General features: G+C 55.5%; 52 protein-coding genes and 3 pseudogenes (1 of these 55 cut by a window edge). 25 read left to right on the top strand and 30 right to left on the bottom strand.

Annotation, left to right across the window (positions count from 1 at the left end):
• The 10 genes from HMPREF1487_RS09810 to HMPREF1487_RS09850 all read right to left on the bottom strand — a co-directional run.
• The coding region (locus HMPREF1487_RS09810; RefSeq protein ID WP_010796482.1) for a sulfotransferase family protein at positions 1–1040 on the bottom strand (1040 nt) is incomplete at its 3' end.
• 27 nt (positions 1041–1067) lie between these two features.
• The gene (locus HMPREF1487_RS09815) at positions 1068–1739 is read right to left on the bottom strand and encodes a hypothetical protein (protein WP_010796483.1); all 672 of its coding nucleotides are present in this window, start codon (positions 1737–1739) and stop codon (positions 1068–1070) included.
• A gap of 1 nt (position 1740) precedes the next feature.
• Positions 1741–3117: an ABC transporter ATP-binding protein gene (locus HMPREF1487_RS09820; protein WP_010796484.1), complete on the bottom strand. Its 1377-nt coding sequence runs from the start codon at positions 3115–3117 to the stop codon at positions 1741–1743.
• Positions 3107–3925, bottom strand: coding sequence for an ABC transporter permease (locus HMPREF1487_RS09825; protein ID WP_010796485.1), 819 nt, complete (start codon positions 3923–3925; stop codon positions 3107–3109). Before HMPREF1487_RS09825 ends, HMPREF1487_RS09820 begins: the two co-directional genes overlap by 11 nt.
• A gap of 413 nt (positions 3926–4338) precedes the next feature.
• Entirely contained in the window at positions 4339–4953 is a 615-nt protein-coding gene (gene cysC / locus HMPREF1487_RS26750; protein WP_010796486.1) for an adenylyl-sulfate kinase, read from the bottom strand.
• 48 nt (positions 4954–5001) lie between these two features.
• Positions 5002–5940 carry an NAD-dependent epimerase/dehydratase family protein gene (locus HMPREF1487_RS09830; protein ID WP_010796487.1) on the bottom strand — a complete coding sequence of 313 codons (939 nt, stop codon included), beginning with the start codon at positions 5938–5940 and terminating at the stop codon, positions 5002–5004.
• Positions 5937–8357 carry a rhamnan synthesis F family protein gene (locus tag HMPREF1487_RS09835; protein WP_010796488.1) on the bottom strand — a complete coding sequence of 807 codons (2421 nt, stop codon included), beginning with the start codon at positions 8355–8357 and terminating at the stop codon, positions 5937–5939. Before HMPREF1487_RS09835 ends, HMPREF1487_RS09830 begins: the two co-directional genes overlap by 4 nt.
• A gap of 111 nt (positions 8358–8468) precedes the next feature.
• On the bottom strand, positions 8469–10481 hold the full coding sequence (gene rep / locus HMPREF1487_RS09840) for a DNA helicase Rep (RefSeq protein WP_010796489.1): 2013 nt from the start codon (positions 10479–10481) through the stop codon (positions 8469–8471).
• Positions 10482–10713: 232 nt separating this feature from the next.
• Positions 10714–11043: a hypothetical protein gene (locus tag HMPREF1487_RS09845; protein WP_010796490.1), complete on the bottom strand. Its 330-nt coding sequence runs from the start codon at positions 11041–11043 to the stop codon at positions 10714–10716.
• Positions 11044–11318: 275 nt separating this feature from the next.
• Positions 11319–12029, bottom strand: a complete 711-nt coding sequence (locus HMPREF1487_RS09850; RefSeq protein WP_010796491.1) for a hypothetical protein — start codon at positions 12027–12029, stop codon at positions 11319–11321.
• Positions 12030–12227: 198 nt separating this feature from the next.
• Between HMPREF1487_RS09850 and HMPREF1487_RS09855 the strand changes: the two genes are divergently transcribed.
• From HMPREF1487_RS09855 to HMPREF1487_RS09875, 5 genes are all read left to right on the top strand, one after another.
• Complete coding sequence (locus tag HMPREF1487_RS09855) at positions 12228–13100, top strand: alpha/beta fold hydrolase (protein ID WP_010796492.1); 873 nt, start codon at positions 12228–12230, stop codon at positions 13098–13100.
• Between the two features lie 237 nt (positions 13101–13337).
• Positions 13338–15161 (top strand): cation:proton antiporter, encoded by a 1824-nt coding sequence (locus HMPREF1487_RS09860; RefSeq protein WP_010796493.1) that lies wholly within the window; start codon positions 13338–13340, stop codon positions 15159–15161.
• A 193-nt stretch (positions 15162–15354) separates the two neighbouring features.
• Positions 15355–18879, top strand: coding sequence for an AAA domain-containing protein (locus HMPREF1487_RS09865; protein WP_010796494.1), 3525 nt, complete (start codon positions 15355–15357; stop codon positions 18877–18879).
• A 59-nt stretch (positions 18880–18938) separates the two neighbouring features.
• On the top strand, positions 18939–19544 hold the full coding sequence (locus HMPREF1487_RS09870) for a flavin reductase family protein (RefSeq protein WP_010796495.1): 606 nt from the start codon (positions 18939–18941) through the stop codon (positions 19542–19544).
• 138 nt (positions 19545–19682) lie between these two features.
• Positions 19683–20999: a Na+/H+ antiporter family protein gene (locus tag HMPREF1487_RS09875; RefSeq protein ID WP_010796496.1), complete on the top strand. Its 1317-nt coding sequence runs from the start codon at positions 19683–19685 to the stop codon at positions 20997–20999.
• A 126-nt stretch (positions 21000–21125) separates the two neighbouring features.
• Here the strand turns inward: HMPREF1487_RS09875 and HMPREF1487_RS09880 are convergent, their stop codons facing one another.
• Positions 21126–22001: a CAP domain-containing protein gene (locus tag HMPREF1487_RS09880; RefSeq protein WP_037030654.1), complete on the bottom strand. Its 876-nt coding sequence runs from the start codon at positions 21999–22001 to the stop codon at positions 21126–21128.
• Positions 22002–22157: 156 nt separating this feature from the next.
• Positions 22158–22718, bottom strand: coding sequence for a histidine phosphatase family protein (locus HMPREF1487_RS09885; protein WP_010796498.1), 561 nt, complete (start codon positions 22716–22718; stop codon positions 22158–22160).
• A 643-nt stretch (positions 22719–23361) separates the two neighbouring features.
• On the opposite strand from HMPREF1487_RS09885, the gene HMPREF1487_RS09890 reads away from it, so the two are divergent.
• The 3 genes and pseudogenes from HMPREF1487_RS09890 to HMPREF1487_RS09900 all read left to right on the top strand — a co-directional run.
• The gene (locus tag HMPREF1487_RS09890; protein WP_010796499.1) at positions 23362–23529 is read left to right on the top strand and encodes a con-10 family general stress protein; all 168 of its coding nucleotides are present in this window, start codon (positions 23362–23364) and stop codon (positions 23527–23529) included.
• Between the two features lie 91 nt (positions 23530–23620).
• Complete coding sequence (locus tag HMPREF1487_RS09895; RefSeq protein ID WP_010796500.1) at positions 23621–23791, top strand: con-10 family general stress protein; 171 nt, start codon at positions 23621–23623, stop codon at positions 23789–23791.
• A 116-nt stretch (positions 23792–23907) separates the two neighbouring features.
• A pseudogene (locus HMPREF1487_RS09900) lies at positions 23908–24057 on the top strand (general stress protein); the annotation flags it as partial.
• A 231-nt stretch (positions 24058–24288) separates the two neighbouring features.
• On the opposite strand, the gene HMPREF1487_RS27300 reads toward HMPREF1487_RS09900, so the two are convergent.
• From HMPREF1487_RS27300 to HMPREF1487_RS09915, 3 genes are read right to left on the bottom strand one after another with little or no spacing between them, the layout of a single operon-like run.
• Entirely contained in the window at positions 24289–24960 is a 672-nt protein-coding gene (locus tag HMPREF1487_RS27300; RefSeq protein ID WP_010796502.1) for a c-type cytochrome, read from the bottom strand.
• A gap of 3 nt (positions 24961–24963) precedes the next feature.
• Positions 24964–25935: a copper resistance protein B gene (locus HMPREF1487_RS27305; protein WP_010796503.1), complete on the bottom strand. Its 972-nt coding sequence runs from the start codon at positions 25933–25935 to the stop codon at positions 24964–24966.
• Positions 25936–25945: 10 nt separating this feature from the next.
• On the bottom strand, positions 25946–27712 hold the full coding sequence (locus tag HMPREF1487_RS09915) for a copper resistance system multicopper oxidase (protein ID WP_010796504.1): 1767 nt from the start codon (positions 27710–27712) through the stop codon (positions 25946–25948).
• A gap of 234 nt (positions 27713–27946) precedes the next feature.
• Here HMPREF1487_RS09915 and HMPREF1487_RS09920 point away from each other — a divergent pair, with 234 nt between their 5' ends.
• Positions 27947–28384 carry a YqaA family protein gene (locus HMPREF1487_RS09920; RefSeq protein WP_010796505.1) on the top strand — a complete coding sequence of 146 codons (438 nt, stop codon included), beginning with the start codon at positions 27947–27949 and terminating at the stop codon, positions 28382–28384.
• Between the two features lie 54 nt (positions 28385–28438).
• Here HMPREF1487_RS09920 and HMPREF1487_RS09925 read toward each other — a convergent pair whose 3' ends face one another.
• A complete protein-coding gene (locus HMPREF1487_RS09925) occupies positions 28439–29836 on the bottom strand; it encodes a NorM family multidrug efflux MATE transporter (RefSeq protein WP_010796506.1) in 1398 nt (465 codons plus the stop codon).
• Between the two features lie 125 nt (positions 29837–29961).
• On the opposite strand from HMPREF1487_RS09925, the gene HMPREF1487_RS09930 reads away from it, so the two are divergent.
• From HMPREF1487_RS09930 to HMPREF1487_RS28365, 3 genes and pseudogenes are all read left to right on the top strand, one after another.
• The gene (locus HMPREF1487_RS09930) at positions 29962–30888 is read left to right on the top strand and encodes a LysR substrate-binding domain-containing protein (protein ID WP_010796507.1); all 927 of its coding nucleotides are present in this window, start codon (positions 29962–29964) and stop codon (positions 30886–30888) included.
• A gap of 185 nt (positions 30889–31073) precedes the next feature.
• Positions 31074–32192 (top strand): annotated as a pseudogene (locus HMPREF1487_RS28360) (Cache 3/Cache 2 fusion domain-containing protein); the annotation flags it as partial.
• A gap of 132 nt (positions 32193–32324) precedes the next feature.
• Complete coding sequence (locus HMPREF1487_RS28365; protein WP_371106377.1) at positions 32325–33047, top strand: methyl-accepting chemotaxis protein; 723 nt, start codon at positions 32325–32327, stop codon at positions 33045–33047.
• A 61-nt stretch (positions 33048–33108) separates the two neighbouring features.
• On the opposite strand, the gene HMPREF1487_RS09940 is transcribed toward HMPREF1487_RS28365, so the two are convergent.
• The 3 genes and pseudogenes from HMPREF1487_RS09940 to HMPREF1487_RS09950 all read right to left on the bottom strand — a co-directional run.
• Positions 33109–35097, bottom strand: coding sequence for a BCCT family transporter (locus tag HMPREF1487_RS09940; RefSeq protein ID WP_010796509.1), 1989 nt, complete (start codon positions 35095–35097; stop codon positions 33109–33111).
• A 110-nt stretch (positions 35098–35207) separates the two neighbouring features.
• Entirely contained in the window at positions 35208–36713 is a 1506-nt protein-coding gene (locus HMPREF1487_RS09945; RefSeq protein ID WP_010796510.1) for a YifB family Mg chelatase-like AAA ATPase, read from the bottom strand.
• Between the two features lie 129 nt (positions 36714–36842).
• A pseudogene (locus HMPREF1487_RS09950) lies at positions 36843–37088 on the bottom strand (accessory factor UbiK family protein); the annotation flags it as partial.
• A gap of 395 nt (positions 37089–37483) precedes the next feature.
• Here HMPREF1487_RS09950 and glnK point away from each other — a divergent pair.
• The 5 genes from glnK to cysE all read left to right on the top strand — a co-directional run bounded on the left by glnK (position 37484) and on the right by cysE (position 41118).
• A complete protein-coding gene (gene glnK, locus HMPREF1487_RS09955; RefSeq protein WP_003096476.1) occupies positions 37484–37822 on the top strand; it encodes a P-II family nitrogen regulator in 339 nt (112 codons plus the stop codon).
• 42 nt (positions 37823–37864) lie between these two features.
• Complete coding sequence (locus HMPREF1487_RS09960) at positions 37865–39202, top strand: ammonium transporter (RefSeq protein ID WP_010796512.1); 1338 nt, start codon at positions 37865–37867, stop codon at positions 39200–39202.
• Positions 39203–39403: 201 nt separating this feature from the next.
• Positions 39404–39829 (top strand): secondary thiamine-phosphate synthase enzyme YjbQ, encoded by a 426-nt coding sequence (locus tag HMPREF1487_RS09965; protein WP_010796513.1) that lies wholly within the window; start codon positions 39404–39406, stop codon positions 39827–39829.
• Positions 39830–39897: 68 nt separating this feature from the next.
• Positions 39898–40227 (top strand): transcriptional regulator SutA, encoded by a 330-nt coding sequence (sutA, locus tag HMPREF1487_RS09970; RefSeq protein ID WP_010796514.1) that lies wholly within the window; start codon positions 39898–39900, stop codon positions 40225–40227.
• Between the two features lie 96 nt (positions 40228–40323).
• Positions 40324–41118: a serine O-acetyltransferase gene (gene cysE, locus HMPREF1487_RS09975; protein WP_010796516.1), complete on the top strand. Its 795-nt coding sequence runs from the start codon at positions 40324–40326 to the stop codon at positions 41116–41118.
• A 13-nt stretch (positions 41119–41131) separates the two neighbouring features.
• Here cysE and HMPREF1487_RS09980 read toward each other — a convergent pair whose 3' ends face one another.
• Genes HMPREF1487_RS09980 through HMPREF1487_RS10005 form a run of 6 tightly spaced genes read right to left on the bottom strand, consistent with a single transcriptional unit; the run spans position 41132 to position 45629 of the window.
• Complete coding sequence (locus tag HMPREF1487_RS09980) at positions 41132–41827, bottom strand: HAD family hydrolase (RefSeq protein WP_010796517.1); 696 nt, start codon at positions 41825–41827, stop codon at positions 41132–41134.
• A complete protein-coding gene (gene xerC, locus HMPREF1487_RS09985) occupies positions 41824–42717 on the bottom strand; it encodes a tyrosine recombinase XerC (protein ID WP_010796518.1) in 894 nt (297 codons plus the stop codon). The genes HMPREF1487_RS09980 and xerC overlap by 4 nt, the downstream gene beginning before the upstream one ends.
• A gap of 1 nt (position 42718) precedes the next feature.
• The gene (locus HMPREF1487_RS09990) at positions 42719–43408 is read right to left on the bottom strand and encodes a DUF484 family protein (protein ID WP_010796519.1); all 690 of its coding nucleotides are present in this window, start codon (positions 43406–43408) and stop codon (positions 42719–42721) included.
• Positions 43405–44235, bottom strand: coding sequence for a diaminopimelate epimerase (gene dapF / locus HMPREF1487_RS09995; RefSeq protein ID WP_010796520.1), 831 nt, complete (start codon positions 44233–44235; stop codon positions 43405–43407). Before dapF ends, HMPREF1487_RS09990 begins: the two co-directional genes overlap by 4 nt.
• Positions 44236–44241: 6 nt before the next feature.
• Positions 44242–45489 (bottom strand): diaminopimelate decarboxylase, encoded by a 1248-nt coding sequence (lysA, locus tag HMPREF1487_RS10000; protein ID WP_010796521.1) that lies wholly within the window; start codon positions 45487–45489, stop codon positions 44242–44244.
• 14 nt (positions 45490–45503) lie between these two features.
• Positions 45504–45629, bottom strand: a complete 126-nt coding sequence (locus tag HMPREF1487_RS10005) for an LPS translocon maturation chaperone LptM (RefSeq protein WP_010796522.1) — start codon at positions 45627–45629, stop codon at positions 45504–45506.
• Positions 45630–45804: 175 nt separating this feature from the next.
• Between HMPREF1487_RS10005 and cyaY the strand changes: the two genes are divergently transcribed.
• The 3 genes from cyaY (at position 45805) to rnk (ending at position 46924) form a co-directional block, all read left to right on the top strand.
• Positions 45805–46140 (top strand): iron donor protein CyaY, encoded by a 336-nt coding sequence (gene cyaY / locus HMPREF1487_RS10010; RefSeq protein ID WP_010796523.1) that lies wholly within the window; start codon positions 45805–45807, stop codon positions 46138–46140.
• Positions 46115–46342 carry a DUF1289 domain-containing protein gene (locus HMPREF1487_RS26760; RefSeq protein ID WP_010796524.1) on the top strand — a complete coding sequence of 76 codons (228 nt, stop codon included), beginning with the start codon at positions 46115–46117 and terminating at the stop codon, positions 46340–46342. The genes cyaY and HMPREF1487_RS26760 overlap by 26 nt, the downstream gene beginning before the upstream one ends.
• Positions 46343–46528: 186 nt before the next feature.
• Positions 46529–46924: a nucleoside diphosphate kinase regulator gene (rnk, locus tag HMPREF1487_RS10015; RefSeq protein WP_010796525.1), complete on the top strand. Its 396-nt coding sequence runs from the start codon at positions 46529–46531 to the stop codon at positions 46922–46924.
• Here the strand turns inward: rnk and HMPREF1487_RS10020 are convergent, their stop codons facing one another.
• Positions 46925–49780: a class I adenylate cyclase gene (locus tag HMPREF1487_RS10020; RefSeq protein WP_010796526.1), complete on the bottom strand. Its 2856-nt coding sequence runs from the start codon at positions 49778–49780 to the stop codon at positions 46925–46927.
• A 125-nt stretch (positions 49781–49905) separates the two neighbouring features.
• Entirely contained in the window at positions 49906–50190 is a 285-nt protein-coding gene (locus tag HMPREF1487_RS10025; RefSeq protein WP_010796527.1) for a hypothetical protein, read from the bottom strand.
• Between the two features lie 62 nt (positions 50191–50252).
• Between HMPREF1487_RS10025 and HMPREF1487_RS10030 the strand changes: the two genes are divergently transcribed.
• Positions 50253–51239, top strand: coding sequence for a magnesium transporter CorA family protein (locus HMPREF1487_RS10030; protein ID WP_010796528.1), 987 nt, complete (start codon positions 50253–50255; stop codon positions 51237–51239).
• Between the two features lie 3 nt (positions 51240–51242).
• Here the strand turns inward: HMPREF1487_RS10030 and HMPREF1487_RS10035 are convergent, their stop codons facing one another.
• Together HMPREF1487_RS10035 and HMPREF1487_RS10040 are read right to left on the bottom strand one after the other, a co-directional pair.
• Entirely contained in the window at positions 51243–51680 is a 438-nt protein-coding gene (locus HMPREF1487_RS10035; protein ID WP_010796529.1) for a hypothetical protein, read from the bottom strand.
• A 168-nt stretch (positions 51681–51848) separates the two neighbouring features.
• Positions 51849–52373 (bottom strand): RipA family octameric membrane protein, encoded by a 525-nt coding sequence (locus tag HMPREF1487_RS10040; protein WP_010796530.1) that lies wholly within the window; start codon positions 52371–52373, stop codon positions 51849–51851.
• Between the two features lie 166 nt (positions 52374–52539).
• Here HMPREF1487_RS10040 and HMPREF1487_RS10045 point away from each other — a divergent pair, with 166 nt between their 5' ends.
• Complete coding sequence (locus HMPREF1487_RS10045) at positions 52540–53208, top strand: glutathione S-transferase family protein (RefSeq protein WP_010796531.1); 669 nt, start codon at positions 52540–52542, stop codon at positions 53206–53208.
• Between the two features lie 85 nt (positions 53209–53293).
• Positions 53294–54169, top strand: coding sequence for an NAD(P)-dependent oxidoreductase (locus HMPREF1487_RS10050; protein WP_010796532.1), 876 nt, complete (start codon positions 53294–53296; stop codon positions 54167–54169).
• A 42-nt stretch (positions 54170–54211) separates the two neighbouring features.
• Here the strand turns inward: HMPREF1487_RS10050 and argH are convergent, their stop codons facing one another.
• Positions 54212–55606: an argininosuccinate lyase gene (argH, locus tag HMPREF1487_RS10055; RefSeq protein WP_010796533.1), complete on the bottom strand. Its 1395-nt coding sequence runs from the start codon at positions 55604–55606 to the stop codon at positions 54212–54214.
• A 142-nt stretch (positions 55607–55748) separates the two neighbouring features.
• On the opposite strand from argH, the gene HMPREF1487_RS10060 reads away from it, so the two are divergent.
• Positions 55749–56825, top strand: a complete 1077-nt coding sequence (locus HMPREF1487_RS10060) for a sensor histidine kinase (protein ID WP_010796534.1) — start codon at positions 55749–55751, stop codon at positions 56823–56825.
• A gap of 4 nt (positions 56826–56829) precedes the next feature.
• On the top strand, positions 56830–56959 hold the 5' end (the start) of the coding sequence (locus tag HMPREF1487_RS10065) for a LytR/AlgR family response regulator transcription factor (protein WP_010796535.1). It continues 617 nt past the right edge of the window; 130 of the gene's 747 nt are visible here — the first part of the coding sequence; it begins with the start codon at positions 56830–56832; its stop codon lies beyond the right edge, outside the window.

Consider the following 56959-nt stretch of genomic DNA (forward strand, 5'->3'; position numbering starts at 1 on the left):
CCGTCGCGCGCGACTACGGCCTGGCTAAGCTCAGCTACCTTGCTGTCACGGTCAATAACGGCCTGGCTAAGCTCGGTTATCTGTCCGTCGCGCGCAACTACGGCCTGGCTAAGCTTTATAGCTTCTTCAGTTTTAAAGTTTACTACTTCCCTTAAATGGACAATTTGATCATTTCGCTCGGCTAGTTTTTGATGCCGTCCTCTGATGAGTTTAATTGCTTTTAAGGTGAGGTCAAATTGCTCCTCTGAAAATTTTTCACTTGCTTTAGGAGGATGAGTGTCATATCCAAAGATATCAAAATCTTTTGCATAGAGTTTGCAAATAAGCTCAGACGCTCTATCCGTAATAATTTCAGGTAAATAAGGTATTAAGCTTTCATTTGTGCGGCGGCCAGAAAATGGGCTTGGTGCGTATTCACCAAGCCTTTTGATTAAAGCCTTATTGAGCTCTTCTCTATCCTCAATGCGCACTAGCTTTGAATAATTGATTAAGTCAGGCCGGAGTAAGTCTGCTTGTGGAGTCCAGTGATAGTCCCAGTATGAGGGCGCTTCGTTATTAATTAAATGTTCAAGAAACTCCTCAAAAGCAATAGATATATCATTTAGTTCTTTAATTGGTCTATAAAAGAAATCGTACTTCAAGTAAGGTGATATTTGCAGCGGCTCTCTAAGTAATAATTTAGACTGCCAAGCAGAAAAAATTCTTTTGTATGGGTTTCTTACAACAGCGAATCGAAAATAAGAATCAGATAAGAGAGGCTCTGAAAGATCTTGCGCCGAAAGGCCTGTTACATTTGGAGCTACTTTATAAAAAGTGTCATGTATAGATAATTCTGGATCTGATTCGGAGCTTTCTATCTTTTCGTTTAGCTTCTTTGAATATCCTTCGAGAGTGGCAAACCACCATTTAAGAGAAGTGCACGCTGCTTTGGGTGTGGCAATATATAAAAGCTTGTGTTTTTCAGAAAGGTAGCTGTTCCACTTTAAATATTCTGTTAAATTTTTATCGTTGAAAATTGATAAGTTATTTTGCTTAGACATTTCTCTACCAATAGTTTATGATATTGTTTAAGTGTTTAAAAAATCATTGCATTTTGATGCCCATATACCGACAGTCTTTGCTTTGTCTAAATGGTGGTCAAATATGTCAGTATTTCTATAAAACTCGTGTACAGTGTTTTTAGAGCGATCTAATATTGCGTTTGTTATATCAAAATAGTGGAGGTCTAAACTACCAGCTAGCCTCTCTAAAGCGAAATTGTATCTCATGGTTAGATCGGTGCGATCTTTTATGCTTATATTGATTTCGCTTCGCTTGTTCGCTACTTCGCCCATATCTAAGCCGTCACGAATTGTGGGCAGGCTGGCCCCTGTTATACATATTTTATGAAAGCCAAACTTTAGTAAGTAATTTACAAAGCTGCTATATGCTTTTATAGATTCTTTAAATTGATTCTCAATGCTTTCTGAGTATTTTTTAGCTCGCCACCACATGACAAAGCCACAATCGACTTCACCCAATTGAATAAGAATGTAAGAATTTAAAGGTTGAGATATTAGCTTGCTTTTAAATATATTTATAGCGTCTGTTAACGAGTTTGGGTTTCGCAATCCTATAACCGTTGCACCAGGAACTATAGAAAAATTACTAGTTTCTATATTTAGAATATTAAGCTCAGCGGCAAACTCGAGGACCTCTAAATGAGAGTCACCAAGAGCAATTAAATGCTTTCCAGACACTTTAGCCTCTACTAATTTCTAAAGAGGGAATTTCTGCCATCAGATCAGCTGTTCCAAATGAGCCCGAATAGTCTGGGGGGAGAACCCTAAACATGATTGCGTCTAATATTCGATGTGGACATTCAGGCTCGTGAGCCGACCATATCCCTCCGCCCACAAAATAGATACCTGATAATAAGTTCATTGTAAAATAAAAGCTTATTTTAAAGGTACTACCAGACTTTATGTTTTCATAAAATTTGCCTTCTTCAGGGTATCTCTGGCCTGTAGCAACTGTTCCAGAAATTGTTTTTATGTGTATACCCCAAAATAGGCCTGAAAAATTATCATGAAACTCCCCTGAGACTTCAATCCTATAGGTTTCTCCGCGTTCAAGTATATTAACTTTATTATGTTTGGCGTCATATATATCAAAAGACTTTATTTCCGCGCCCTGAGTTGGATAAACAGTTGTTGTCTCAGGCACTAAGCCAGCGTCAAAAAATTCAGTACTAGATCTTGCAGTTTTTACCGAATTATCTGCTGTTAAAGAATTTGTAAGCTTATCTATGCTTTCTAAATCCCCTTCATTATCAGCTTTTTTATAACAGTTGATCAGCCTTTCATACTCAGAGGGTGGAGCATAAATTAGTTTCTGGTAGGAACGAACTATCTGAGGCGCGACCCCATACATTAGTCTAGAGCCTCCATCTATTAATAATGCTCTATCGCATAGTTCGATAATGCTGGAAGCTGAGTGTGATACAAAAAGAACTGATGTGCCTTTGCTTTTCAAATCTTCCAAGCGAGAAAAACATTTACGTTGGAACTTTTCATCCCCTACAGCAAGAGCTTCATCAACAATTAATATGTCGGGATCGATGGCAACTTGGACTGCAAAAGCCAAGCGTAACATCATGCCGCTGGAGTATTTTTTTACTGGCTGCTCAATAAAATTTCCAATGTCTGCAAAGCTGGCAATGTCATCGAAGCGGGCGTCTACTTCGCTAGTGCTTAGGCCTAATACTGCTGCGTTCATATAGACATTTTCTCGTCCAGTAAACTCAGGGTTAAAGCCGGACCCTAGCTCTAACAAAGCAGCTATTCTTCCTTTTGTTTCAACTGTCCCATGTGTAGGATTTAACGTTCCACAGATCAGCTGCAGCAAGGTTGACTTACCTCCCCCGTTGCGCCCTACGATTCCTACTGTTTCGCCTCTTTTTACTTCGAAGGAAACGTTATTTAAAGCCCAAAACTCACGGAAATATTGTTTTGGGTTTACTCCTAACATTTTCTGCAGGCGAGGAAGAATAAATTGTTTGAGTCGATCCCTAGGTTGATCATATATATGATAACACTTGCTCAAGTTATCTACTTTGATTGAAATTTCAGAGGACATCAGCGAAACCCTTACGTGTTTTTTGAAACCAAGCGAAGCCCAACCAAGCGATAATTGAGGTTGTTAACCAATATATCCCTAATAAGGTTAAGTTAGGTGTCTTTCCCCAGAACAAGATATCTCTAGTCTGCTCTATTACGGGTGTTAACGGATTTAGGTACAGTAGCGGACGTAGATCTTCTGAAAGAGCGGTAACAGGATAAAAAATAGGGGAAAGGAACATTAATACCATAGTAATGATGCCAATGAATTGAGAAAAGTCTCTTAAGTAAACTCCTAAAGAGGCAAGTGCCCAGCTTAGTCCCATGATGAACATCATAAATGGTATTAATATTAATGGAAGCCATAATATGGTGATATGGGGCGTCCCAAAGAAAATACAATATGCAGCTAGCCAAACAACTAAGCTGACAAGAGCATGAAACATTGCTGAGTTTAATATTATCAAGGGCAGTATTTCTAAAGGATAAACAACCTTTTTAACATAGTTAGCATTAGTTAAAATAAGGTTAGGAGCTCTGGTTATGCACTCGGCAAATATATTGAAAACAATAAGGCCCGAGAAAAGTACGAGAGCAAATTCGGTTTTGGAGCTACTTTCTACATTCCATCTAGCCTTAAAAACTATGCTAAAGACAAATGTATAAACTGCTAACATAAATAAAGGATTAAAAAGCGACCACAGGATGCCTAGGGCGGAGCCACGATAGCGGCCTAGAACCTCACGCTTCGTTGAAGCTTTAATGAGGTGTTTGTTCCCCCATAAGCTCCTTAAGATCTCAGCAGGGCCAGCAGGAAACACGCGCATAGAGAAAGACCTTTTTAGTTAAGCTTTTTCATAAGGCTAATAAAATTCGTATAGGTTTATCAAATTTTTTTTATTTTTGTCGATAGGTAGGCTGTTGCTAAGCTTTTACAGAGTAAATGCTTATTGATGCTTTAATCAGTCGTCTTTTTGTTCTAGATCGGCTTGATTTTTAGGATTTGGGCTATGCCTGCAGAAAGTCACTGTATAAGATTGGGGCCTAATGCGTCCGGATCTTGGTATGTGCTAGACCCAGTTAGGTTAGCTTATTATTAAATTAGGCTGAGCGTTAAAGGTTATTATAATAGCAAGATCAAAGATAAAATATTTCTGCGTACGCGGGTGTCATCGACTAGCTGTATTTTCAAAATATTTGTTAGGGCCTATTATATCGGGAATAAAATTTCCATTATTTGTCAGTTAATAGGCCAGAAATCTTTAGAATGCATGTTAATATGTTCAAGTAATTTTTTTGTGCATTCTGATATGCTGATTGCGCTGGTATCAAAGATAAAATCAGGAGAAACAGGTTTCTCATAAGGAGAGCTGATGCCGGTAAAGTTATCTAAAACTCCTTCTCTAGCTTTTTTATAAAGCCCTTTAACGTCTCTTTTTTCACAAACTTCCAAGCTGGTACTTATGTAAACTTCTCGGAATCGTGAAGGTTTTATTATCTCTCGTGCTAGATCTCTATCTTTTTGTAGGGGAGAAATAAACGCACTTATTACTATAAGGCCTGAGTCATTCATAAGGCGAGAGACCTCGGCGACGCGTCTTATATTTTCAGATCTATCGGTTCCAGTGAATCCAAGATCTTTGCATAGTCCATGTCTTAAGTTGTCGCCATCTAATACAAAAGCTAATTTATTTTGTGAAAGAAGTTCTTTTTCTAATTCAAATGCTATGGTGGACTTTCCTGACCCACTTAAGCCCGTGAGCCATAATGTTATAGGTTTTTGCCTTAGTATTCTTGCGCGCTGCTCGGGAATAACAAGGCTTTTTTGCCAAACGAGATTATTTTCTTTTTTCAATTTATATGCCTGTTAGATTGAAGATAAATATTAATGTTTTCCGGTGCTTTAATTTTTTCCTTCTAATTCATTTTTCATCCACTCAGCAGTTCTTTTTATACCATTCTTTAAATCAACCTTTGGAGACCATCCAAGCTCATGTTGAGCTAGACTGTTACCTAAAACGCTCACTGGTACGTCGAAAGGGCGTCTAGGTAAATAGGTGCAATCTATAGGCTTTCCTAGAACCTCTTCAATCAGGCCTATTAATTGATTTAGACTGATCCCTCTTCCTGAACTTATATTAAAAACCGACTTAGAACCATTGTAATGGACTATTTTTGCAAAGGCCTCCGCAACGTCTCCAACATAGAGATAGTCACGGGTAACTGTGCCGTCACCCCAAATATCCAGTTTTTTACCTTGTAGAGCCCTACTTAGAAATACCCCGACTGCACCTTGAGCAGTTTCGACACGCTGTCTTTCCCCAAAAGGATTAGTCACGCGCAGAATATGAGCTCGGATACCGTGCAGATACTCATACATCATTAGGTACTTTTCTATCGCAAGCTTCGTTATTCCATAAGAAACTAACGGTTCAGTGGGATGACGTTCATCAATAGGTAGGTAGTTTGGAGGCCCATAAACGGTCCCGCCGGAGGAAATAAATACAATGCGTTTTACTCTTTGAGCCACCATCGCATTGAGCATTTGTAGAGTAGCAACCAGGTTTGTTTGAACATCATAAATAGGATCATCGTTAGAGCTTTTAGGTAATGTCGTAGAAACTAAATGGTATACAATATCACTATCTTCAATAGCTTCACTAACATCATGGGTGCTCATAAGATCACCTGTCAGCCACTCGATTTTTTCTGCTGAAGTAAATTTGCGATAAGGCTGTACTCTTGGACGTTCAAATATTCTAATACTATGCCCATCTTTTAATAACCGATCTGCTATAGCGGATCCGATAAAACCACCACCACCAAAAATAACTATTTTCATCTGGTTACCCCTTCTACGTGAGTTACAGCACTATAGTGGTTGGTTGAAGAAACTACTAGTGGAAAAATTCTTTCCAGAGCATGTAAGATTGAGCCATCATAAGGTAACGGCTCTTCAGGATAGTCAGACCACTCGAGCTTTAAATCCCATAAGGGGCTAAGAGCATTAACACGGGCCCAAAACATTGTACCTATAGGAAAATTGAAGTTACTAGGTAAGTTTGAGAGTTTTAGGCTCTTCTTTAATAGCTCTGCATAACTTTTATTAGCACTCCAGCCAATAACATTTGGATCTTCAGGAAAAACTAAACCTAAAGCAGGCTCTTTCTTAAACTCACTGAGAATTATATCTATCATCTTTTTAGATTTGTCTCCTAAAAGATTTTCTTGTAAGAATAAAAGCCACATTTCTCCAATTTTATTATCTTTTATATTTGCGGTTTTTTTTGTATGTATATGACCTATTATCTCATATTTCTGAATATCCTCTCTAAAAGTGGTAAGCAGCGGTGCTATATCTCTTCCCTTGTTCGGGATGATTTTAATGGTATTTACATGGCCTTTGTATTTTGAGAGGAATTCGTCTACTAATTTGTATGCTTCTTCACTGTTCACACTTATATATAGGTCAGGCTTTGTATCGTTTTGATTTACTCTGTCTATGATATTAGGAAGCAGTTCAGGATAATGAGCATGTATATGCAGGGCAGCTTTAACGTGTATGGTTGTAGAGTTTTCTCTAGAGTAACAATCTATTGGAGTGATAACTTTATATGCCCATGGGCCTTTTGGGCTACCTGATCTTAAGTAATCCGCATACGGATCAGCATCCATATCTGACAATCCATGTTCCTCTAGATAGATCCCAGGATGAAAACCTGGCAACGGCTTCCTTTTACCAATACTACTTGCCCAAGCTCTTACATAGGTTCTTACTACATTATGTATAAATTTGGTGGCGTGTGGTGAATAAAAATTTGGATTCAAGTTGCCATGATTTAATATGGTTTCTACATCCTTTTGCTCTTGTTTAAATTTTTTCTCTGCTTTTTCTGCAATAAGCTCTAATTTATAAATGTATTGATCCATATTAAAATATTTTTTTGATGAATCCATGCATTTTTTTGAAACTTGCTGATATAGGCTTTCTGAATCTAAAAGCGACACCAGCTTTTTACTTAAATCTAATGTATCGAGATATTTAGCTACGCAAGTTTCCGAAAGGCTAACTTCTTTCATAAAGTCCGCAATTCCCGTAGCCTTGTCAAAACAGAGAACGGGCAGCCCTAATTGCAAAGCATCAATAGCTACATTAGGCAAAGGATCTAGTCTTGAAGTTACTAATAAAGCATCAGATAGTTTATACAATTCATCTAAGGGAGAAGTTTCTGGAATAATGGAAATCTTTCCAATCAAATTATGCCTTTTGATCTGATCTTCTAAGTACACAGAGTAATTTGTATCGTATTCTGGATCGTAACCCTTGCCGATCCAAATGAAGTGAAAATTCAATTTAGATGATTGGATTGTTTTTGCAGCACACTCTATAAATAGATCTACTCCTTTTCTAAGCTGTACTGTTCCAACACCTAGCACGATAAAGTTGTTTTCCGTCTTTTTCTCTCGAAAGAGATTTTTATATTTTAAATTATGGCGCTTTTTGATGTTTTCATCCTGAATGATAGGAGTAAGGCATTTTCCCTGTGGAATTATAGGATATGAGTGCTCATTTAAATCCTTATATGCTTCAATTACGCTTTCCTGGGTGAGCTTTGTTGAAAAAACACTTTCTCCTGCCCAAAACAATGCTTCCCTAAACGCTTGACTTGGTTTTGTATATGCAAAAAATTCATGCAATAGTATTACTGTAGGAATATATTTCCTAGCCAGCACTGGTAGTACAAATCTAGATTCAACGCTGTTTATTAAAGCATATTTTATGGCAGTTTTTTTTGTGACTTCTTCTATAGCTAGTTTGAAAGGGAGATCACTTTCTTTTAAAATCAGAGGTCCGATTACGACTGAGCTCTCTTCTTTGAAATTTTTAAATATGTATCCGTCATTCAAAAGGATCGTTATGATGTTATAACGGATTGACATTTTTTTTATTAGATTAAGAGTTAATATTGGGGCCCCTGTGAGAGAAGCCTCATGGCCCACAATCAATATCGTCTCTTTATCTGTAGCTATATTTTTTAGCTCAATTAAAAAATCTAGCGATATAGGCTTACCTATGCGCTTTTCTTGTATTCCAAATCTTAAATAATGTTCTGCTGGATGAATGCCAGCTAGTTTTACATCCGGATAGTGTTGTACATAAAAATTACTATTTAGATCTTTATATTTTCCCATAATATAAAGAATAAAATATGAAACGCTGCCTCTTATAGCCTTTGTTAGACTACTTCTTCCAATCATTTATAAGCTCGCTTTGTTAGGCTTCTTTAAGCTAAACAATATAACTATATTAAAATTTTAAGAAAGCATTGTTTCTAATGTAATAGCAGCGCACCTTTCTGATTTAAACTCTTATCCTCGTCTTAGCATTGCCCTCATCGCAGCCAGTGCGTCATTGCCCCGCGCCGCTTTGACTTCTACCGGAGCATCTTCCTGTCCTTCCCACTCTAGGTCTTCAGGTGGTAGTTCATCAAGGAAACGGCTCGGGGTGCAATCAATTACCTCGCCGTATTGCTTTCGCTTGGCGGCAAAGGTGAAGGCCAGCGTCTGGCGAGCGCGGGTAATACCTACATAGGCCAGACGGCGCTCTTCCTCCACGCTGTCCGTCTCGATGCTGGAGCGGTGCGGAAGGATTTCCTCTTCCATGCCCATGATGAACACGTAGGGAAACTCCAGACCCTTGGAGGCGTGCAGCGTCATCATCTGCACACCATCGGCGCCTTCCTCTTCTTCCTGCTGGCGTTCAAGCATGTCCCGCAGGACCAGCTTGGCGATGGCCTCTTCGATGGTCATGTCGCCGTCTTCGTCCTTTTCGAGCGTGTTCTTCAGCGCGTCGATCAGGAACCAGACGTTGCCCATGCGGAATTCGGCCACCTTGTCGCTGGAGGCGTTCTGGCGAATCCAATTCTCGTAGTCGATGTCCATGACCATGCTGCGCAACGCCATGATCGGATCGTTCTGAGCGCACTGCTGGCGCACGCCATCAATGAAGCGCTTGAAGCGGGCAAGGCGCTCGGTGTAGCGCGCATCCAAGTGCTCGGACAGCCCCATCTCGTCGGCTGCGGCATACATGGAGATCTGCCGCTGCGTGGCGTAGTTGCCAAGCTTTTCAAGCGTTGTCGAGCCGATCTCGCGGCGCGGTACGTTGATCACACGCAAAAAGGCGTTGTCATCGTCCGGGTTTACCAGCAGGCGGAAATAGGACATCAGGTCCTTTACCTCCTGACGGGAAAAGAAGCTCGTGCCGCCCGACAGCCGATACGGAATCTGATGGTGCTGGAGCTTGAGCTCCATCAGCTTGGCCTGGTGGTTGCCCCGGTAGAGGATGGCAAAGTCCGAGTATGGTCGTTGCGTCTTCAGGTGCAGGGTAAGGATTTCCAGCGCGATGCGCTCGGCCTCGGCATCCTCGTTGCGGCAGCGGATCACACGGATCGGATCACCATGACCCATCTCGCTCCACAGCTGCTTTTCGAATACGTGCGGGTTGTTGGCGATCAGGATATTTGCGCACTTGAGAATACGGCTGGTGGAGCGATAGTTCTGCTCCAGCATCACGACCTTGAGCGAAGGAAAGTCATCCTTGAGCTGCATGAGGTTTTCCGGCCGTGCCCCACGCCACGCATAAATGGACTGGTCATCGTCGCCCACCACGGTGAACTGCGCGCGATCCTGCACCAGAAGTTTGACCAGCAGGTACTGGCTCGCGTTGGTGTCCTGGTATTCGTCCACCAGCATGTAACGGATGCGGTTGCGCCACTTTTCCAGCACGTCTGGGTTGTCCTGGAAGAGCTTGACCGGCAGCAGGATCAGGTCGTCAAAGTCTACAGCGTTATAGGCCTTGAGCGTGCGCTGATAATGCAGGTACACCACAGCGGCCGTCTGCTCCTTGGGCGTACGGGCCTTGGCCAGCGCTTCCTCAGGCAGCACGAGGTCATTCTTCCAGTTGCCGATGTAGTTCTTGATCTCATCGGCGCCGTCGTCTCCGGAATACTCCTTCTGCATGATGTCCGTAAGCAGCGCCTTGATGTCGCCCTCATCGAAGATGGAGAAGCCCGGCTTGTAACCCAGCTTGGCGTATTCCTTGCGGATAATGTTCAGGCCCAGGTTGTGGAAGGTCGATACGGTCAGACCCTTGCCTTCCCCGCCACGCAACAGGCTGCTGACCCGCTCCTTCATCTCCCGCGCGGCCTTGTTGGTAAAGGTCACGGCACAAATGTACTGGGCGCGGATACCGCACTGCTGAATCAGGTAGGCGATCTTGCGGGTGATCACGCTGGTCTTGCCGGAACCGGCACCGGCCAGCACCAGGAGCGGCCCGCTGATGTAATTTACGGCTTCCTGTTGACGAGGATTCAATCGGGACATGGAGACATCGAGGGCTGGTGGAACAGGCGGCGCATTCTACCAGCGGTGATGGCACGATAGGGCACCGGTTGGCTGACGGTAATCATATAGCGCCGCAGCCTGGATCGAAGCACCTGACCCGTAGGCAAGGCGATACCCATCAAGGGGGGAGGCGTCTGATATATCCAGGCAGCACCAAGACGTATCAGCCGTCGTTCCGTTTAAGCACTACGGCACTCCTGGCACTTACAACTTAGCGTCCAATTGCCCGCAGTGCTCGCTCCTTGGAAATTGCCATCAGCGTAGGGGGCGAGTCTTGTATTTGAAGGTAAAGGAAATATCGGCCTTGCTTGTCATACAGGATGCGATGGACCTCGAACGGTTTTTGTTTAGGTCCAGTGCTGATGCCAGGGTAAAGCTTGTCTTGAAGAATTTCGAAGGTATGTACGTTATGTTGGCGCAGGACGTTGAGAAATAACGGATTGATATCTTTCGCCAGCTGTTTATTTTTTGATCTGTCGCCTTCACGAATTAACAAGAAACAGAACAGTGCCACCACCGCGCAGACAAGCAAAATAGCCATTTAGGTGTGACATCCTTGCCAGCTAGGCTAATGAGTAAGCGTTAGAGTAGAGCTGCATCTATCGCGTATGTTCAGCATTCTTACCAAAGTTGCATATTGTATTGCTTCTATAAGCGTAACGGGCGCTAGCCAGCGATGGATATCGTTACACTCCATCCATCTTACCGCGACGCTGCCATCCTTATAGGATGGGTTAAGCGAAGCGATACCCATCAAGGAAAAGGCATCCGGCATGGCCGTGCCAAGCGCCTCCTTCCAATCACGCCTGCACTCTATCAAGGTGCGGGTGCTATGAACCTCAGTCTTTTCGGATATCCCACCAATTCTGGATTCAATACGGGACTGTCCAGAAACACCGCCATGCTTGTCCCCACTACCTGGGCGGATTTCACCAGCAGCTCTTGCCCATCCCCCAGGCGAACGATTGCGCCGGGCTTGAAGCCCTTGCGGTTCATGGTGGTAACGGGAATGGAAAAGCCGGCTGCCTTTCGATACACGCCTTTGAGCCAGTCCTCGTTCGTAAGGTTATTGATACGCGTGCTGAACTCTTCCTGCGGCACGACCTTGGGCGGGACGGGATCGCCGCCATTGAGCCCAACCGTCAGCCGACGCGGATAACCTACGGTGCTGCCATCCAGCAGCGGACCCTCTACCCACACGGCCATGTTCTTGTCGCCAACCTGCACCTGCTTGACCGCCACAACCGCGCCCGTTGCCAAGAGCACCTTTGCTCCAGGCTTGAACGCATTCTGGTTAGTCTGCGTGGCCGGAATCGAAAAGCCTGCGGCCTTGCGATAGACCCCGTTCTGCCAGTCCTCATTAGTGAAGTCATTGATGGAGCTGGTAACAGAGGTGTTCACCTGACTGACGGCTACCGGCGTAGCGGTAGACGGCTCGGCAGCCAGCGCCGCATGGCTCCCCAAGGCTAAGGTCGTGAAGGCCAGCGCGTTCAGTAAGGGGCGGGAAAGGAGAGTAGGTAGTCTCATATTGTTTTAGGGTATGAGTGACGGAGCCCCTTTGAGTGCAAAAATGTGAAATAAATCGCTCTTGGCAAAAAAAATAATGGCCGTTTGCCAACGATGGGTAAACCAAGGTGTCGGCCATCTTTTGGGCACCGGTTCTTTTCAACGGGGCCGCTAATCGGTACACCGGATAAACCCGACCTTAACCTGGAGCGCCCACCCATGTTCTCTGGTTTTCAAAAAGCGCAGTGCCATGTCAACGGTATTGATATTGCCTACCGGATCGGGGGCAGTGGGCCGGGATTGCTCCTGCTGCATGGGCATCCGCAAACGCATATTATCTGGCGCAAGGTAGCGCCTATACTGGCTGAGCGATTCACCGTTGTGGCGGCGGACCTGCGTGGTTATGGCGATAGCGGCAAGCCGCCTGCTGACCCGCAGCACCTGACGTATGCCAAGCGCACTCTGGCGCAAGACAATATCGAGCTCATGCAAACGTTGGGCTTCGACACATTTGATCTGCTCGCCCATGACCGCGGCGCCCGAGTGGCCCACCGTCTGGCGATGGATCACCCCGCCGCGGTACGGCGAATGATCCTGCTCGACATCGCCCCTACGCTGGCTATGTACAACCAGACCGACGAAGCCTTTGCTCGCGCCTATTGGCACTGGTTTTTCCTGATCCGCCCGGCGCCGCTGCCAGAAACCCTTATCGACGCCGACCCGGATCTCTACCTGCGCAGCGTTATGGGCACTCGCAGCGCAGGCCTTGCACCGTTCATGGATGGCGCGTTTGAAGAGTATCTGCGCTGCCTCAAATTGCCCGGCACGGCCAGAGGCATCTGCGAAGACTACCGGGCTAGCGCCACGATTGACCTTGAGCACGACCGCGCCGATCGCGCCGCCAATCGAATGCTGACCATGCCCACCCTTGCACTCTGGGGCGCTAACGGCATCGTAGGCAAATGCTTTGACCCGCTCGCAGAATGGAAAAAGGTAGCGACCGATGTGCAGGGCAAGGCGCTACCCGGTGGGCATTACTTGCCGGAAGAAGTGCCGGAAGCGTTATTGGATGAGGTAACGGCGTTTTTATAGGCATGAATAAAAAGAAGGGTGTCGGCTCACTCGTCAGGCTGACTGTTTAAGTTTGCATACCTGCAACGCCTCGAGTGATTCGGGGCGTTGTCGTTTCCGGCCTTTATCTCGCAATTCGTGGCAGGTGGGATGCCGACGTAAGGTCAGGAATTGCCGCAAAGGCGCTACGGTCTAGTCATGACAGCCATCTGTGCTGCTCCTCGCTTGATGTTTCCCCCTCGTATTCCAAGGACCGCTATGCACGAACAACAACTCCTGTTCGCTTTTGCCGGTATCGGCATTATCGCCCTGATGTGCCAGTGGCTGGCCTGGCGGCTGCGCTTGCCGGCGATCTTGTTTCTGCTGGTCTGCGGCATCCTCGCTGGCCCGGTCACGGGCTGGCTCGATCCGCAGGCGCTGCTGGGACCCCTCCTGTTTCCTGTCGTCTCGATGGCGGTGGCGCTGATCCTGTTCGAAGGCAGCCTTACGCTGCATCTGTCCGAGTGGCGGGAAATCGGCAGTGTGGTGCATCGGCTGGTGACGGCCGGAGCACTGGTGACGTGGGCGGTCATTACCATTGCCACCCACTATCTGCTCGACTTTGCCTGGGATCTAGCACTGCTGTTTGGCAGCATGACGCTGGTAACCGGCCCGACGGTGATCGTGCCGATGCTGAGGGTGGTGCGCCCCCGGGCGTCGGTGGCCAATATCCTGCGCTGGGAGGGTATTGTCATCGACCCTATTGGCGCGCTGCTGGCGGTAGTGGTGTACAGCTTTGTGGTCGCCCGGGATGCCGGTAGCGGGGTCAGTCAGAGCCTGACGACGTTTGCCGCAGTGATTGTGTGCGGCTGTGTGTTCGGTCTGGCCGGAGGCTGGCTGCTGGGGCAGGTACTGAAGCGGCAGTGGTTGCCGGATTACCTGTACAACCTGGCGAGCCTGGCAGCGGTGTTGGGCGTCTTCATCGTATCCAATCACTTTGTGCATGAGTCGGGTCTCCTGGCGGTTACGCTGATGGGCATGTGCCTGGCGAACATGAAGGATGTCGATGTACGGGAGATCCTGCATTTCAAGGAGAACCTGAGCGTCCTGCTCATTTCCGGGCTGTTCATTCTCCTGGCGGCGCGGCTGGACCTTAATGCCTTGCTGGCGCTAGGACCTGCGGTACTCGTCCTGCTGCTGGTGATCCTGTTCGTGGCGCGACCGCTGAACGTGCTGGTCTCGACCTGGGGGTCGACGCTGTCCTGGCGCGAGCGGGTGCTGCTGGGCTGGATTGCGCCGCGTGGCATCGTGGCGGCCGCCGTCTCGGCAATCTTTGCGATCCGCCTGACCAGCGAAGGGAATACTGATGCCGCCTTACTGGTGCCGCTTACCTTTGCAGTCATCATCGGCACGGTGGTGCTGCAAAGCGCAACGGCTCGTCCGCTTGCTCGTCTGCTCAAGGTGGCCGAACCCGCGCCGACCGGCTTTCTCATCATCGGCGCCAACCCAGTGGCTCGCGCCTTGGGCAAAGCCCTGCAACAGCTGGGCGTGCGCGTCATGTTGACCGATTCGAACTGGGACAACATCAGTAGCGCGCGCATGGACGAGCTGCCCACCTACTTTGGCAATCCGGCGTCGCAGCACGCCGAGGCGCATATGGATCTGGTAGGGATCGGCCGTCTGCTTGGCGTATCTCCCGCGGGCGAACTGAACACCCTCGCCAGCATGCGGTTTCGCCATGAGTTCGGTGCCAACGAGCTGTACACCGTGTACAGCGGCAAGGACAGCCAGCGGAGCGATAAGCATCGCGCGAGTGAAGAGCACCGTGGTCAGGCGCTTGGCAGTCCGGCCCTTACCTATCCACAGCTGGCCGGGCGACTGGCGCGAGGAGACGAGATCCGAACCACGCGGCTAACGGACGGTTTTAGCTGGACTGACTATCAGGCGCTGCATGAAGGCAAGGCGCTGGTACTGTTCGCCCGCGACCCGCAGGACAAGATCCGTGTCGTCACACCGGACAGCAGCTGGCAGCCCCAGGCAAGCTGGACGGTAGTAGCACTTATTGAACCTGTACAGAAGTTAGCATCAAGCGAGCCAGCATGATGGATAGTTAAACACAGCTCTTAGCTCATTTAGAACTTTTAACCTATAGGTTAGCGAAGAATACTCTGTTGAATAAGTAAACATTTACTCAGCAAAGGGCATTACTTGCTTTGGAACATTGATGGTAGGGTCGGGCAATTATTTACCCGACAATCCGCATGGCAGACGGCCATGCATCGCTCCAAGGTAGGACATGAAAGATAGATCTCGCACCTTCGCCGAATACTGGCGTAACTCTCTCGCTGATGCCGCATTAGGGTGTGGCAGTCTCTCTAAAAATGATTTGAATGCATACACTCGGCTGGATAAAAACATTCTATACGAAGGGCGGTTACCGCTACCCTTGACCGAAAAGCTATTCGAGGAACAGTTGCCTTCGGTAGATAGCCTCAACGTTATCGTGCGGCCACTTTTGTATCAGGTAAAGCTTGAACATGGGAAGCAGCGTAATCGAGGGCTTCCTGAATTTGTTGCACCGATTTTAAGCAAGGCTTGTCTTAGGCGTGACGGACGCCTATATCCGCAAGCCTGTACAGTAATCCCACGTGATTTGCTAGAACCCGTTGAGCAGGGATCGTTTGCGCTGGGGACTATGGACGACCTAGATACATACTTGACGACTTATCCATTCGAGGCCGTGACGGTATTTGTCGAGGATGAAGATGATGAGCAGGCTGTAGCGCGCTATAGGCAAGCGTGGACAAAATATCTTGAAGCTTGCCGGCGATTGCTGGAGAAGGTTGGGCGGGGATTTTCTTCAGACGATACTGGCTTCCTGCCTTTGGATCATGGGCTGCTATTGCCAGAGAATCAGCTCTCTAGTCCGAGCCATAAGCATGTTCTGCCTCTATATGATCACTTGCGCGAGTCGAATCCCGCCGTACCGTTGTTTGATACCTACGCTAACGAAACGGTAAGCGAGCCTGAACCGTGCTTGCCCAAACATGCAGCCTTTTCCGCTCGGTTGGCACATTCTGGAAATACTTTCCCCCTGGCTGAAGCTCAGCGAGATGCGCTGGCGCATTTGTTAGTGGCGCGGCACGGAGACATTCTGGCCGTGAATGGCCCGCCGGGAACAGGTAAGACAACCATGTTGCTGTCGGTTGTCGCGACCCTCTGGGCCCGCGCGGCTTTGGCTGGAGGCGAGCCTCCAGTGATTGTGGCAGCCTCCACCAATAATCAGGCGGTCACTAATGTAATCGATGCCTTTGGTAAGGACTTTGCTGAGGGAGAAGGGCCTCTGGCTGGACGCTGGTTACCCTCGGTAAAGAGTTTTGGCGCTTATTTCCCCGCTATCGGCAAAGAAGGCAAACAAACGGAGCACTATCAGACTCGTGCATTTTTCGAGCGTGTCGAAACGTCCGGATATGCTGACCAAGCTGAAATTGATTATTTGAAGGCAGGACGGATCGCATTTCCAGAGCTGGGTGACGCTGATGTTGGTGTATTGGTAGCGCGACTACGAAAGGAACTGCAAGGTGAGGCCGATAAGTTAATAGCGCTGGAGTCTGCATGGGCAGCTCTGGCACAGGCACGCATGGCAGTACAGGCCGAGCTAGGCGAAAACCCGGTGCAGACCATGGCTCAGCGCCGCGAACAGGCCGCCAAGCTCGAAGCGGCTGTACAACGCTATGCACACCTGTTGCAGCAATGGGAAGCATGGCGAGCTAATGAGTCACTATTTTACGGCTTATTCGCTTGGCTACCGCCAGTAGCCGCAAAGCGACTACGCCGGGCGCGTCTGTTCGTGCATGAGCATTGGCCTAGAGAAAACGAGGAATCGCCTATCTGGACGAGCCTTAACCACATTGAATCTACCGTGCAGACGCGCTTGTCAGATGCCAAACAAGCTGAGCATGTCCAGCGGCAGCGCATATTGAATGCCGAGTTCCTGCAACAAGCCGAGCAGCGTGCTTTAGGGCGCTGGAAAGATGCTCTTGCTGTACTGAATATCTCCAGTTCTGCAGAAACGCTTACCTTGTCAGAAGCTGATGCGCTTGCCGATACGCAGATCCGCTTTCACGCCTTCCGGCTTGCAACGCACTATTGGGAGGGGCGTTGGTTACTTGAAATGCGCGAGCTAGATGTAGAAAAGGAGCGGCGCAGTCAAGGTCCCAAGGCCATGCAGCGCCGCTGGCATCGTCGCATGAAGCTCACGCCGTGTGTGGTGTCAACGTTCTTCATGTTACCCAGCCTCATGGCCGTCAAGCGGCATGTCGCCGACAAGGATTTCCGCACGGACTATCTGTATGACTTTGCCGATCTATTGATCGTGGACGAGGCGGGTCAGGTATTACCTGAAGTAGCTGGTGCGTCATTTGCCCTGGCGAGGCAGGCATTAGTCATTGGCGATACCTTGCAGATCGAGCCTATTTGGTCGGTTCCATCTCGCGTAGATGTTGGCAATTTAATCAGTACTGGACTAATTAACACCGATACTTACGAACAGTTCTACAAACGGCTATCTGACTTAGGTAAGACCGCTGCAAGCGGGAGTGTCATGCGAATCGCACAGCAAGCCACACGTTACCATTACGACCCAAACTTGGCCCGCGGTATGTTCCTGTACGAGCACCGCCGCTGTTATGACGATATTATTCGCTACTGCAACCGGCTCTGTTATCACGACAAGCTAATACCACGGCGAGGCCCCAAAAGCGTTCAGAGTCAGTGGCCTGCCTTGGGCTATCTGCACGTTGACGGGATCTGTCAGCAGGGCCATGGTGGTAGCCGGCAAAACAGGCTGGAAGCTGACACTTTGGCGGCTTGGCTGGTATCACAAAAAGCTGAGCTTGAGAGTATCTATAACAAACCACTGGCTGACATTATTGGCGTAGTCACGCCCTTTAGCGGGCAAGTGGCTGCTATTGCACATGCTTGTGAAAAACATGGTATCGCTGTGGGTGGCAAGGATGGCATGACAGTAGGTACGGTACATTCGCTACAGGGTGCTGAACGCCCCGTCGTTATTTTCTCCGCTGTATATTCCAAGCACGCTGACGGTGGTTTTATCGATCGCAGTCCAAGTATGTTGAACGTAGCGGTTTCGCGAGCCAAGGATAGCTTCCTGGTGTTTGGTGACATGGATGTATTCGAGCTTGTACCCAAAAGCCAGCCACGCGGTCTTTTGGCGCATTACCTTTTCGCCCGAGCTGATAATCGGTTGTCCTTTGAGTATCTACCGCGGCCAGATTTGCGTGGGGCTTCTCACGGGCTGACCGTTCTGCGTGACGCGGTCGAGCATGACGCTTTTTTATTAAAGCTTTTTGATGAGGCCTGCCAGGAAGTCCATCTAGTAACCCCTTGGATAAACCTTGACCGTATTCATGAAATTGGAGCAATGGAGGCTATGCGTTTGGCCGTACAGCGGGGTGTTCGTATTCATGTGTATACGGACCCAGGCTGGGTGACAAAAGCGACCGACCCGGAGGCTAATGCAAAGCAATGGCAACGGTTGGAAAAAACGCGGCATGCGCTTGGACAGGAGGGAGTTGAACTCCTCTTTGTGCACCGTGTGCATAGCAAATCGTTGACTGGTGATGACACCGTGTACTGCAACGGCTCGTTCAACTGGTTCAGTGCCAGTCGCCATGAGCAATACGTTAATCACGAGACGTCGTTTGCTTACCGCGGCCCACAAATGGCGCATGAAATCGAGGCGCTAGTCGAAAGTTTGCGTAAGCGGACTAAGCGGTTCCAACAGGAAAGTAACCGTTGAGTAGGGCTTGATTACAGGAGCAGGCAGCTACATATGATCCACTTTAAAGGAGCCCCTTCATGACCACATCAACCCGCCGCCCCGTTCCTCTCCCCAAGGCCTATCGGCTGCTTAACCATGGGCCGACGGTGCTGGTCAGTGCGGCACACGAAGGCAAGCGCAACATCATGGCGGCGGCCTGGGCGATGGCGATCGATTTCGAGCCGCCCAAGGTGGCGGTTGTCCTGGATAAGTCCACCTGGACGCGGGAGCTGCTGGAGCAGTCCGGCACCTTTGTGCTGAACGTGCCGGTGGTAACGCAGGCGGACATCGCCCAGACCGTGGGAACCACGTCGGGCCGCGAGCTGGATCGGGGCGGAAAGGATAAGTTTGCGCTGTATGGGCTGGAGACCTTTACCGGTGAGCAGGCCGAAGCGCCGCTGCTGGAAGGCTGCGTGGCGTGGCTGGAGTGCCGCCTGCTGCCGGAGCCGCACAATGAGCAGCAGTATGATTTGTTCCTGGGTGAGGTGATTGCTGCCCAGGCCGACGAGCGCGTCTTCAAGGATGGGCACTGGTCATTCGAGGGGCACGATGAGCTGCGCACGCTGCACCATATTGCGGGCGGACATTTCCTGGTGATTGGCGATTCGGTGGTGGGAACGCCGCTGTCCCCCAAACAGGAATAGCCCCGCATTCACCGGCCCGGCAGCCTGTCGGGTCAGCCTTGATGCCTGCACTTCGGCATCCGTTTTTGACTCCATCTACTGCATTACGGCAGAGTACGCGCCTTTTTGGGTAGGCTTGCACTCCGCTGGAGGATGGTAATGAATGCAGTAGTCGCGGCCGTAGGACTCATGTTGGTCCTCAGCCTGTGCCGCGTAAACGTGGTGATCGCCATGGTCGCCAGTGCGCTCGTCGGCGGGATGCTGGGCGGGTTGGGAATGGATGGCACGCTCAAGGCCTTCAATACGGGGCTGGGTTCAGGGGCCACGGTGGCGTTGTCCTACGCCATGTTGGGAGCCTTTGCGGTCGCTATCAGCAAATCCGGGCTGGCACATGCGTTGGCGAGCAAGGTGCTCGTCATGGTCGGTCGCAGCGAGAACAAGGGCGGCGGCATGGTGAAATGGATCTTGATGGCCCTGATCCTGGCGGTTTCCATTTCGTCGCAAAACATACTGCCGATTCATATTGCGTTTATTCCGTTGCTGATTCCGCCGCTCCTGTATGTGCTGACACGTCTGCAGATCGACCGTCGGCTGATTGCTTGTGTGATGACGTTTGGTCTGGTGACGCCCTACATGTTTCTGCCGGTGGGGTTTGGCACCATCTTCCTGAACGATATCCTGCTGGCCAATGTGGCAAAGGCGGGCGTGGATATCAGTGGTATCAGCATCACGCACGCGATGGCCATTCCGGCGCTGGGGATGGTGTGTGGGCTGGCAATCGCCTCTTTCAGCTATCGCCGCAAGCGTGTCTATGATCTGGCGCGGCTGGAGCAGGCCGAGCATGTCGAGGCGAGCTACAACCCCAAGAGTCTGCTGATGGCGGGTGTGGCGGTTGCGGTCGCCTTTAGCGTACAGCTGTGGCTGGACTCCATGATCATCGGTGCACTGGCTGGCTTTCTGGTGTTTTCGGCCTCCGGCGTTGTGCGGTGGAAGGAGTCGGATGACCTCTTTACCGAAGGCATGAAGATGATGGCGGCTATCGGCTTTATCATGATTACCGCCCAGGGCTTTGCCGAGGTAATGACCGCAACAGGACAGGTGAAGAGCCTGGTGGATGCGTCTGCGGACTGGATTGGCCATAGCAAGGCGGTAGGGGCATTCCTGATGCTGCTGGTAGGCCTTCTGGTCACCATGGGGATTGGTTCGTCGTTCTCGACGGTCCCGATTATTGCCGCGATCTTTGTGCCGCTTAGCGTGCAGCTGGGCTTTAGCCCGCTGGCTATCGTGACCCTGATCGGAACCGCGGGCGCCTTGGGTGACGCGGGCTCGCCGGCGTCTGACTCCACCCTTGGCCCAACCGCCGGTCTCAACGTGGACGGTCAGCACAACCACATCTGGGATACCGTGGTGCCCACCTTCCTGCATTACAACCTGCCGCTGATGGTATTCGGCTGGGTTGCCGCGATGGTGTTGTAAGCCTCGCTGCATATAAAAAAGCCGCCCATTCGAGGCGGCTTTTTTGTGGGTTAAGAATGTAGGGCGTAGCGTTTGTTGATGGGTTGAACAACGCGATACCCATCACTCCCACATCCTGCCCCTTACTCAACGCGGTGTCCCAAACACCTGCGTCCAGTAGATGACCTCGCTGCTCTTGGGATTGACGGCATAAGCCGTACCCATCTGGGTGTAGTCCGGGTTCATGATGTTGCTGCAATGGCCGGGGCTGGCCAGCCAGCCGGAGACGACCTGCTTGGGTGAGCCGGGACCACCGGCAATGTTCTCGCCTATCCGTCGCCATTGATAACCCTGTTGCTGGGCGCGCTTGTCCACCTGACTGCCATCCTTGCCGGCATGGCTGAAGTAATCGAGCGAGGCCATCTCGCGGCTGTGAGCGAGGGCGGCGTTGGCCAGCTTAGCGTCCCAGGTGAGCGGCTTGGCACTCTTGAAGGATTGACTCCCGCAGCGGCGCGGCTTGGCGCGCGCCTCGTTGACCAGCCTGAGGACTTCCTTACCGGCAGACTGCCAGTCGCCGATATTGCCCGACAACACCGGCTGGGCCAGGACGATTTGCCAGCGATTACCCGAACGCGAGACGCCAACCTCGGCGTAATGTGAGTCCAAGAGCGCCTTGCAATAACTCTGGGTCAACACCTGCATGGCAGCTTCCGCCCCGGCCGGTGCCGAAATAGCCATGGCTTGCACCTGGGCTGCCTGATAACCCGCCCCGCGCAAGACCTCACGCAGCTGCATGCCCTGTGAAAGACGCACCTGGGCCAGTTTTTCGTTGGCGGCCAGTGGGCCAGCAGGAGCCGTACGCTGCCCGTTACAGCGTTGTGGCGCAGCACGGTACTGGTTGATCAGGCTGATGAGCTGACTGCTGTCGCTGGCCTGCGCAAAAGGCATCATGGACAGGTTTGCCAGCAGCGCGGCACCCATCACGGTGGATAAACGAAGCGTGGAACAGGACGAAGTAGGCATGATAGTCATTGGCAGAACGGCAACCGATAGAAACAGTGGCTGCTCCAGGCTGGAACAGTCATCACCGCGCAGGCATGACGATACGTCAATTTGCCTGTATGGCATCTGAAAAAAGCGATTTTCGTTTAGTCAATCACTGAAGTGTCATGGATTGACTCATGCCTTCCTGTAAACGGTAGGGTGCCAGAAGTCCTTCAGGATCAAGTGAAGCGGTCCGGCCCAGCCCTGTTTACGCAGGTGGTGAGCGATCAGTACGTTCATGATCCCATGGCCCATCAACAGAACCGAGCCATGTTCCTGGGCGAGGGCGATCAGCTTGTCGGCGGCCTGCTTGGCCCGTCGGTTGGACGCAAAGATGGACTCAGTGTGAGTGGATAAGCCCAGAAACCAGGCTGACCGCAGCATCAAACGCCACATTTTTACGGGGAGTTTGGGCCAAGGGAGATCGAACCCAGGCAGGTGTGCCTCAGCAAAGGTTTTGTCGCACGTATAAGGACGCTCACCGGCCAGATGATTGAGCGATTGCATGCAGCGTGACAAGGAACTGCAGACCAGCACACCGGCACTGCTTGCCAGCTCGACGAGATCGGCTGGAAGCTTACGGCAGAGTACATCGGCCTTCTGGTAGCCTTCGACCCACTCCATCATCTCTCGGGGTGACAGCCATTTCGTGCCGGAGTGATCGGGTTTGCCATGGCGTACAAGGGTGATTTGCATGAAGTCTCCGCTCCCGCGGGTGAGTCCGTTCAAAGGCAGGCGATACCTGTGAAGCGATATGACGGCTGCGCTCGCGTTTTATTCCGTAGGGAATAAAAAATAGCTGACCTGAGTGTCGTCGAGTCATGAAATTGAGCATCAGCACCGGAATGCTCAAAAGTTTTCTGACCGGTCAGGATGGATTGCGTTTGAGTATGTCTTGGGTTACGCATTCGAACTGATTTCGCTCTTGAATGGACATGCAAGTTCGATCGATTCCAGGAAAGTTTTGAAATATTCCGCTGCTTCAAACGAGTCCGGCCTAACGCCTAACTACATGTTTATTTGCATGTAAAAGTACATATTAATGAACGCCAAAACGAAACGGTTACCGCTCCGCTATAAAGCAGACTAGATGCCGCCTTGATGAGTATTGCCTCATTTTGGTGCCAGTCACCTGAAACCTAAAAACACTTATAAATCAGCCGCTTCGCTTGTTCTGAGTGGTAGCTGAACAGCTCCTGTACCGCTCGTCTGCACCTGATCGAGACGGTTAAAAAGCAGGAACTCCCTTCAATAACAACCCTCAGAAATTACGAACGCTGACGGAAAACGGTTAGCGAAAACACAAGGCATGACGTCCCAATCCATTAGGAGAAAGACAATGGCAAACAGCAACTCAGGCAACTTTGCAAACGATCGTGAAAAAGCATCTGAAGCTGGAAAGAAAGGTGGTCAGAACAGCGGCGGTAACTTCGCCAATGACCGCGAAAAAGCTTCCGAAGCAGGCAAGAAAGGTGGTCAGAACAGCCATGGCGGTGGCCGTAGCTGATTGATCACTAAGAGGATGGAGCATGTGACTCCATCCACTCTGAACTGAGATGTTTATCAGTCCAGTCCCAATCCGAAAGAGGAGCAAGACCATGACTCAGAACAGCAATCCAGGCAACTTTGCAAACGATCGTGAAAAAGCGTCCGAAGCCGGCAAGAAAGGCGGACAGAACAGCGGCGGTAATTTCGCCAATGATCGCGAGAAAGCATCCGAAGCAGGTAAGAAAGGCGGTCAGAATAGCCACGGCGGCGGCCGTAGCTAAGTGACCCCAGACAGGCGAAGCCTTGTGCTTCGCTCACCTAGCTGAACTGACACGTTGTATTTCAGTCCAGTCCCAATCCGTATATGAGGAGAAAGACAATGGCAAATAACAACCCAGGCAATTTCGCAAACGATCGTGAGAAAGCATCTGAAGCAGGTCGTAAAGGCGGTCACAACAGCGGCGGCAACTTCGCCAATGACCGTGAAAAGGCTTCCGAAGCGGGCCGCAAAGGTGGCCAGAATAGCCACGGCGGTGGCCGTAGCTAAGTAGTATTAGGGGCAGTGGCGTCAAGCCATTGCCCCATTTCTTCATCCGTCCTGTTCTTGGCCGGATTCAGTTTCTACTTTATGCAGCAGTCATGAGCATCCGTACGGCAGCTCTGTATGGCATATCGTCTGCCTCCTGATTTCGTACACCCCACTCTGTTTTCAAGGCGCTGTTACCAAGCAGCTTTGAACAGAATTTAAGCCGTTTCGAGTTATCCACATACCTTTTATTTAATGCACATGGTCTTTGCCATTAGCGTGCTTGTGTATAACTCTGGGCTGGTGAGTGGATGGAGTAATCTTTTCCACAGGCTGATTTTCCTGGGCTTCACGCTCATCCTGTGGATAGCTCAGCGTTCCGTGTGCATGATGGTCTAGTTGTCCACCGCTGTGAGAATGCCCTTCGCTGGAAGCTACTAATACATGGTACTGCTGGGCATCCAAGGTTGGCAGTTTTTGCAGGAATGCGACAAGTCCCCAGATATAGTCGTCGCTCATGCTTTTGCCCCAAGCCGGCATACCGGTGGCCTTGACGCCATGCTTGATAATCCAGAACGCCTCTGCCGGATCGGTGATTCCCTGCTGGCTGAGGTTGGGAGGAGGCGGATAAAGACCTTTGCTCAGCTCCGTCTCATTGATTCCGGGTGCAAGATGGCAGGCGGCACACATCGCATCGTAATTACCCGCGCCGCTGCGAATCAGTGCCTTGCTTTCCAGGTTGGGGACCGTAATCCGTTCGGATCGCACTTCAATGGAGCGATCACGCAACATGACGATCAAGCGGTGTACCGGCTCTACGTGAGGCGTATCCGCTCCTATGTTGATCACACCTGAATAGACTGCCACTGCAATGAGCGCCAGAACGGCAAGCGTCAGCAGCAGGGCAGCCTTCAGGAAGGTCATGGGTTAGAACCACATACGAACACCGGCTACCAGCCGGGCATCGTGAGTGTCTTCGCCTTCTTCTCGGGCATAGGATGCCGTCTGACCATGGGTGTTGTTCCATGACACGCCAACATAGGGCGCAAACTGCGGGGTGATTTCGTAGCGCAAGCGCAGACCGAACTCGGTTTCGGAAATACCGGACCCCGTGCCACGGGCCTCATCGTTCTTGCCGTAGAAGTTGAGCTCGGTATGCGGCTGCAAGATGAGATTGTTGGTCAGCATCATGTCGTACTCGGCCTCTATGCGCAGACCGGTCTGGCTGCCTTCGCCAAGGAAGGCCGTTATTTCCAGATCCAGATCCTTGATGGCTTCGCCCTGGATACCAAACGCTGCCCATGTTTGAGGCGAACCGGGTTTGAAATCCTGCCGGACACCGGCCACCGTTTCCCACCAGGGCGTGATGGCATGTCCCCAGAGTGCCTGAATTTCGGCTTCTTCGGTATGACCGTTGGTACGCTGGCCTTCGGAGCGGAAGTTAAATCGGTTTACATCGCCACCAATCCAACCTTCGGCCTGCCAGTTAAGCGTGCTGCCCTCCTTGGCGTCCTGCCACTCCAATTGGTCGAAGAGCAGGTAGCTGTGGATGGCGCTGTCATGCACGGCATGGCCGGCGAGAGGAGGAAAGGCCGCCTCGCGCATGGCCGCGGTGACAGGCGGGATGGGTGTACGGCTCTGGGATGTGGCCGTGCTGTCTGGAGTAGGGCTGCCGTGCGCCATGCCGTCATGATTCATCGAGTGGGGGTCCATGGAGCCGTGCGACATCCGGCTATGATCCATCTGCCCATGATCCATGCCACCATGCGCGTGTTGCACCTGGGTCGGATTTCCCGTGGCGCCAGCCTGAGAAGCCGGATCTGCCGCCTGGGCAACAGAGATGCTGCCCAGTACCAGCGCAAACGTACAGGCCGACAGGCGGGTCGATAATGTGCTCACAGGCCTCTCCTTAAACATCGACAATAACTTCGCGGAACATGCCGGTTTCCATGTGGAAAAGCATGTGGCAATGATAGGCCCAGCGGCCAAGCGCATCGGCGGTCACGCGGTAGCTGCGCTTCGAGCCGGGCGGCATGTCGATGGTGTGTTTGCGGACCTGGAAGCGGCCGTGTTCGTCTTCCAGGTCACTCCACATGCCGTGCAGGTGGATGGGATGCATCATCATGGTGTCGTTGACCAGCACAATACGAACCCGCTCGCCGTAAGTAAGCCTGATGGGCTCGGCATCCGAGAATTTCATCCCGTCGAATGACCAGGCAAAGCGCTCCATATGCCCCGTCAGGTGCAGCTCCAGGGTGCGGGTTGGCTCACGGCCATCCGGGTCGGGAAAGGTACTTTTGAGATCGGCATAGGTGAGGACACGGCGGCCGTTGTCCCGCAGGCCCATTCCGGGGTCGTCCAGTTTGGGGGCAGGCATCATGGTCTGCATGTCTACCAGTGGATTGCCGTCTTCGCTGGCCGGGTGCGTCTGCATGGCTCCGGTGTCATGTCCGCCGTGTGGTGTGCCATGGTTCATGGCGCTGTGATCCATGCCGTGACTGCCGTGACTGCCGTGATCCATCCCTGCGTGGCCCTGGGACGACGGTGCGCTGTGGTCGCCGTGACCCATGTCCGCCATGCTTACCAGCGGGCGGGGGTCCATGTCTGGTACCGGTGCGTTAAGGCCTTCGCGAAGGGCCAGCGTGCCGCGGGCATAACCGGTGCGGTCCAGGGACTGGGCGAAAATCGTGTAGGCCTGCTGGTCGGACGGCTCGACGATGACGTCATAGGTCTCCGCCACCGCGATACGGAATTCGTCTACGCTGACCGGCTCGATGGGTTGGCCATCTGCCGCCACGACTGTCATCTTCAGACCGGGAATGCGCACATCGAAATAGGACATGGCCGACCCATTGATGAAGCGCAGCCGAATCTTTTCCCCAGGCTTGAAAAGGCCGGTCCAGTTGCCGTCAGGCGCTGCCCCGTTCATGAGATAGGTGTAGGTAGCGCCTGTCACATCAGCCAGATCGGTAGGTGTCATCCGCATCCTGGCCCACATAGTGCGGTCCGCTACAGTAGCGGACCAGCCGTTCTCGCTCACATCATTGACGAAGTCGACCACGGTGCGCTGGTTGTTGTTGTAGTAATCGGCCTGCTTCTTGAGCGTCGAGAGGATGTGCTCGGGCGTCTCATCGCTCCAGTCCGTCAGCATCACTACATAATCACGGTCATAGGCAAAGGCCTCCGGTTCACGCGGCTCGATGATCAGCGGGCCATAGACCCCCCGCTGCTCCTGAAAGCCCGAGTGGCTGTGATACCAGTACGTGCCGTGCTGCTGGACCTTGAAGCGGTACTCGTACAGACCGTCAGGTGCGATGCCGCTAAAGCTCAGCCCGGGTACGCCATCCATCGTGGCCGGCAGGATGATGCCGTGCCAGTGGATCGAGGTGGCCTCATCGAGTTGATTGCGAACGCGCAGCGTAACGGTATCCCCTTCGCGCCAGCGCAGAAGCGGGCCGGGCAGGCTGCCGTTGATGGTCAGGGCGGTGCGCTTGGCGCCAGTGATGGTGACGGGCGTTTCGCCAATGACCAGATCGAATTCGGTGCCGGACAGTACGGTGGGTTGTCCGGGGCTGGTCAATGCCCAGACGGGGGTTTGCCAGAGGCCTAGGCCGCTCAGCAGACTGCCTGCTGCCAAGCCTTTTACGAACGTACGCCTCGATGTAGTGGATGCCATGCAGTTGTTATCCCGTCGGTGGGCCGTGAGGGCCTTGTTCTTTTCACATAATCCGTTTCGGCTGAGGCGTATAAACCGCTTCGCCGCTGCCTGTGGACGTTGCATAGACTGCCGATACGGCTGAGCGCTCCGTAACATCCGGAAATATTTAGCCGCCCTCTGGCCGATGCCGTATCGATAGCCTGAGGGGATGACAGTAGCGGAGCCAGGAGATGGTGGAAACAGGCAGAGCGCATGGCTGAGCTGACGGTATATGTCGGGTTGTTTCTGGTTGCCCTAGCCGCTGCTACCTTGTTGCCAGCTCAGTCTGAGGCAGCGCTGGCCGCGTTGTTATTACAGGGCAGTTATTCCGTGCCCTTGTTACTCTTGGCGGCGATTCTTGGTAATACGCTGGGCTCGGTGGTGAACTGGTTTCTAGGGCGCTCAATCGAGCACTTTCGGGACCGCCGCTGGTTCCCTGTTTCGCCCTGTCAGCTCGAACGCGCACAACGGGGGTATCGCCGTTATGGACGTTGGTCGCTGCTACTGAGCTGGGTACCGGTCATTGGCGATCCGCTGACGCTGGTAGCAGGCGTTATGCGCGAACCGCTGCCCGTCTTTATCCTGCTCGTCGGCTTCGCCAAGACGGCGCGTTATCTGGCCGTCTCGGCACTGGTCCTTGGCTGGTACTGAGCGGACCGCGTGTCACCGCGGCTGCCATGACTGGCAATCCTCAAAAAAGCGCGCTTAACTCTGGGTAGCCCATTGTTTTTCCGCAGGCGATTCGACGTTCTCATGGTAGAGCAGACCCCGCATATGCCGCTCGAAGGCCCAGGTGAGCGCAACCGCTGCACAGGCCAGACCCAGAGCCATTCCCCACCAGACGCCACGGGCGTCGAAGCCTAATACCAGCCCTAAGAGCCAGGCTGAGACAATTCCCACACAGCAGTAGCAGATCAGGCCGATCAACATGGCCTGGCGAGCCTGCCGGATACCCCGCAACGCGCCCGAGGCGATGCCTTGGATACCATCGAAAAATTCAAACCAGGCGGCGATCGCCAGCAGGCTTACGGCCAATGCCATAACGGTGCGGCCGGCAGGGTCGTCCCGATCAATGAACAGACCCACCAGGGTCTCCGGCATGAGCCAGAATGCAATGGCGACGGCCAGCATGCAGGTGGCGCCAACGGTAATGCCGATACGGCCAGCCAGACGTGATTCCGCAAACCGGCCCGCACCAAAGTGCAGCCCGACCCGCAGGCTGGAGGCATAAGCCAACCCCACCGGAATCATGAAGGCAACGTACACCAGCTGATTGGCGATCTGGTGCGCGGCGAGCTGAGTGCTTCCTAGCGCGCCCATGCACAGGGCAGCGGCGGCAAACAGGGCGGTCTCGACGGCATAGGTGCCGCCAATGGGCAGGCCCAGGCGCAGGGTTTCGCTGATAGCGCCCCGGTTGAGGCTGAGCAGTTTCCGCGCGATCGGGTAGGCTGCATAGGCACTGCGTGCCCGGATGGTCAGCGCCATGGCCAGCGCCATGGCCGTCATGACCAGCGCTGTGATCAGGCCGATACCCTTCAAACCAAGAAACGGCAGACCCATCCAGCCTTCGATAAAGGCCAGGTTGAGCACCAGGTTGGCCAGTGCGCCGCCAATGGCAATCGACATCACCGGCCCAGGGCGGCCGATACCGCTGGTAAAGCCGCGCAGGGACATGAACACCAGATAGCCGGGGAGGGCAAAGCTTACGGCGTGGATAAAGCCCATGGCTTCGGCTGTTGTCGCCGGAGCCTGCCCCAGGGCCAGCAGCGCAGGCTCCAGACTCCAGAGGATAAGCCCGGCGATCAATGCAAGGCCCAAGGCGATCCAGACGCCCGCGCAGGCGACCTCTGTTACGCCCTCGGTATCGTCTTGACCGTGCCGGATTGCCACCAGATTACCGACCGCGGCGATGATCCCCACGCAAACCACCGTCACGAAGGAATAAGTGGCGGCCCCTAGTCCTCCACTGGCCAGCGCCTCGGGGCCGATGCGGCCCATCATGACCGTGTCGGTAAAGACCATGGCCACGTAGGCCAGCTGGGCGGTAATCAGTGGAACGGCCAGACGAGCCAGCGCGGACAGTTCGGTACGTAGCAGGGTCATGAATGAGTCAAACTCACAAAGGCAGAGAAGACGTCTGCCAGGCAGGCAGAAAGGCAGGGTGATTGTGGATACACTTGGGCTGGCCCACAAACTGAAAATAAACCTGCCTGCCATGAGTTTTAATCATGTCTGAGTCGACTCGTCTTCCTCCGCTTTATGCCTTGCGCGCCTTTGAGTCGGCGGCCCGGCATTCGTCTTTCACGCGTGCCGCGCAGGAGCTTTCACTGACCCAGAGCGCCGTGAGCCGACATATCCGCACCCTGGAGGCCCATTTTGGGTGTCGACTGTTCGAGCGCTCGGGACGTCAGCTGATCCTTACGGAGCCAGCCAAGCTGTTGCTGCCAGGCATCAGCGAAGGTTTCGAGGCATTGGGCCGGGCGTGCTCCGTGTTGTCGGTGGACGAAGGTGCGCTCCGGCTCAAGGCACCCTCCACGTTGTCCCTGCGCTGGTTGCTGGCGCGACTGTCCCGCTTTCGGCAGGCGAATGAGGGGATCGAAGTGCAGCTGACCAGTGCCTGGATGGACAGTGATCATGTCGACTTCATCCACGAACCCTTCGATTGTGCGGTGCTGCTGAGCCACGGTCGTTTCCCGGAAGAGTGGGAAAGCGCCTTGTTGTTTCAGGAATGGCTGATTCCAGTTTGCTCGCCTGAAGCCGCAGCGGAGGGTCCCTGGGATGTACAGCGGTTGCGGGAGACCGAGCTGCTGCATCCCACGCCCGATCGTCGCGATTGGCGGCGCTGGCTTCAAGCTATGGCGCTGTCGGACGACATACCGATCAGAGGCGGACAGGTATTCGATACGTTAGAGCTTGGAATGGCGGCCGCTGCCCGCGGGTATGGGGTATCCATTGGAGACCTGGTAATGGTCTCGGAGGATCTTCAGCTTGGGCGGACGGCGCTCCCCTGGCCTACAGCGGTGGCGAGTGGTGAGGCGTATTACCTGGTATGGCCCAAGGCTCGACGCAACCCGAAGCGTCTCTCTCTGCTGAGAGATTTTCTTCTGGCTGAGGTCAACGCCATGACCTTGCCTGATGTGACCTACCACTCATAATAAACATTCCGACGTCCATCGTGCTAATGGGTCAAGTTGTCTTACATCCCGCCGATAATCAAACGACCGACTTAGAAGATTCGCCCCGAAGAGGGCCTTGCGTGTACAGCATCTCAGGTCGTCAAAAGCCAACCTAACGCGAATGCCAGTCGGGGAACACTGGTGTTCTTCAGGAGAATAATCCCATGTCGGGACGTCGTTTCGGTATCGCCGGGCAGCTTGCGTTTGCTCTGACGGTCATATTGGTTGTGGTTATCACAGGAAGTGGATTGTTTGCGTTGCGCTCCCTGAGTGTGTCGACAGAAGAGGCTCACCGCCAGCATCTGGCCAGCGAGGCACGGTTACTTGCTGATCAGCTCAAGACTTTCCATGGCACATTGAAAATCAGTACCCAACGCTTGGCCGGGTTGTTTGAGCGTCGCTTTGCGGCCGGGCTGACACGCGATACGAACGAGCGTGTCACCGTGGGAAGTGCTTCCACCCCTGCGCTTAGCCTGCAAGGCAATCGCCTGAACGGCGATTTCACACTGGTCGACGAGTTCACCTCGCTTACTGGCGGCGCCGCTACGGTATTCGTCCGTGATGGTGACGAATTTGTCCGTATCACCACGTCGGTCAAGAAAGAAGACGGCTCCCGTGCCATCGGCACGCAGCTGGACCATAAGCACCCGGCGTATGCGGGCTTGCTTCAAGGTCAGCCTTACGCTGGACGTGCGGTACTGTTTGGCCGCAACTACATGAACCAGTACACGCCGGTGCGTGATGCCTCGGGTCAGGTCATGGCTGTTTTGTATGTCGGCTTCGATTACACCGATACTCAGAAAGAGCAGTTCGATAACCTGTCCGCGTTCCGTATCGGCAAGACCGGCTCGCTGGCCTTGCTGGATGAGCAGAATAAGTGGCTGGTAACGCCGGCCGGTACCGACAAGCCTGACGCTGCGCTAGCCTCTATCAACCTGAACGCCAAGCCGGGCACGACGGTCGAGTGGGAAGATGGCAAGGCGGCGTTCCAGAGCGTTGTCGCGCAGGTGCCGGGTGATGCCTGGAAAGTGGTCGCCACCCTGCCAAAAGCGGAAGTGGGCGAGCTGATCTGGAAGGTGGGTACGCAGCTGGCGCTGGGTAGCCTGTTGGCTTTGATCCTGGCAATTGGTGCCTCGGTCGTAATGCTGCGTCACAAGCTCAAGCCGCTGGATAACCTCGTCAAGCAGGCCCAGGCTCTAGGCGAAGGTCAGCTGAGCGTCCGGCTGCAGGTTGAAAGCCACGATGAAATCGGCAAGCTTTCCCACAGCTTCAACCAGATGGCTGAAGCCCTGTCGAACACGGTAGATCGCGTACGTCATTCATCCCACGATGTGACTACTCGCTCCGATCAGCTGAGCACCCTGTCCGGTGCTACCCAGCGCCGTTCGGCCGAACAGTCTTCCCAGATCGACAGCATGGCCAGCGCTGTGGAAGAGTTCAGCGCTACCGCGCAGAACATTGCCGACAGCATGCGCAAAACCGAGCAGCTGACCAACGAAAACGCCGCCGAAACCCGTAACGGTACGGCCTCCATGCGTGCTGCCTCGAAAGCGCTGGAGCAGATCGCTCAATCGCTGGGCACGACGGCTACCGTGGTCAATAACCTGGGCGAGCGTTCCCAGCAGATTGGCGGGATCATCAGCGTGATCAGTGGTATCGCCGAGCAGACCAACCTGCTGGCGCTTAACGCCGCCATCGAGGCTGCGCGAGCGGGTGAGCAGGGCCGTGGCTTTGCCGTGGTGGCTGACGAGGTTCGCAGCCTGGCCGGCCGTACCAGTCAGGCGACGCGTGAAATCTCCGAGATGATCGGTTCGGTGCAGGAAGAAACCAACCGCGCCATGAGTTCTATCGATGAAGGCAACCGCCTGATGCAGCAAGGTTTGTCGCTTAACGGTGACGTTGCCCAGGCCCTGCAGCGTATTGAAGCGCAGATCGATCAGGCCGTAGAGCAGTTCACCAGCATTGCCCAGGCCACCCAAGAGCAGAGCAGCACGGCGACTGCGCTGAGCCGCAACATCCAGACCATTGCCGTCGATAACGCCTCCCAGCGTGAAGCGGCGGAAGAGCTGGCCAGCACGGCCTATGAGCTCAAGCGTCTGGCGGAAGAGCTGAGCCATGAAGTGAACCGCTTCAGCTGATCGTACGGTAGCAGGCACAAAAAAGCCGGTGCAGAGGCACCGGCTTTTTTATGGGTAACGATCAGCGAACGATATGCAGGAAGTGCATGTGACGCTCGTATTGATCCAGGATGTCGCCAATCACGTCGTCCCGGCTCCAGCCCATCACGTCATAATCCTGACCGCCTTCCTTCAGGTGCACATCGGCACGGAAGTATTTGCGATCCTCGCGCTCGTTCTGGTCGCTCTGTGTGTCCCCCATGACAAAGCTCGGCATGGCATACGCGCGCGGGCGAACCTCATACACGAACTCAGGGTTCTCCTCAGGGCCGACCTCAATACGTACCCGGCCATCGTCGCCATCTTTTACGCTAACCAGATAGCTCTGCTTACGTAGCTCTTCAGCAACAGATTCACACGCAGGCTTAACCACCTCCCCGATGAAGCGCACCACGTGGGTACGACGCGGGAACATGGCCAGATTACGCAGGCGACGCTGCCAGCCACCGGCTGAACGAGGCGCAGGGCGGGAGATGTTCAGCGCCTGGTAGCGGATACCCCGCTTGGTGGCATCGAGCTTGAGCGCCTTGAGCAGACCCCACATCGAACAGAGTAGTGCGATAGTAAAGGGCAGCGCCGTGGCAATTGTCGCCGTTTGCAGGGCCTTGAGACCATCGGCCAGGAGCAGTGCAATCGCCACGATGCCCATGGAGGAGGCCCAAAATACTCGCTGCCAGATCGGTGTCTTGTCGAGCCCGCCTGAAGCAAGCATGTCGACGACCATGGCACCGGAGTCGGCCGAGGTAACAAAAAACACCACAACCATGATAATGGCCACTATTGAAATAGCCGACGCGAAGGGGAAATGCTCGAGGAAGGCAAACAGCGCCAGGGAGCTGTCTTTGTTCACTGCATCGCCTAGCGACGTAATGCCCTGCCAGGAGATCATGTGGATGGCGGTATCACCAAATACGGTCATCCAGAACAGCGTAAAACCGGCCGGTACCAGCAGCACTCCGGAGACAAACTGGCGGATCGTGCGGCCGCGGGAGATGCGGGCAATGAACAGGCCCACAAAAGGCGACCATGCCAGCCACCAGCCCCAGTAGAACAGCGTCCAGCCGCCGATCCAGTCGTTGGGCTTATAGGCATAGAGGTTAAAGGTACGGCTGACAATCTCGGTCAGGTAGCCACCGGTGTTCTGCACAAAGGTTTGCAGAATGAACACGGTGGGCCCCAGGACCAGTACCATGAGGAGCAGCAGTACGGCCAGTCCCAGGTTCAGCTCCGACAGGCGACGAACCCCCTTGTCCAGGCCGGTAACCACCGATAGGGTCGCCAGGGCCGTAGTCGCAATGATCAGGCCGATCTGCACCGGCACCGACACTTCTAGACCGAACAGATAGTTGAGACCGGTATTGATCTGCGCGACGCCAAAGCCCAGGGATGTTGCCACCCCTAGAACGGTGCCCAAAATGGCGAAAATATCCACCGCATGGCCGATTGGCCCGTAGATACGTTCGCCAATCAGGGGATACAACGCTGAGCGCAGCGTTAGCGGCAGCCCGTGACGGAAGCTGAAGTACGCGAGGATCAGCGCCACGATGGCGTAGATAGCCCAGGCATGCAGGCCCCAGTGGAAGAAGGTGATGATCAACGCCTCACGGGCGGCGTCCACCGTGCCAGACTGGCCAGTGGGCGGCGACAGGAAGTGCATGACCGGCTCGGCCACGCCAAAGAACATCAGGCCGATCCCCATGCCCGCCGAAAACAGCATGGCAAACCAGGTCGTGCTGCTGTAGTCCGGCTCGCTGTGGTCCGGGCCGAGCTTGATGTCGCCATAACGGCTGACGCCCAGAAAGACCACGGTCAAGAGGATCAGCGCCACCGCCAGAATGTAGAACCAGCTGACGTTCGTAATAATCCAGGACTGAATGAGACCAAAGACGCTTTGCGCGCTCTCGTGAAAGGCACTGGCATAGATGACCAGGATAAGGATAAGCAAGGTCGAGCCCCAGAAAACCGGGGGATTGAGGGTACGGGTAGGTGGTGATTGGCTTTCGGTGGCCATCAGGCACTTTCTCCTTTTCTGTCGGCGCCAAGGTGGCTGCAAAGGAGTGCCTAGCCGACCCGCTCCGAGGGTCGGCATTAAAACACGAGGTGGTTGTCGCTCAGGTCACCTCAGGCACTCGCGGGTCTGTACTGCAATGCTTCAGCCAGATGAGACCGCAAAATCTGCGGCTCTGCTGCAAGATCGGCTAACGTACGTGCCACCTTGATCACTCGGTGCAGGGCGCGCAGGGACAGCCCCAGCCGTTCACCTGCGCTCTCGATCCACCGCTGGTCGTCTGCCGTTAATGCACAGTGTTGGTGCAAGGCACGCAAATCCAGAAAGGCATTCGCCACCCCTTGGCGAGCCAGTTGCCGCTCACGGGCGGCGGCGACCTGTTCGGCAGCCTGTTGCGTTGTAAGGCGGCCGGAATCGTTCTTGGTGTCAGGGCCGCCCAGACGCACACTTTCCCGGGCGACGGTGATATGCATGTCGATCCGGTCCAGCAGTGGACCGGAAAGTTTACCACGATAACGTTGTACCTGATCGGGCGAGCAACGGCAGCGGCCGGCCGGATCACCCAGATAGCCGCATGGACAGGGGTTCATGGCGGCGACCAGCTGGAAGCGGGCCGGAAAGCGGACACGGTCCCGGGCGCGGGAAATCACAATCTCGCCGCTTTCCAGTGGCTCGCGCAGAACCTCTAGCACCTTGCGGTCAAATTCGGGCAGCTCGTCCAGAAACAGCACGCCTTGATGCGCCAGAGTGATCTCGCCCGGGCGAGGGCGACTACCGCCACCCACCAGGGCGGGGCCCGAGGCCGAGTGATGCGGCTGCCGGAATGGCCGCTGCGGCCAGTGAGCCATGGGCGTGTGGCTGGCAACCGAATGAATCGCAGCCACTTCCAGGGCTTCGAATTCATTCAGGGGCGGCAGCAGACCGGGCAGGCGGCTGGCCAGCAGGGTTTTTCCGGTCCCGGGCGGGCCTGCCAGCAAGAGGTTGTGCGAGCCTGCCGCTGCAACCACCAGGGCGCGTTTGGCAGCCACTTGGCCCTGCACGTCAACAAGGTCGGGGTAGGGTTGCTCCTGCCGTCTCAGCCCCTGGGCTTCATACGGGGTAAGGGGCGTCTGCCCGGTAAAGTGCGCTGCGATCTCCAGCAGATGGCCCACCGCGATGACTTTAAGCCCGCCCGCCAGACTGGCTTCCTCGGCGTTTTCATGGGGCACGATCAGTGTGCGTCCGGCTTCCCGTGCGGCAAGCGCTGCGGGTAATACGCCCTGGACGGGGCGCAGTGCACCAGAGAGCGCCAGCTCACCCAGGCATTCGATATCGGCCAGGGCATCCGCGGGTAACTGCGCACTGGCCGCCAGAATGCCAAGGGCAATGGCCAGATCGAAGCGGCCACCATCCTTGGGCAGGTCGGCAGGAGCAAGGTTTAGGGTGATGCGGCGTGCCGGAAAGTCGAAGCCTGAATTGAGGATGGCGCTACGCACGCGATCCTTACTCTCCTTGACGGCGGTTTCCGGCAGGCCGACCAGGGTCAATGCGGGCAGACCGTTGGCCAGATGCGCTTCTACAGTGACACAGGGGGCTTCCACGCCCACCTGGGCGCGGCTACAAACGATGGCGAGGGACATGATCACTCCTTGATCAGTGTCCCGCCGGCCGGGTTATTCGGCGGTCGGCGGGGTGGGTTCCGTTTTGTTGTTCTGGAAAGCCATTTTGGCTGATGTCGGTGCGTCCTGTGCAGGCTGGGCGGCAGCAACAGGCTCTTTGCCTTGGCCTTCCAATTCGGCCAGGCGAGCTTCCAAGGCCTCAAGACGAGCGCGGGTGCGTTCAAGGACCAGCATCTGGGTGTCGAATTCTTCACGGCTAACCAGATCGAGCTTGCTGAATCCGCTCTGCATCAGCGCCTTGAACTGGTTTTCGATATCGGCACGGGGCGAGCCTTCACCAAATAGACGGCTGGCTTGTTGGGTCAGGGAGTCGAGTAGCGCTTTGGGTGGGAACATACGCTTCATCCATTAAAAAGTGTTCGGACCAGTGTATCACGCTCCTTTCCAGCGCCAGGATGCCGGGCATCTGCACATTTTTTGGGCACCTCTTCCGGGCGCTGTGCGCCAAGATGGTGCGATCTGCTGTGAAATGGACGCTATCTCATTCAACCGAAGCGCATAGAGGCGTTGCGCCATGCGGCTTTGCACGAAATGGCAAGGTTTCTGCTTTAGCCGTTATGACAGAGGCATCACGCACCAGGGATGCGGAAGCGAAGCGGTGATTGCTTCGTAGGCGGGCGAGGGTGCCGGCGAACCGTTTTAGAGCGGGGCGACGTTACAAAGCCACAGACTGCGCTTAGACTTGAGACGGGGTTCGTTCCTGGGGCAAGTCCACTTTTCGGGAGAAGTTCATGAAACTAGTCACCGCCATCATCAAGCCGTTCAAGCTCGACGACGTCCGCGAGTCGTTGTCCGAGATCGGCGTTCAAGGCATCACCGTCACCGAGGTCAAGGGTTTCGGTCGCCAGAAGGGGCACACGGAGCTATACCGTGGCGCCGAGTACGTTGTCGATTTCCTGCCCAAGGTGAAGATCGACGTCGCCATTGCCGATGACCAGCTCGACCGTGTCATCGAGGCCATTACCAAGGCAGCCAACACCGGCAAGATCGGTGACGGCAAGATTTTCGTTGTAAATCTGGAACAAGCCATCCGCATCCGGACCGGCGAAACCGATACCGACGCTATTTAAAAAACACCGTACTCCATACCCCCAAAGCCCCAGGAGAACATCATGACTCTGCGCAAGTACGCAGGGCTAGGAGCCCTTTTGTCCCTCGCTATGCCGAGCCTTGCCATGGCTCAGGAAGCAGCGGCGGAGCCGACGTTGAATAGCGGCGATACGGCATGGATGCTGGTGTCTACAGCACTCGTGCTTTTCATGACCATTCCGGGTCTGGCGCTGTTTTATGGCGGCATGGTTCGTGCCAAGAACATCCTGTCGGTAATGATGCAGTGTTTCGCCATTACCGGCCTGATCAGTATTCTCTGGATGATCTACGGTTATAGCCTTGCCTTCGATACCACAGGCATGGAAAAAGGCGTAACCAATTTCAATTCATTTATCGGCGGTTTCGGCAAGGCCTTCCTGAGCTCCATTACCCATGATGGGCTGACAGGTGCGGCTGCGCTGTTCCCCGAAAGCATTTTCGTCACCTTTCAGATGACCTTTGCGATCATCACCCCGGCGCTGATCGTGGGTGCGTTCGCCGAGCGCATGAAGTTCTCGGCCATGTTGGTCTTTACCGGTGTGTGGTTCACTCTGGTCTATGCACCGATCGCCCATATGGTGTGGAGCGGTGACGGTGGCCTGATGTGGGATTGGGGCGTGCTGGATTTTGCTGGTGGCACCGTGGTTCACATCAACGCCGGTATTGCTGGTCTCGTGGCTGCCCTGGTGCTGGGCAAGCGTAAGGGCTATCCGACCACCCCGATGGCACCGCACAACCTGGGATATACCCTGGTCGGCGCTGCCATGCTGTGGGTGGGCTGGTTCGGTTTCAACGCAGGCTCCGCCGTTGCGGCAAACGGCACTGCCGGCATGGCGATGCTGGTCACCCAGATCGCAACCGCCTCGGCAGCTCTGGCCTGGATGTTTGCTGAATGGATCACCCACGGTAAGCCCAGCGCCCTGGGGATCGCCTCGGGTGTGGTTGCCGGTCTGGTGGCCATTACTCCGGCTGCCGGTACAGTCGGCCCGATGGGTGCGCTGATCATCGGTGCGGTCGCGGGTGTGATCTGTTTCTTCTGCGCTACCAGCCTCAAGCGCAAAATTGGGTATGACGATTCCCTGGACGCCTTTGGTGTGCATGGCGTCGGCGGTATCGTGGGCGCGCTGCTGACCGGTATCTTCGCTGCACCGGCTCTGGGCGGCTTCGGCACCGTGACCGATATTGGCGGCCAGCTGTGGATTCAGCTCAAGGGCGTGCTGTTCACACTGGTATATACCGGCATCCTCACCTTCGTCATCCTGAAGGTGATCGACATGGTCATGGGCCTGCGTGTCAGCGATGAGGAAGAGACCGTGGGTCTGGACCTGACGCTGCACAACGAGCGTGGTTACAATATGTAATAGCGAACCGGCTACCGTTTGTCGGTCAAAAAAGGGCGCCTTCGGGCGCTCTTTTCGTATGCACGAAAGAAAGTCATTTTTCGTGCGTTATTGCCCGGAACACCCGCTCGCAGCCCCGGTCTGAACGTCAGCTTTAAAGAGCCTCTTTGTTTTTTCGAAAGCCGCGCTAGAATGCGCGCCCAGCAAGCCTAGGAGTCCGCCATGTGGCATCAGCGACAGATCACGCTGCGCGCCCGAAGCCGTGGATTCCATCTCATCACGGATGAGGTGGAATCGGCTTTGCCCGAACTGAAAAGCTGTCAGATCGGGCTGCTGAACCTGTGGCTGCAGCACACGTCGGCTTCATTGACGATCAATGAAAATGCCGACAGTGCGGTGCGTCGCGATTTCGAGCGGTTCTTCAACCAGCTCGTGCCGCAGAACGTGCCAGGGTACGAACACGATTACGAAGGGCCGGACGATCTACCGGCGCACTTCAAGAGCAGCCTTCTGGGCTGCAGCCTGACCATACCCGTGCAGGCCGGAAGGCTGGCGCTAGGGACGTGGCAGGGTATTTACCTGGGTGAGCACCGTGACCATGGCGGCGCTCGTCGGATAATGGCTACCTTGCAGGGTATGCCAGCATGAATTTTTCTTGAGCAGCCACGTCAAACTCGCGGCTGGTCAGTAACTAACCTGGTTTTCGAGGGTTTTTTATGAGTGATGAAGAGCTGGAACAGGACGATATCGAGTCCACTGATGATGACGATACCGAGGACTTTGCTGCGGCTGCAGACGAGCCTGATGTAGAAGTCGACGACAGTGCCGAGGCGGAAGAACCTGCTGCAGGCAAAGGGAAGAAGAAAAAAGAAGCCGAGCCCGAGGAGTTGCCCTCCATCGAGGCCAAGCAGAAGGAGCGTGATGCGCTCGCCAAGGCCATGGAAGAGTTTCTGGCCCGTGGCGGTAAAGTGCAGGAGATCGACGCGAATGTTGTTGCTGACCCGCCTAAAAAGCCTGACAGCAAGTACGGCAGCCGCCCGATATGATTTTAAAACCCGCCTGTATGGCGGGTTTTTTATGGGTGTCGGATTCTGGCGTGGACATTATCCTGTGCAGTCCATCTGCAGGAAGACTTCATACCGATGACCTCAACCCCAACCCTTCAGGCACGCTGGCAGAGCCTGCGTGACCTTGCCTCCAGTGCCATTGTCCAGGAGCGCGCCCTGGAGCCCTGGCTGACCGAATCCATTCTGGAGCAGAAAGAGCTGGGGAGTGCCCTGGCGTTTCGCCTGAGCCGAACGCTTACCGTCGATGCGGTGCAGCGGCAGACGCTGCACGCGCGTTTCTTGAGGGTGCAGCAGGAGCATCCCTCGCTGATCGAGAGCGCCTGGGCTGACCTTGAGGCCACGGTCACACGCGATCCTGCCTTCGATACCCCGTTGGAGGTTTTCCTGTTTTCCAAGGGCTTCCTGGCGATCCAGGCCTACCGCCTCGGACATCGGCTCTGGCTCGACGGGAACCGCATGCTGCCGCTTTATATCCAGGCTCGCTGTAACGAGATGCTGGCTGTAGACATCCATCCGGCCAGCCGTATCGGGCAGGGCATCATGCTTGATCATGGTACCGGGATCGTGATTGGCGAGACGGCGGTGGTCGAGGATGACGTGTCCATTCTGCAGGCGGTCACCCTCGGCGGGACGGGCAAGGAGTGTGGTGACCGGCATCCCAAGGTGCGACGTGGCGTGATGATCGGCGCCGGCGCGAAGATTCTGGGCAACATCGAAATTGGCGAAGGGGCCAAGGTCGGGGCGGGTAGCATCGTGCTCAAGCCGGTCGCACCGCATACCACCGTGGTCGGCAACCCGGCCCGACCGGTTGGCACGCCACGCCACGAACAACCTGCACTGGTGATGGATCAGTCGTTCGATCAGGACTGATCCACCGTGTCGGTTAGTTCCAGCGCTCCAGTACCGCAGGGAGCTCGTTGAGGCTGCGGATCTCGGCATCCGGTGCATTTTCACCAGACCAGGGCTTGCCTGTAGGGTTGAGCCAGATGGCCCGTAGCCCGGCCTGCTGAGCGCCCAGGATGTCATCGACAGGGTTATCGCCTACGTGCACCGCCGCATCGGCGGTCACGCCTGCCCGGCGTAGCGCTTCGTTGAAGGGATGCGGGTCGGGCTTGCCGATACCCAGCTCTTCTGCACACAGAGCAAAACGGAAATAGTCAGCCAGGCCGATCTCGTGAACATCAGCATTGCCATTGGTCAGTACGCCCAGGTCATAGCGCAGCGATAGCTGTTCCAGCGTCTCGTGCACGTCCTCGTACAGGGTGACCTGCTGACGAGCAGCCAGGTAGATGGCGAAACCGGCTTCGGCCAGCTGCCCGGCCTCAGGTTCTTCGTAACCGGCATCCTGCAAGGCCCCATGAATGACGCGGCGGCGCAGTTCGCTGACGCGGTGCCGGAGGCCGGGGTCTCGCTCCAGGAGCCGGTCCCTGATCTGCCACAGGTGCTCAACCGGGACCGGTCCCAGCCGTGATGCCTCGGTTTCCATCCAGGTACGAAGCGCATCTTCGGCGCTGTGGATGACCGGGGCTATATCCCAGAGGGTGTCATCGAGATCGAAGGTAATCAGGCGGATAGTCATGTGGATTCTGTTTTTCGCTTGGCACGTGGATGGGCATCATCATAGACCTGTGCCAGGTGCTGGAAATCCAGATGGGTATAGATCTGGGTCGTGGCGATGTCCGCGTGGCCCAGCAACTCCTGTACGGCGCGCAGGTCACGGGAAGTTTCCAGCATATGACTGGCAAAGCTATGGCGCAGCATGTGCGGGTGCAGGTGCTGGCCCAGTTCGCGTACGCCCGCTTCACGGACGCGCAGCTGGATCGCTCTTGGCGTGAGGCGTCGGCCGCTCTGACCGATGAACACGGCATCATCCTGGGCGGCCAGGGCACGTTGCGGCAGCCAGCGTTCCATAGCCTCTCGCGCCTTGCTGCCCACCGGGACGATACGCCGCTTGTTGCCCTTGCCGCGAACGCTGATCAGGCCATCCTTAAGGTCCAGATCGACAATATCCAGCCCGACCAGCTCGGACAGGCGTAGACCAGAGGAGTAGAAGAGCTCAAGCATCGCCTGGTCGCGCAGGGCAATGAAGTCATCCTCCACAGCGCCATCCAGGAGCTGTGTGGTGCGGTCCACGTCGAGGTTCTTGGGTAGCTGTTTCTGGCCTTTGGGTGCACTGACACCATTGGCGGGATCATGCTGGCAGATCCCCTCGCGAATGAGGTACTGATAAAAGCCCCGGATAGCTGAGAGCAGACGGGAAAGGCTGCGGCTGGACTGTCCCTTGCGGTGCAGCTGAACGATCAGGGCGCGCAGCCGACGCGCATCGAGGCTGCTCCAGTCGGTGAGCTGTTCTTCGCGGCAGAAGGCCAGGAGTTTCAGCAGGTCACGGCGGTAACCATCGAGAGTATGGACCGACACCTGACGCTCGCTGCGTAGGTGTTGGCAGTAAGCGTCGAGGCGTTCTTCCATGTCAGCGTACCGAGCGAAGAGGAGTGGGAAAGCGCAGCAGGGCGCGAGATAACACTTCGGCAACATGGGTTAGAAACACCGTGCCTAGTGAACTCTTGTAATGCTGTGGATCAGGACTTCCAATGGCAAGTACGCCATGCATGCCTTGGTGAATCAAGGGTGCAACCGCGGCCGATCCAACCTCGTCCTGCGCGGCTTCGCCAAACAGGAATTTCAGTTCATGTGAGCGCAACGCCCCGCTGACCGCCTTGCCGCCCGACAGCAGTCCACCAATACACTGGTGCGCCTCGGCGCTGGTTACGCTGCGGCCTACCGGCAAGGGCGATTCGTGAAACAGAATCAGCCCGACGTAAGGCACCTTGAACTCATGGCGCAAGCTGTCTTCGACTGTGCTGATCACATCTTCCAATGTATTGGCATCCATGAGATCAAGCACGAGACGGCGGGTTTTATCGAACAAGCGGTCGTTATCGCGGGCCACATCCATCAGATGCGCCAGCCGATGACGCATCTCGACGTTGCGGTCGCGCAGCAGACCCAGCTGGCGCTCCACAAGGGAGACCGCCGTGCCGCGCTGGTGCGGAATGCGCATCTCGGCCAGCAGGTCCTCGCGGTTTGCAAAGAAGTCCGGATGCTGTTCCAGCCAGGCCGCAACCTGATCGGCATCGAGCGGGGGCGTTTGGTCTGTCATAAACGTACCTGGCCTTCGTATACACGGACGGCGGGTCCTGTCATGAGCACCGGCTTGCCGGGGCCGGCCCATTCGATATCGAGCAGGCCGCCGGGCAGCTCGATCTGTACAGGCGAATTTAGCCAGCCCTGGCGAATACCCGCAACCACGGCTGCACAGGCGCCGGTCCCGCAGGCTTGGGTTTCACCGGCACCGCGCTCCCAGACGCGCAGGCGCGCCCGGTGTTCATCGATGACCTGGAGAAAACCGATATTGGCCCGGTTCGGAAAACGGGGATGATGCTCAAGTTTGGGGCCGAGTTCATGCACTGGCGCGGTATCGACATTGTCGACCCGCAGGACGCCGTGGGGATTACCCATGGACACCGCTGCAAGTTCGACGGTACGACCCTCGACCTGTACCGGGTAGCTGATCGCCTCGGCGTCGGCCTCGAATGGAATCTGCCTGGGCTCAAGGCGCGGCGCACCCATGTCGACCGTCACCTGATTGTCGTTACGCAGCCGCAGCTCGATGATGCCGCCTTTGGTCTCGACCTTGATAACTTTCTTGACCGTCAGACGCTTGTCGAAGACAAAGCGGGCAAAGCAGCGAGCACCATTGCCGCACTGCTCGACCTCTGAGCCGTCGGAGTTGAAAATCCGATAGCGGAAATCGACATCCGGGTTGCTTGGCGTTTCGACGATCAGGAGCTGATCGAAGCCGACCCCCGTGTGCCGATCGCCCCACTGGCGGGCGTGCTTGGGCTGGATATGCGCGTGCTGGCTGATCAGGTCAAGGACCATGAAATCATTGCCAAGCCCGTGCATCTTGGTAAACCGCAATAGCATGAGAGGTCACTCCGGTAGCCGGCTTTCGCCTGCATAGAGTTCCTTGACCGTCTCACGGCGGCGCACCTCGAAGGCCTGCTCGCCATCTACCAGCACCTCAGCCGCACGACCGCGACTGTTGTAATTCGAACTCATGGTAAAGCCATAGGCACCTGCTGAGCGAATGGCCAGCAGATCACCTTCAGCCAGAGCCAGGTCGCGGTTCTTGGCTAGAAAGTCACCGGTCTCGCAGATAGGGCCGACCAGATCATACGCACGAGTTTGGCTGTCGCGAGGCGTAACCGGCACAACGTCCATCCAGGCGTCGTAAAGCGCTGGGCGGATCAGGTCGTTCATGGCTGCATCGATAATGGCGAAGTCCTTGTGCTCGGTGTGCTTGAGATATTCCACACGCGTAAGCAGCACGCCGGCATTGGCCACGATGAAGCGGCCGGGCTCGAAAACCAGAGCGATATTCCGTCCGGCAATGCGCTCGCGGATCGCCTTGATGTAATCGCTCGCCAGAGGCGGCTCCTCGTTGCGGTAGCGCACGCCCAGGCCGCCACCGAGGTCCAGGTGACGGATTGTGATGCCACGCTCGGCCAAGCGGTCAATCAGTGCCAGCAAACGATCCAGCGCATCGATGAACGGCTCGAGCGTGGTGAGCTGGGAGCCGATGTGGCAGTCCACTCCGATGATCTCAAGGTTTGGCAGCTCCGCTGCGCGGGCGTATACGGCCTCGGCCTCGGCGATATCGATACCAAACTTGTTTTCCTTGAGGCCGGTGGAGATGTACGGGTGGGTGCCGGCATCCACATCAGGATTCACCCGCAGCGAGACGGGTGCCTTGCGGCCCATTTCGGCGGCGACTTCCTGCAGGCGCTCAAGCTCCACCCGGGACTCCACATTGAAGCAGTGCACGCCGACTTCCAACGCACGGCGCATGTCGTCACGGGTCTTGCCGACCCCGGAGAACACCACCTTGGCGGCTTCGCCGCCAGCGGCCAGTACACGCTCCAGCTCGCCGCGGGACACGATGTCGAACCCTGCACCCATCCGTGCCAGGACGTTAAGAACGCCCAGGTTGGAGTTGGCCTTGACGGCAAAGCAGACGAGATGGGGCAGCCCGGCCAGCGCATCGGTATAGGCGCGGTACTGGCCCTCGATGTGTGCCCGGGAATACACGTAAGTGGGCGTGCCGAAGCGCTCTGCAATAGCGCTCAGCGGCACACCTTCCGCATGCAGGCTACCTGCGCGGGATGTAAATGACTCCATGGAGGGCTCCCTGGTCAGAACGTGTCGTGGCGATGCTCGTGAGCCGCTTTTTCATCGTCCGGAAGGTACAGGTCACCTTTTTGGCCGCAGCCTGCCAGCAGGCATGCGAAAGCAATTAGAGCAAGGGAAAGGCGCTTCATGGCGAATCCTTTGAAAAGCATGATTGACCCGGAGTATACCCGGCACCTGCCCCCTTGCCTATGTAACGCCGCGCGTGCCTGACAGGCCTGGGCGGTGCAGCCGTCTTTGCGACTGGACGAGGGGCGGTCGCCGGGGTAACGTCAAGGTCTTTTCAATACCGATTCAAGGAATCCCATGAGCAGTCTGAGCGAAGCCCGCTTCCACGATCTTGTCGATACTACCCAGCAGGCAGTCGAAGACATCCTCGACGACAGCGATCTGGACCTGGATCTGGAGAACAGCGCCGGTGTCCTCACGATTCGCCTGGAAAACGGCAGTCAGGTCATTCTGAGTCGTCAGCCTCCGCTACGGCAGCTCTGGGTGGCGGCCCGCTCAGGCGGGTATCACTTCGATTATGACGAGGCGGGCAACCAGTGGATCTGCGACAGCACCCAGGAGCCGCTGGGCGAACTGCTGACCCGTGTCATTCGCGAGCAGACGGGCGATGAGCTCGATTTCAGCCAGCTCTGATCTCTCGTTATCAGGGGAGGACGCCGAATCGGTGCCCTCGCCCTGCATTCGACGCTGTTGCCTGGACGGTCATGATATCTGCCTGGGCTGCGGCCGCACGCTGGATGAGATTCTGGCCTGGGGCGAAGCGTCAGCCGAAGCGCGTCGGGCCATCATTCTGGCCGCACAGGCGCGCAGGAACCATCGATCCGCTACTAGCTGACCGGTGGTTCCGTCTACCCTGATCCCTGTGTTACGGTCAGTCCATCTGCAGCCGAAGGGCTGCACTCCCAACGCCGCCCATGCGGCATCCGTTTCGGCATGAGACATGCTGTTCAGTACCTCGAAGCGCCGCCTGCAGCCGTTGCTGCAAGCGCGTTTCCGACATCCAGCCGCCAAAGGAGGCATCATGCGCCAGATCGCTCAGCCCATCATTACGCAGACTGACTATCAGCAGCTCGACCGCCTGCTCGATAGCCTTGAGGAATTTGGCCCTGCCGCCGAGGCGCTCGAAGAGGAGCTGGAGCGCGCCAAGGTGGTACCGCCTGATGAGGCGGAAGGTGTTGTGACCATGCATTCCCAAGTGCATTGCCGCGAAGAGGGCAGTGGCAAGGAATACCATCTGCGTCTGGTGTATCCCAACGAAGCCCGGGAAGAAGGCACCGTATCCGTGCTAACGCCCGTGGGCAGTGCACTGCTAGGGCAGACGATAGGTCAGCGCGTTGAGTGCACGGCACCCGGCGGGAAAACGCTGCACCTGTCGCTACTGGAGCTAGAGCCGACGGCCAAGGCAGTCGGCTACTGATCAGACTGCCATGAATGCCTGGTTGAGCGCCTCTTCCAGCTCTGCCTTGAGCCTCAGGTAGGCCAGGGTGTGCGGGCGAGGCTCGCCAGGCACGTGCAGAAGATCCAGATCCGTCAGGTAGCAGCGGTAACGTTCTCCGGTACGGCGGCGCGCCAGGATATGGCGTGCCACCTCCTGGTACAGCCGTGGGCCGTAGTCGAGCTCGGAAAACTCACGGTGATCGCAGTATAGGGTTACCAGACGGCGCCCGGCCTTGGTGGCGGTCACAATGGCCTGAACCGCATAGTACGGCACCGTTTCCAGGGGCAGATCAATCTGTCGCCGCTCCAGATGCCGCGCCCGTTGAGGTGCTGGGGGCAGGACCTGGAAATAGTGCATCTCAGCCAGCGGTACCCGACTGGCCTCCAGGGGCACTTGGGCACTCTGCCGGCGGTGAATGGAATGCAGGAAACGCTGCAGGGGGGCCAGCAGCGTATGCTCATCATGGAAAGGCAAGCGCTGTGACCAGAGGGCGTTGTGCTCATCCAGTACGTAGACACGTGCCGTTTCACCTTCCTGTCGATAAAACACCTGAATGCTGCCGGTACGGCCCAGCGGCAGGATAAGGCCGAGTTCGTCACCCTCCAGCGCATGGGGGTCCAGGCTCAGGGGCGTCCATTCCTGCTTTGGAGCGGACAGGTGCAGCAGCAACGAATCCCGGTCGGCCAGTGGCGTATGGCTCAGCTTGCCCTCGCGCAGCTCGAGCATGTGGAAACGCTGCTGGATCTGGAGCAGATAGCGCGTCTTGTGCTCACGCAGCATGGCCGTGCGGACTTCGTCGAACACTGCTTCCACGCGTTCTACGATCAGCGGTGCCCGGTTCCGGCAAAAGCTGCGTATCGACAGGCGAGGCAATGACTCCTGATCGCCAGAGGGCAGGCTGTTGAAGTAGGCGCATAAGCAGTCGAGCAGGGCATTGGCCCCTTCGAAGCGGTTGACGTACAGTTCGTTCCAGCTGTTGAGGGTGATCTGGTCCAGCGTCAGCACCAGGTTTTCACGCATCCCGGCGTAGCCCAGGGCGTCGATACGATCGCTGGTGAGGTAGACGTTGCGCTGACTGTGCTGGTAGAGCGGATCGATCCCTACGTTGATCAGCAGCAACACCTCGCGGGGCGCGGCCGGGCGTAGCAAGACGGCTTCCGGTACGGTGTCCGGTCGGTCGTTGAAGCTCTGCTGGAAACTCTGGATCAGATTGTTGAGTTCGAACGGGGTAAGGTCGCTCTCGCCGGCATGCAAGGTCAGGCGGGTGGCATTGTCGATAATGCCGTTGTAGCGACACCAGGCCAGCAGCTCGGCCAGTTCCCAGGTGCGCTTGAGTGGGGAGTGCGAATGGCACTCTTCTGCCGTCAGGTTGCCACGGTGCAATGACCACGGGCGGCGGCGCTCGCCAAAGGGACGCTCTTCCTGCACCAGGGTAACGAACTCTTCGGCCAAGTCTGGCGCAATGCCCGGGTTGATAAAGTCGATTTTGCCGGCCTTGCGCTCGAACGCCGCATACAGGCGGCGCCCCAGAATACTCAGGTCGCGCGGGGCGAGGTGGCTTTCAACCTGCTGTTGCTGGGCGAACTGCGCCAGGAAGCGGTAGCTGTGAGTCAGGGCATTGACCAGAATCCGACGCTCGGCGCTGACGTCATCTACCTTCCAGCCCTGGCGCTCGTCCAGCTTGCGCAGCATATGCTCATCCCAGCCCCAGGACTGGGTCAGCTTTTCCATCAGCAGACGTTGCCAGCTCTTGCGGCCTTGCCGGGGCGGACGGCTCAGGGGCTTGCCAACCTTGAGGTACAGGCAACGACGGACCAGTTCGAGCCGATCCAGGTCGCCGCGCAGGAGCAGATATTCTTCCAGGCGCTGGTACACCAGCCTATAGGGATCGACCTGATCGAGATCCGTGACGCCCGAATGGACCAGCTGTTTGAGGCGTCGGCTGAGCGTGACCGTGTGCGGGTGCTCGCAGGCGTACAGCTCGGTCACCATGAGTTTCAGGACTGATTTGTAGGGCGAGCTGATCCCTTTGAATAGTTGCCACAGCCCGGCGCCAATGTATTCGCCTGGAGGGATGTGGTCGATATGGCCGAAATCCAGTACCTCGCGCGCCTTGATGAAGCGATGGTGCAATAGTCGCTGGGTAAAGCCTTCGTAGTCGCTCTCCTCCTGAGCGACCGGCACCTGCCACCATAAAGGCGTACGGCCGCCTAGCCAGATGGCGGTGCGATAGAACTCGTCGAGTAGCAGAAAGTGCTGCGCCGTACCGCAATCGTCCGACGTCAGGAGCCCCGGGCGCTGGCCCTGGCTGAACTGGTCGGCGTCAATCAGAAAGATATGCAGCTCGGCATTGAGCGAGGCCGCCCAGGTTTCAAGCAGGGCACACTTGCGCTGCAACTCGGCGAGCGCCTGTGCACTCATGCCGGGGGCATGGCAGAGCCAGATATCCAGGTCGCTGCTGTCGGCCTGGGTCAGGGTGCCCAGGCTGCCCATGAGGTAAAGGCCATGCAGCGGCTCGTCCCGATGTGTACGTGCGGGCTTATAGGCAAACGAGCGGGTCAGGCGACGGGCTTCTGCCAGCTGCTCGTCCGTCGGCTCAAAGCCGGTCAGGCCGGCCGGCGTACTGGCCGAGACATAGCCCGGCAGCATGGGATGATTGACGTGCAGCAACAGGGGCAGCAGGGTCAATACCGGCTGCTGTCGGCTGGGCAGGCCTTCCAGAGCGCGAACGAGGCGACCAGTGTTGATGGTCAGAAAGCGCGCGCGCACCTGCTTGAGGGCTTTGCGATCAATGCCCTCGTCGTCATCCAGTTGAAGGTCAGGGAAACGGGTCATGACGGGTCCATAGCTAAGCCGCAAGCGTACCAGTCGTACCCATAAAGTACGACTGGTTCACAGTGCGTTCGTCTCGCTGGACGCTACCGCCTGTCCAAAAGCACCGGTGGGCGGTTCGCTCTGTGCTACTCCACGTCCGTACCAGTTTCCGGCAGGTCCGGCAGCGCCCGCAGCAATTGTTCGTAGCGGGCCGTGTCGAAGGGGCGGTCTTCGGTCATCATGGTTTCGATCTCGTTGGCCAGCACGATCGCCATCAGGTGGACGATTTCCTCACGTTCGTGCCCTACCAGGGTCAGTTTATTGAAGACGGCCTGTGTAAAAGGCGGTTCGCCGGCCGCCAACTGGTTCTCGATCGCCGAGATCAGATGGGATTCGACAAAGGATTCTTCGTTGTCATCATGGTCAGACATGGTATTGGTTCACTCAGGACAGTTGATGCCAGTCACTGGCAGATAATGGAGTTCAAGCAGCAATGATTACCTGCTACACCCTCGTTAACGGTATGTTAACCCCTAAGACCATCACGCCCGACGAGCCTTTCCCTCAGGATGCCTTGTGGATCGATCTTTTATCGCCTACCGATGAGGAAGAGCAGTTCCTGGAAAAGAGCCTGGCGGTAAACATTCCGACCCGGGAAGAGATGGCCGAAATCGAAGAGTCGTCCCGTCTGTACGAGAGTGAGCGGGCCCTGCACATGACGACAACGGTCGTCAGCGGATTCAGCGAACACCAGCCGACGGCTTCGGTGCTCAACTTTGTTTTGACGCCCGAGTGGCTGGTAACGGTGCGTTACGCTGAGCTGTCAGCGTTTCGTGCGTTTCGCACCAAGCTCAGCCAGCACCCGGGACTGCACAAGCGCAGCGACACCATTTTCATCTCGCTGCTCGACAGTCTGGTCGACCGGATCGCTGATATTCTCGAATCGGTGCAGGCCCATCATAACCGGCTGGCCAATGCCATTTTTCGGGAGCCCAAGCCTGATGACGAAGGCCCCAAGGCACCCAAGTCGGATCTGCAATCCATTCTGAAGCAGTTAGGACGCAGCAGCCTGCTGCTGGCCCGGTTGAGCGATAGCCTTCTGGGCATCAATCGATTGCTCAGCTACCTGCGCCGAGCCGCCAGCGAGTGGATCTGTCGTGAAGCCAAAGCCTGGATGAAAACCGTCGAGCGTGACTCCCGCTCGCTGGGGGACTACCAGAACCGCATGAACAACGAAATCAGCTTTCTACTTGATGCCACCCTGGGCCTGATCAATATCGAGCAGAACGGCATCATCAAGGTGTTCTCGATTGCTGCCGTTCTGTTCCTGCCGCCCACGCTGGTCGGTACGGTGTACGGGATGAACTTTGAAAACATGCCCGAACTGAGCTGGCACTTCGGTTATCCCCTTGCCCTGGTGGCCATGGTGGTATCGGCCATCATTCCATATGCCTGGTTCAAATTCCGCGACTGGCTGTAAGAATCAGGTTGTCGTGCTGACAACGGAGCCCGTGCTACCGCTGGTGGCTTGCAGCAGCGCCGCATAGGCCTGTTGCAGCGAGGCACTGAGGCTGCTGATCTGGGCTTGCGCCGCCTGTACTCGTATCTGCTTTTCCTGCTCGGAGGCATTGCTGGCCTGGGCCTGCTGCAACTCCTTTTGTGCACGCTGCAGCTGTTTTTCCAGATCCTTGATGGTCTTCTTGAGCTTTTCGATCGTGCTATCGGAGTCACTGCCGCTCTGAACCTGACCGCCACCGGCAGGCGCATCCTTTAGTGTCAGGCCTTGATCGGTTTTCCCGCTCTTTTCCACGGACGTCGCAGAGGTGTCAGTGTCTGCAGAAGTGGCAGATGAAGGCGAAGTGGATGGCGGTTGGAAGGCAACGTTCAGCGAGGTGGCGAGTCGGTCGGTTATTGTGGACATGGCATCCTGTCTCTTCGAAAGGGTGCCATGCCATCGGCTGGTTATCGCGGAAGTTGATTCAGTATCGATGAGTGGTTGCTAACCGTTACTCGTCGGTCGTAACGGCGTTGTTGGCAACGTTTGTAGAGGCTGACCGATGATCAGCAGCTCACATCCGTAGCCTTTTACTTAGCCGTACAGCAGATGCAGCGAGACCGCCAGCACACCCAGAAACGCCCATACCACACTAAAGATAAGCGGGGAGCGCAGCGAAAACAGCAGCGATTTTCGGTAACGGCTGCCATTGAGAGGCTCGTTTCCTGCGCCGTAAAGCGGCGTCACGCGGATTACACAGGGTTCGTTCAGGGTGTCCAGCAGCTCGCATTGTTTGCGGTGCCAATGCTCGATTACATCAAAGGCAGCCTTGATGCCAGGCCAGGCGTGGATCGATGTCACCAACCCCAACAATGCCAGCAGAGTGGGCACATATAGGGTGAACTGAGTGCCCCATTGGCTGTTGGTATTGCTCATTGAAGACGCGAACGCAATCATCAGAAAGGACTGCGACGACAGATAGGCGTTGGTCCGGTTGGACAACATCGACGACTCAAACTGGATCTCCGCGCGGTAGAAATCAAGCTGCTCCCGGAGGCTGCCAAAGAGTGTTTCCGCCTTGTCCGTACGGGGATGCGCGGCTCCCGTAGAGCTCATCATGTAGATCGCTCCTGCTCAAAAAGCTCTCTTGTAGGGCTTTTAAGACCGTGTAGAGTTCCGGTTCAAAGGCAGCGCGCGAAGTCTTGTACAAGAAAAACTTTTCACCGACGCATTGGGCGTCTACGGTTATCTGGCTTATCTGTCCAATGCCTTGGAGGCATGTCGAATGCTCAAGCTCTATGGGTTTCCCGTCAGCAACTACTACAACATGGTTAAGTTTGCGTTGCTCGAAAAGGGGCTGGAATTCGAATCCGTTACGGTTTTCCCCAGCCAGGACGAACAGTTTCTTGCGATCAGCCCCTGCGGCAAGATACCGGTGCTGGAAACCGAACATGGCTTTATCAGCGAAACCAGCGTGATTCTCGAGTACATCGAGGAAACCCAACCGGGAACGCCGCTGTTGCCGACCGATCCGTTCGCGCGTGCCCGCGTGCGTACTCTCATGCGCGAAATCGAACTCTATATCGAGCTGCCGGCGCGCCAGTGTTACCCGGAAGTGTTCTTTGGCGCCAAGGTCGACGAAGCCATCAAGGAAAAGGCCCGTCACGAATTAAGGTCCGGTATCGCTACGCTCAAGCGGCAGGGGTCGTTCTCGCCTTATGTGGCAGGCGATACTCTGACCCTGGCCGATGTCTACTTTCTCTACAGCATCGACCTTGCCCGTGGGGTTGCCGAGCAATTGTTCAGTCTTGACCTGATGGCAGGCTTTCCGGCTGCCCAGGCGCTGCTGGATCGCTTGAAGCAGAACGCCCATGTGCAGCAGCTATATGAAGAAAAGGCTCAATCCATGAGCAGTTTCCTGGCCATGGTTCGCAAGCGTCTGGAAAGCGCCTGACCCAAGCGTTTTGTCGATCGCAGGGCACACTCGTCTGGCATGATGGTCAATCCAGCACTTAGCCATCAGTAACGAGGACATTGTCATGCGTATCGGATTCATCGGTTTGGGTGGAATGGGCAAGGGCATGGCCGGCAACCTGATCAAGGCCGGCCATGAGGTCCTGGTCTGGAATCGCTCGCAGCAGGCGGTTCAGGAAATGGTCAGCCAGGGTGCCAAGGCCGCCAGCGAGCCCGCGGACGCATTTGATGCCGAGGTGGTGGTGTCCATGCTGGCGGACGACGCCTCTACCCGCGCCGTCATTCTCGACAGTGGCGCGCTGGACCGTGCCCGCGCGGGGGCGATCCACCTCAGCATGGCCACGCTGTCGGTTGCCTTTGTAGCCGAATTGATCGAGCGTCATGCCAAGGCAGGCGTCGACTACATCTCCGCACCAGTCTTCGGGCGTACCGATGTGGCCGTGGCGGGCAAGCTGAACATTGTGGTGGCCGGCCCGCAGGCTGCGGTGGATAAGGTCCAACCGTTGTTGGATGCCATGGGCCAAACGACGTGGCCGCTGGGCGAGGACCCGCTACGGGCCAATATCGTCAAGATTGCCGGTAATTTCATGCTGGCAAGCGCTATCGAGACGATGGGCGAAGCGTCCGCCTTGACCAAGAGTTATGGCGTCGAGCCAGCCGATCTGCTGAATATCCTCACCAACACCCTGTTTGCGGCACCGGCTTACAAGAATTACGGAGCAATGATTGCTGAGCAGCGCTTCGAGCCGGCTGCCTTCAAGCTGACCCTTGGTCTGAAGGATGTCGGGCTGGCGCTGAGTGCTGGTCAGGCGAAGAACGTACCGCTGCCGTTTGGCAGTGTGCTGCGGGATAACTTGCTGGAAGCCGTCGCCCAGGGCGAGGGGCATCTGGACTGGTCTGCATTGGGCGGTCGTGCGCTCAAGCGCTCCGGGCAGGCATAGGCAGAGCAGGGCGCCATCACGTATATGGCGCCCTGTTCCGATTTACCGGCTCGCCAGTAATTCCCGGCCGCGCTGAACGGCGGCGCGGACCTGCGCCGGTGCGGTGCCGCCGATGTGGTCACGGGCGTTGACCGAGCCTTCCAGGGTGAGGACTTCAAATACGTCCTGCTCGATCTGGTCGCTAAAGCGGCGCAGTTCTTCCAGGCTCATCTCGGCCAGATCCTTGCCGGAATCCACGCCATACTTCACTGCATGTCCCACGATCTCGTGGCAGTCACGGAAGGGCAGCCCCTTGCGCACCAGATAATCAGCCAGGTCGGTAGCCGTGGAGAAACCACGACGGGCGGCTTCACGCATGACGTCGCGTTTGGGCTTGATAGCCGGGATCATATCGGCAAAGGCGCGCAGGGAGTCACGCAGCGTGTCGGCAGCGTCGAACAGCGGCTCCTTGTCTTCCTGGTTGTCCTTGTTGTAGGCCAGGGGCTGGCCCTTCATCAGCGTCAACAGGCCTGTGAGGGCACCGAATACGCGACCTGTCTTACCACGTACCAGCTCCGGCACATCCGGGTTCTTCTTTTGCGGCATGATCGAGGAGCCCGTGCAAAAGCGGTCGGGCAGGTCGATGAACTGGAACTGGGCGCTCGTCCACAGTACTAGCTCTTCAGAGAAGCGCGACAGGTGCATCATGGCCAGCGAGGCAGCTGAGCAGAATTCGATAGCGAAGTCACGATCGGATACACCATCCAGCGAATTACCGCCAACGGCCTCGAAGCCCAGCAGCTCGCATGTGATCTCGCGTTGGATCGGGTACGTGGTTCCGGCCAGGGCGGCGCTGCCCAGCGGCATGCGGTTCACGCGCTTGCGGCAGTCCACCAGACGCTCATGGTCGCGTGACAGCATCTCGAACCAGGCCAGCAGGTGATGCCCGAACGTCACGGGCTGCGCGGTCTGCAAATGTGTGAAGCCGGGCATGATGGTGTCGGCTTCACGCTCGGCCTGCTCCAGCAGACCCTGCTGCAAGCGGGTGATCTCTGCGAGGATCACATCGATCTCGTCGCGTAGCCACAACCGAATGTCTGTCGCGACTTGATCATTTCGACTGCGACCGGTGTGAAGTTTTTTACCAGTGATGCCGATACGGTCAGTAAGACGGGCTTCTATGTTCATGTGCACGTCTTCGAGATCGACGCGCCACTCGAACTGGCCTGTCTCGATTTCGTGCTGGATCTGGTTCAGTCCGTCTGCAATGGCGTCGCGTTCGGCATCCGTCAATACACCCACTTTGGCCAGCATGGTGGCGTGAGCGATGGAGCCCATGATGTCGTGGCGGTACAGGCGCTTATCGAAGTCGACCGAAGCGGTAAAACGTGCGACGAAGGCGTCGACGGGTTCGCTGAAGCGACCGCCCCAGGATTGATTGGTTTTTTCGTTGCTCATTGGTGGGCTCGCAAATGGCACTGAACGTGAATGGACGTAACGGGATGATAACAGCCTTGCGCTGGTGCAACGTGCACCACAGTTATCCCGTTAACTTTAAAACAACCTTGCCGTTCGTCGGATAGTAGTAAACACTTTGACCATGCCTATCAAATACCTGACCAAGCGCCGGCCTGCCCCGGTCGATGAGTTTTTCGTACCGGAGCTATGCGAGTCGGAAGCCCTGCTTGTCCTGATTGTGCTGGCGGAACTGCTGGTCCTGGTGCTCGTTTTGGCCGATCCCCTGACCACATCCTTCAACTGGGTACGGTTGGCGCTGGTCTCGCTGTTCGTGCAATGGAACGTGCTGCTCTCGGCTGCCGTTCTCTGCCGTTTGCGGCCTTTTCTGGCACGCCTGAAGCCGGCATTGGCTGGAGTTATCTGCTGCGCCCTGGTGGTGGGGCTGACCCTGGCCTGCACTGCCGTGGCTGACTGGCTGGAGCTGGCCGGCCCTATGCAGCAGTCCGGCGAGGTCAAGCTGTATGAGCGGCATGCCCTTATCGCGCTGATCATGTCGGCCTTGATGCTGCGGTATTTCTACCTGCAGAGCCAGTGGCGGCGCCAGCAGCAGGCCGAACTCAAGGCACGGATCGAGTCGCTTCAGGCCCGTATCCGTCCGCATTTTCTATTCAACAGCCTCAACAGTATTGCCAGCCTGATCGCCATCGATGCCGACAAGGCTGAGCGTGCCGTGCTAGACCTGTCCAGCCTGTTCAGGGCAAGCCTGTCCAAGCCTGGAACACGGGTTCGCTGGTCGGAAGAACTGGAGCTGTCACGTCGCTACCTGGAGATCGAGAAGCTACGCTTGGGAGATCGTCTTCAGGTCGACTGGCGCATCGATGGTGTGCCGGATGATCTGCCGATCCCGCAGTTGACGCTGCAACCGCTTCTGGAAAACGCCTTGATCTACGGGATTGCGCCGCGGATCGAGGGTGGATGTGTGGTGGTCGAGGCGACCTATGTCGCAGGGATATTCGAATTGTCGATGAGCAATCCATTCGATGAGCAGGCCGAGCAACATCCTCGGCCGCCAAAAGGTACGAAACAGGCTTTAACCAATATCGAATCGCGACTAACGGCACTTTTCGGCCCGGGAGCGAGTCTCAAAATCGAACGCCGTGACCAACGGCACATAACCTGTCTTCGCTATCCATGCGAGCGACTCACGCAGGAAGCCTGAGCCTATGAACGTCCTAATCGTCGATGACGAACCGTTGGCGCGCGAGCGTCTGGCCCGTCTGGTTGGGCAACTAGACGGCTATAAAGTCTTGGAGCCCTCCGCCAGCAATGGCGAAGAAGCGTTGGCCCTGGTCG

The sequence above is a fragment of the Pseudomonas sp. HPB0071 genome (assembly GCF_000478505.2).
Classification (GTDB): Bacteria; Pseudomonadota; Gammaproteobacteria; order Pseudomonadales; family Pseudomonadaceae; genus Chryseomonas; species Chryseomonas luteola.

Excerpts from the sequence above, each read along its gene's own strand:
- HMPREF1487_RS09820 (WP_010796484.1), bottom strand. The coding sequence starts at position 3,117 with ATGTCCTCTGAAATTTCAATCAAAGTAGATAACTTGAGCAAGTGTTAT.
- HMPREF1487_RS09825 (WP_010796485.1), bottom strand. The coding sequence starts at position 3,925 with ATGCGCGTGTTTCCTGCTGGCCCTGCTGAGATCTTAAGGAGCTTATGG.
- HMPREF1487_RS09830 (WP_010796487.1), bottom strand. The coding sequence starts at position 5,940 with ATGAAAATAGTTATTTTTGGTGGTGGTGGTTTTATCGGATCCGCTATA.
- HMPREF1487_RS09835 (WP_010796488.1), bottom strand. The coding sequence starts at position 8,357 with ATGATTGGAAGAAGTAGTCTAACAAAGGCTATAAGAGGCAGCGTTTCA.
- rep (WP_010796489.1), bottom strand. The coding sequence starts at position 10,481 with ATGTCCCGATTGAATCCTCGTCAACAGGAAGCCGTAAATTACATCAGC.
- HMPREF1487_RS09845 (WP_010796490.1), bottom strand. The coding sequence starts at position 11,043 with ATGGCTATTTTGCTTGTCTGCGCGGTGGTGGCACTGTTCTGTTTCTTG.
- HMPREF1487_RS09850 (WP_010796491.1), bottom strand. The coding sequence starts at position 12,029 with ATGAGACTACCTACTCTCCTTTCCCGCCCCTTACTGAACGCGCTGGCC.
- HMPREF1487_RS09855 (WP_010796492.1), top strand. The coding sequence starts at position 12,228 with ATGTTCTCTGGTTTTCAAAAAGCGCAGTGCCATGTCAACGGTATTGAT.
- HMPREF1487_RS09860 (WP_010796493.1), top strand. The coding sequence starts at position 13,338 with ATGCACGAACAACAACTCCTGTTCGCTTTTGCCGGTATCGGCATTATC.
- HMPREF1487_RS09865 (WP_010796494.1), top strand. The coding sequence starts at position 15,355 with ATGAAAGATAGATCTCGCACCTTCGCCGAATACTGGCGTAACTCTCTC.
- HMPREF1487_RS09870 (WP_010796495.1), top strand. The coding sequence starts at position 18,939 with ATGACCACATCAACCCGCCGCCCCGTTCCTCTCCCCAAGGCCTATCGG.
- HMPREF1487_RS09875 (WP_010796496.1), top strand. The coding sequence starts at position 19,683 with ATGAATGCAGTAGTCGCGGCCGTAGGACTCATGTTGGTCCTCAGCCTG.
- HMPREF1487_RS09880 (WP_037030654.1), bottom strand. The coding sequence starts at position 22,001 with ATGCCTACTTCGTCCTGTTCCACGCTTCGTTTATCCACCGTGATGGGT.
- HMPREF1487_RS09885 (WP_010796498.1), bottom strand. The coding sequence starts at position 22,718 with ATGCAAATCACCCTTGTACGCCATGGCAAACCCGATCACTCCGGCACG.
- HMPREF1487_RS09890 (WP_010796499.1), top strand. The coding sequence starts at position 23,362 with ATGGCAAACAGCAACTCAGGCAACTTTGCAAACGATCGTGAAAAAGCA.
- HMPREF1487_RS09895 (WP_010796500.1), top strand. The coding sequence starts at position 23,621 with ATGACTCAGAACAGCAATCCAGGCAACTTTGCAAACGATCGTGAAAAA.
- HMPREF1487_RS27300 (WP_010796502.1), bottom strand. The coding sequence starts at position 24,960 with ATGACCTTCCTGAAGGCTGCCCTGCTGCTGACGCTTGCCGTTCTGGCG.
- HMPREF1487_RS09915 (WP_010796504.1), bottom strand. The coding sequence starts at position 27,712 with ATGGCATCCACTACATCGAGGCGTACGTTCGTAAAAGGCTTGGCAGCA.
- HMPREF1487_RS09920 (WP_010796505.1), top strand. The coding sequence starts at position 27,947 with ATGGCTGAGCTGACGGTATATGTCGGGTTGTTTCTGGTTGCCCTAGCC.
- HMPREF1487_RS09925 (WP_010796506.1), bottom strand. The coding sequence starts at position 29,836 with ATGACCCTGCTACGTACCGAACTGTCCGCGCTGGCTCGTCTGGCCGTT.
- HMPREF1487_RS09930 (WP_010796507.1), top strand. The coding sequence starts at position 29,962 with ATGTCTGAGTCGACTCGTCTTCCTCCGCTTTATGCCTTGCGCGCCTTT.
- HMPREF1487_RS28365 (WP_371106377.1), top strand. The coding sequence starts at position 32,325 with ATGGCCAGCGCTGTGGAAGAGTTCAGCGCTACCGCGCAGAACATTGCC.
- HMPREF1487_RS09940 (WP_010796509.1), bottom strand. The coding sequence starts at position 35,097 with ATGGCCACCGAAAGCCAATCACCACCTACCCGTACCCTCAATCCCCCG.
- HMPREF1487_RS09945 (WP_010796510.1), bottom strand. The coding sequence starts at position 36,713 with ATGTCCCTCGCCATCGTTTGTAGCCGCGCCCAGGTGGGCGTGGAAGCC.
- glnK (WP_003096476.1), top strand. The coding sequence starts at position 37,484 with ATGAAACTAGTCACCGCCATCATCAAGCCGTTCAAGCTCGACGACGTC.
- HMPREF1487_RS09960 (WP_010796512.1), top strand. The coding sequence starts at position 37,865 with ATGACTCTGCGCAAGTACGCAGGGCTAGGAGCCCTTTTGTCCCTCGCT.
- HMPREF1487_RS09965 (WP_010796513.1), top strand. The coding sequence starts at position 39,404 with ATGTGGCATCAGCGACAGATCACGCTGCGCGCCCGAAGCCGTGGATTC.
- sutA (WP_010796514.1), top strand. The coding sequence starts at position 39,898 with ATGAGTGATGAAGAGCTGGAACAGGACGATATCGAGTCCACTGATGAT.
- cysE (WP_010796516.1), top strand. The coding sequence starts at position 40,324 with ATGACCTCAACCCCAACCCTTCAGGCACGCTGGCAGAGCCTGCGTGAC.
- HMPREF1487_RS09980 (WP_010796517.1), bottom strand. The coding sequence starts at position 41,827 with ATGACTATCCGCCTGATTACCTTCGATCTCGATGACACCCTCTGGGAT.
- xerC (WP_010796518.1), bottom strand. The coding sequence starts at position 42,717 with ATGGAAGAACGCCTCGACGCTTACTGCCAACACCTACGCAGCGAGCGT.
- HMPREF1487_RS09990 (WP_010796519.1), bottom strand. The coding sequence starts at position 43,408 with ATGACAGACCAAACGCCCCCGCTCGATGCCGATCAGGTTGCGGCCTGG.
- dapF (WP_010796520.1), bottom strand. The coding sequence starts at position 44,235 with ATGCTATTGCGGTTTACCAAGATGCACGGGCTTGGCAATGATTTCATG.
- lysA (WP_010796521.1), bottom strand. The coding sequence starts at position 45,489 with ATGGAGTCATTTACATCCCGCGCAGGTAGCCTGCATGCGGAAGGTGTG.
- HMPREF1487_RS10005 (WP_010796522.1), bottom strand. The coding sequence starts at position 45,629 with ATGAAGCGCCTTTCCCTTGCTCTAATTGCTTTCGCATGCCTGCTGGCA.
- cyaY (WP_010796523.1), top strand. The coding sequence starts at position 45,805 with ATGAGCAGTCTGAGCGAAGCCCGCTTCCACGATCTTGTCGATACTACC.
- HMPREF1487_RS26760 (WP_010796524.1), top strand. The coding sequence starts at position 46,115 with ATGAGCTCGATTTCAGCCAGCTCTGATCTCTCGTTATCAGGGGAGGAC.
- rnk (WP_010796525.1), top strand. The coding sequence starts at position 46,529 with ATGCGCCAGATCGCTCAGCCCATCATTACGCAGACTGACTATCAGCAG.
- HMPREF1487_RS10020 (WP_010796526.1), bottom strand. The coding sequence starts at position 49,780 with ATGACCCGTTTCCCTGACCTTCAACTGGATGACGACGAGGGCATTGAT.
- HMPREF1487_RS10025 (WP_010796527.1), bottom strand. The coding sequence starts at position 50,190 with ATGTCTGACCATGATGACAACGAAGAATCCTTTGTCGAATCCCATCTG.
- HMPREF1487_RS10030 (WP_010796528.1), top strand. The coding sequence starts at position 50,253 with ATGATTACCTGCTACACCCTCGTTAACGGTATGTTAACCCCTAAGACC.
- HMPREF1487_RS10035 (WP_010796529.1), bottom strand. The coding sequence starts at position 51,680 with ATGTCCACAATAACCGACCGACTCGCCACCTCGCTGAACGTTGCCTTC.
- HMPREF1487_RS10040 (WP_010796530.1), bottom strand. The coding sequence starts at position 52,373 with ATGATGAGCTCTACGGGAGCCGCGCATCCCCGTACGGACAAGGCGGAA.
- HMPREF1487_RS10045 (WP_010796531.1), top strand. The coding sequence starts at position 52,540 with ATGCTCAAGCTCTATGGGTTTCCCGTCAGCAACTACTACAACATGGTT.
- HMPREF1487_RS10050 (WP_010796532.1), top strand. The coding sequence starts at position 53,294 with ATGCGTATCGGATTCATCGGTTTGGGTGGAATGGGCAAGGGCATGGCC.
- argH (WP_010796533.1), bottom strand. The coding sequence starts at position 55,606 with ATGAGCAACGAAAAAACCAATCAATCCTGGGGCGGTCGCTTCAGCGAA.
- HMPREF1487_RS10060 (WP_010796534.1), top strand. The coding sequence starts at position 55,749 with ATGCCTATCAAATACCTGACCAAGCGCCGGCCTGCCCCGGTCGATGAG.